This is a genomic window from Pseudomonas sp. 11/12A (genome assembly GCF_000800055.1).
GTDB lineage: Bacteria > Pseudomonadota > Gammaproteobacteria > Pseudomonadales > Pseudomonadaceae > Aquipseudomonas > Aquipseudomonas mohnii.
The window spans coordinates 1-51,421 of sequence record NZ_JUGV01000002.1 but is presented as its reverse complement, the minus strand read 5'-3'; the positions used below and the strand labels follow the sequence as shown (position 1 = coordinate 51,421).

Here is a 51,421-nt window from a genome sequence, read left to right as displayed (position 1 = left end):
GTTGGCCATTACATGGCGATCAGCTCTTTGGCTGGACGAAGCCGGCGAGCATCGTAGCTATAACGTCACCGGCCAGGTGTTCTTCAGCTCGGCAGACAAGTTCGTCGCGGCCTTCGACTTCAAAGAAGCCCTAAACAAGGTAACCATCGACCTGAACCGTGCTCACTTCTGGGATATCACCGCCGTTGCCGCTTTGGACAAAGTGGTCATCAAATTCCGCCGCGAAGGCACCGAAGTTGAAGTGCTGGGCCTCAACGAAGCGAGCGCCACTATCGTGGATCGCTTCGGTGTTCACGATAAACCCGACGCCATTGATCAACTCATGGGCCACTAAGAAGGAGAACAACAATGACCCAAGTAATTGCCTGTATAGACGCTTCCGCCTCGGCTCCAGCCGTGTGCGACTACGCGGCCTGGGCCAGTCTGAGCCTGGAAGCCCCGCTGACCTTCCTGCATGTGCTGGATCAGCGCCAGTACCCGGTTACGGCCGATCTGAGTGGCAATATCGGCCTTGGCAGCCGCGAGCATCTGCTCGATGAGCTTGCTTCCCTGGATGAACAGCGTGGCAAGTTGGCCCTTGAACAAGGGCGGATCATGCTTGCGGCCGCAAAAGAGCGGGCCATTAAGGATGGCGTGGCCGCGCCGGAGTCCAAGCAACGTCATGGCGATCTGCTGGAAAGCCTGCAAGAGCTGCAAACCGAAACGCGCCTGCTGGTCATCGGTCGCCAGGGCGAATCTAGCGGTGGTCTGAGTCAGCATGTCGGAAGCCAGCTGGAGAGCGTGATCCGTATCATGCACCGACCGATTCTGGTCACCCCGGCCAACTTCCAAAAGCCTGAGAGCGCGATGCTCGCCTTCGATGGCGGCGCTACTACCCGCAAGGGTGTGGAGATGCTGGCGGCCAGCCCCCTGCTGAAGGGGCTGCCGATCCACCTGGTCATGGTTGGGCCCGTGAGCGACGAATCGTCGGCGCAGCTGGACTGGGCGCAGAAAGTGCTGCTCAACGCCGGATTCACTGTTCGCGCCGAGGCCCTGAACGGCGAGATAGAGCCTACCCTCCACGCCTATCAGAAAGAGCATGGCATTGATCTGCTGGTGATGGGGGCCTATGGCCATTCACGTATCCGGCAGTTCCTGGTCGGTAGCACCACGACCAGCATGCTCCGCACCACCACCAGTCCGTTGTTACTGCTGCGTTAATGTCCATGGACGACGCCCTGGATCTTGCCCATTTCAAGACCCTGCTGGAACAGCGGGCTGCCGAGCTGGATCAATTGCTGGAAGACGCTGAGTCTCGCTCGCAATCGGTAGAGCTGGATCAAAGCAAGGTAGGGCGTCTGTCGAGAATTGATGCACTCCAGCAGCAAGCAATGATGGCTGGTGTAACCAATGCGGCGAGTTGATCGCCTCGGGCCGTCTGGAGTTCGATCCGGCCACGCCATTGTGCATCACCTGTGCGAGTCGCACCGAGTCGGATTGAAATCGTCACGACTCGTGGCGTCAGCCCAAATAACGAGGCTCCTAATGTATTTGATGGCTAAAAACTGGCTGAGCCGAACACGGAAAGCAAGCGCTTGGATGTGGGCACTGCTGTGCCTTGTGTTGCTCACCGTATTCCAAGTCCGCACCCATCACCTTGATGATCGTTTGTACTTCTGGATAAAGACCAGCTGGCACACCGACGATTGGCAGGAGCGCTCTGTGTGGCTGCCTGGCTATCGGGTTGAACTGGATGCTAAGGCGGTCCCCGGTGTGGACAACAATCTTTCGGGTCTGACCTTTGACCCTGACCTAAACCTGCTGTGGGCAGTCACCAACGGCCCAAACGAACTATTGGCCCTTAGTCGTGACGGTGATGTGGAAAGGCGTTACAACCTGGATGGCTTCCACGATGTGGAGGCGGTCTCCTATGCCGGCAACGGCCAGCTGGTAATCGCCGAGGAGCGCCGGCAGAGCCTGGTTATTGTGGATGTCCCCATCGCCGAAGACGGTAAGCTTTCTCCCGATCGTTCATTGAGCCGGGACCAGTATCCAGCTCTGACCCTGGCGCTTGGCAAGGAGGACAACAAAGGCCTTGAAGGGCTCGCCTACGACCTGAAAGGTGATCGCTTGTTTGTGACCAAGGAGCGTGACCCTCGCCAATTGCTGGAAGTGGGCGGCCTTCGTGCCAGCCTGGCAGGAGGTTTTTCCCTGCACGTGCGCGACCTGTCCAACTTGGTAAAGGACAAGGTATTTGCCACTGACTTGTCTTCGGTCGTCTTCGACCAACAGAGTGGCCATCTCATACTGCTCAGCGACGAGTCGAAACTGCTGATTGAAATGACCGATGAGGGCAAGGTGGTGAGTTTCCGTTCCTTGGCGAGGGGTTTTGCTGGTTTGCTGAAAGGCATACCCCAGGCCGAAGGCGTAACCATCGATGATGAAGGGTATTTGTACGTGGTCAGTGAGCCAAACCTGTTCTATCGCTTTACCCGTGAACCAGATTGACCAGCCAACAAGCTACTGTCGGGCGTGGTCGGGACACTTGAGCTGTTAGCGTACGATTTTTTCCGAATTCTGCGGGCTCCCCGATTGCTGCGATTAAAGCGCAAACGACCACTCATGATGCCAAGGACCAAAACCATCTGACGGGCGACGGCACTGATTTCCTCACTCTGCTGTCGCCTGACGTGCCGTTACTGGTGAACACCATCATCGTGCAGAACACCTTGGCCACGTCATCGACACCGCTGACCCTGACCGGCACCTCCAGCACCTCGCAACACACGGCGCTGGTCGTCGACACCAGCGCACTGACGAGCAAGAGCAGCATCGTCCTGGACAAAGTCGACTTCGCCGCCATGGTCGGTGCTGCCTCAGTGACCGGCAGCACAGCAGGCCAAATCCTCACCGGTGATGCCGCCAGCCAGACGTTCATCCTTGCCATCAGCACGCCTAGCCAGGTCTTCGCAGGCGCCGGTGACGATCAGCTTCACTATGGTCTGGGCTCCACTGGGACGTCTTCCGGCACGGGCACGGCGAGCGTCAACAATATCAACATCACCCACGAAAACCCGCTCAGCACCGCCACATCTGTCCATCTCAACGCGGGGACCGGCAACGATGTGGCCGTATTCACCAAGGCACAATCGGCCTACAGCATCGACCAATATGATGGTTACGTACTGGTCACCGACAAAGCCGATCCGACTCAGCAAATCACCATCACCAACACTGAAAACATCATGTTCAACGACGGTGCAGTTGCCGTGCAGAGCCGTGACGAATTAACCATCCTTGCCGGGCTATACAACACCGTCCTGGGGCGCCAGGCCGATATCGGTGGCTTCGACTACTGGGGGGCGCTGCAATCCAACGGCGCGTCCCTTGGGACCGTCACCGTCAACATCCTCGGCAACGCGGAAAGCATCGCCCGCGGTTTCGGCCTAAATGGTGATGCCAGCCACGATGTCGACGTGCTCTACCAAGCTGTCTTTGGTCGTGCAGCAGACGCTGCGGGTAAGGCTTACTGGGTTAATGCGCTCAACAACGGCAGCACCATCGCTGACGTGGCAAATGGCTTTGTGACCTCAGTAGAAATGACAGGGCACAAGCTGGCGACCACAGACTGGGACCTGCACTTCTAAGGAGGAAGTGGCAAGTCTGCCGGGATAAAACCCGGCTTCACGGTCTGATAAACAAAAAGGGCAGCCACGAGGCTGCCCTTTTTCATCCTGAAGACGGGACCGCTAATTATTTAGCCAAGCGTCCGTAGCGGTCTTCGAAGCGCACGATATCGTCTTCACCCAGGTAAACCCCTGACTGCACTTCGATCAATTCCAATGGCACCTTGCCCGGGTTCGACAGCGAATGCTTGACCCCCAGCGGGATATACGTGGATTGGTTCTCGGAAAGGATCAATTCATTGTCACCACAGATCACTCGAGCCGTACCCGACACCACGATCCAGTGTTCGGCACGATGGTAATGCAGCTGCAACGACAGGCACTCGCCCGGTAACACGCTGATCCGCTTGACCTGATAGCGCTCGCCCTTGTCGACCGTGTCGTAGTGGCCCCAGGGACGGTTGACCAGTGGATGGGTGACAAACTCGGCGCGCTCTTCGACCAGCAGGCGCTTGACCACATCCTTGACCTGCTGGCTGTCGTTCTTGTTGGCGACCAGCACGGCGTCCTTGGTTTCGATGACAATCAAGTCATCAAGGCCGACGGTGGCCACCAAGCGGTGATGCGATTGCACCAGGCAGTTGCGGGTATCGATGGCCATCACGTCGCCTTCGAGGCGGTTCTTGTGGGCGTCGTGCGGGCCAACGTCCCAGATCGCCGCCCAACTGCCCAGGTCGTTCCAACCGGCATCCAGCGGCACCACCAAACCGGCGTCGGTGTGCTCCATCACGGCATAGTCCACCGACTCATCGGCGCACATCACGAAATGCTCGGATTGCACATGCAGGAAGTGGCTGTCCGCTTCGGCGTGTTCCAGCGCCACGTGGCAGGTGGCCAGAATGTCCGGGCGATGCTTCTTCAGCTCGGCCAGGAACACCGAGGCGCGGAACATGAACATGCCGCTGTTCCACAGATAAGCACCCGAAGACAGGTACTCCTCGGCCACTTCCAGCGAAGGCTTTTCCTTGAAGGCGGCGATCGCGAAACCGCCCTGATCGATGGCAGCCCCGCACTGGATGTAGCCAAAACCGGTTTCGGCGTGGGTTGGCGTGATGCCGAACGTCACCAAATGCCCTTTTTCCGCATAGGCCTGAGCTTGACACACCGAGTCACGGAATGCCTTTTCATTATGGATATGGTGGTCGGCAGCCAGCACCAAAAGGATCGGATCGCTACCGTCGGCAGTGGCTTCCAAAGCAGCCAAAGCAATGGCTGGCGCGGTGTTGCGAGCCAGCGGCTCAAGAATGATCCGGCGGCTGGTCATCTTCGCCACCCGCAGTTGCTCGGCCACAATGAAACGGTGCTGCTCATTGCTCACGATGATCGCGGGTGAATGCTCCAGCCCCTGCAGCCGAGCCAACGTCCGTTGAAACATCGTCCCCTGATCTTGCCCATCCAGGGCGAGAAACTGCTTGGGAAAGCTCTGACGCGATAGAGGCCACAAACGTGAACCATTACCGCCAGCCAGGATTACAGGGGTAAACATAGAAGCTCCAGTCTTGTGCCACGAGGGCGTAGCGAAGGGCAGACATTATCCGGGGGGTGTAATAGGGATGCAATATGGATAGCGACATGAAGGCCGGGTATGAGCACGGATGACGATGTTGCAGGCTAATGGCGGGTGAAGTGCTAAAAATGCCTGAATCTCTCAGTCATGTTAGGCTCCGCGCCCTGATTTCCAATCACCTCTACACAATGAAATCAGGTCACTGGCTGGCGAGCCATTTATGCAATTCGTTGATCGAGATCGTTGAAGAATGAAGATTGGCTTGAGCTGTACGGTCTGGGCTGCCGGCGAGCGCGCTGGACACCTGGACGGTATTGGAACTTACTCACGTGCGTTATGGGATGGCCTGGACCAGACCATCCAGGGCAGCGGTTCCGATATCCAGCTAAAACCCTATGCATTCGGTCGCGACTTGCCATCGATGGCCTGCGGCACGCCCAAACAGCTGGCCGTGCGCTACCCGGTGCATGCTCTGCTGAGCGGTATCCTCAAGCTTCCATTGCCTAACTCGCGGGCGATTGCCAGGGACATCGATCTGTTTCATGCGACCGATCACCATATCCCGCGAATCCACGGTGTACCCACGGTTGCGACCATCATGGACGTGATCCCGATGCTGCACCCCGAGTGGATCAAGAACGACCTGCGCAGCCTCAAGAGTTGGCTGTTCGCCACCGCGATCCGCAAAGCCGACCACATCATCACCATTTCCGAATACAGCAAGCAGGACATGGTCGAGCACCTGAAGATCGCCCCCGAGCGCATCAGCGTGACGCCATTGGGCGTGGAGCCGATCTACTTCGAGCGCATCGAAGCCGAGCAACGCCGCGCCGTCCTGGACAAGCATGGCCTGCAGCCCGGGTTCTTCCTGTTTGTCGGCACTCTGCAACCGCGCAAGAATCTGTTGCGGGTGCTGCAAGCCTTCCAGCAACTGCCCGACACGGTGCGCAAGGCGCATCCGCTGGTCATTGTTGGACGTGATGGCTGGAACAATGAAGAGTTGCTGCCGCAGCTGCATGCCCTGGAGCAGAAAGGCGAAGGCCGCTGGCTCAGCTACCTGCCGCAATCGGACGTCTTGACCTTGCTGCAAAGCGCCAGCGCGTTGGTGTTCGCATCGTTGTATGAGGGCTTCGGCTTGCCGGTTATCGAGGCGTTCGCGGCACAATGCCCGGTGATCGCCTCAAACAGCACCTCGGTTCCCGAGGTAAGCGGCCATGCAGCGTGGCCGGTCGACCCTTACAGTGTCGAGAGCATCAGTGCGGCCATGCAGGACGTGCTGGACCAGTCGACGCTGCGCGAAGAGAAAATCCAGCTCGGCCTGGCCCGCGCCCATCACTACAACTGGAATGAATGCGCCAGGCAGACACTGGATGTGTATCGCAAGGTGCTGAAAAACGGCTGAAGCGTCTTCCTTTAGTGCCAGCGCAGTTCGAGGCATTAACTGCTTGAAATGGCTGCGCATGCTAGTCTCCGCCCCTGATTCCCCATGACATAGCGCCCATGCGGCAATTTTCGAAATGTCATACCTATTGAAGAGTTACATGCATGCTTGAAGTGGAAAACGTCTGCAAAGAGTTCAAGCTCTACAACAGACCCTGGCACAGGCTCAAAGAAGTCGTCATGCGCCGCAGCTTCCACCGCACACACAGGGCGTTAGACAACATCTCGTTTCGTGTTGCCAGCGGAGAAACGCTGGGCATTCTTGGCCGCAATGGCGCTGGCAAGTCCACGCTCCTGAAGATGCTCAACGGTGTCCTGCTGCCTGACGCGGGCCAGATCAAGATCACCGGCAGGGTCACCGGTTTGCTGGAACTTGGCACGGGTTTCGACCCCAATCTGAGCGGCCTGCAGAACATCACCGGCAACGGCCTGCTGCTCGGCATGACTCGCCAGCAGATCGAGGAGCGCCGCCAGGCGATCGTCGAGTTCTCAGAGCTGGGTGAGTTCATCCATGAGCCGATCCGCACTTATTCCTCGGGCATGAACATGCGCCTGGCCTTCTCCATTGCCATCCATGCCAACCCGGACACCTTCCTGATCGACGAAGCGCTTTCGGTCGGTGACGGCCACTTCCAGCAGAAGTGCATGCGCCGCATCAAGGAATTCCGCGCCAACGGCGGCTCGATCATCTTCGTTTCCCACGACCTGAATGCGGTCAAGATGATTTGCGATCGCGCCATTGTCCTGAGCGAGGGCAAGATCGTTGCCGACGGCGATCCTGAGGATGCCGTCAACATCTATAACCAGTTGCTGGGGGCCGACGAAGAGGAATACAGCAAACGTGAGTTGCTGGAAGCCGGTTACGGCACGCGCCAGGCGATTCTCGAAGACGTCACCTTCTGCGGACAGAACTCGCAAAGCTCAATACTGGCCAGTGGCGACACCGGAACCCTGGATGTGACGATCGCCGCGCAGTCCGATCTGCCGGATGTTTCGCTGGGCCTGATGATCCGGGACCGTTTCGGCCAGGACATCTTCGGCACCAACAGCCACTACCTGAGCTTCCCGATCGCCCTGGTCAACGGTGAGCGCAAGCACCTGCGCTACAACTTCCCGATGCGACTGGCGCCGGGCAAATATACAATCACGCTTGCCCTGCATGACGGCGCCGATCACACCATTAACTGTTACCACTGGCGGGACAACGCCATTGGTTTCGAGGTGGCCGGTATTACCGGGACATTCTTCGCCGGCGTATGCGACCTGGCTCCGACGCTCCAGGAAATGCCATCCGAGACTTTCAACGGAACTGTAAGTAATGCTGATACCCAATAACCCGGACCTCGACTTCCAGGAACTCAACCGTCGCATCGAGGCCGAGGTCGAGCGTTATCGGCTGGGCAATAGCGAGCGCGCGCTCCCGGTGTTCAACCCTTCGCCGGCCGATCGCTATGACCGCCCGTATGGCTGGATGCAGCTGATCCAGTTGGAGGACGAGGCGCTGGCCCGCGCCGCCTACCCAACCCTGATCGGTCGCAAGGCCGAAAACAGTGAACTGCAGAGCACCCTGCACAAGTTGCGTTCGGGCTGGGACAAATTCGAGGTCCTGGCCGAGTTGCGTTACTCGCCTGAAGGCAACGCGCACAATGCTGATGTACAAGGCCTGCGCCGAGCGCGTCTGAAGAACACCATTCGCCGCATCCCGGTGGTAGGCAAACTGATTCTCAGCGCCTACGGCCTGCTGCTGACTGAGGCGCGTAACCGCCACTACATCGCCCGCCTGGACCTGCTGACCCGCCAGATCAAGCAACACAACGGCGAAATGCTGAGCAACAAGGATCAGTTCCAGACTCACCTTCAGGAACTCAATACCTATTTGCAAGACCACCAAAAAGTCTTGCAGGAGCACCACGAAGCGCAAAAACACCAGGCGGAACAATTCGCACGCCTGGAAGCCGAACTGAAACAGTCCCGGACCGTGCAACAAGAGCTGCGCGCCCGCCTGCAGCAGCTGGAGCGCCAGCCGCGCCAGGTGGCTGTCGCCGCGCCGCAAGAGACTGCCGCAGCGGTACCGGCTGTTCTGCAACACCAAAGCAACATCCCGGACAGTTTTTACCTGGCCTTCGAAAACCGTTTCCGGGGCGACGCCGAAACCATCCGTGGTCGCCAGTCCTATTACCTGCCGATCCTCGATGCGATCGTGCCGCTCAACCACGGGTTACCGCTGGTGGACATCGGCTGCGGCCGTGGTGAATGGCTGCAAATGTTGCCTGAACACTACTCGCGCATCGGCGTCGATCTGAACTCGATGAATGTCGAGGCCTGTCACGAGCAGGGTTTGAGCGCCGTGCAGCAGGACGCGCTGTTGTGGTTGGCCCAGCAGCCGGAGAACAGCCTGGCGGCGGTCACCGCGTTCCATGTGATCGAGCACCTGACGTTCGAACAGTTCAACACCCTGCTGGATGAATGCCAGCGCGTACTCGCTCCCGGCGGCGTGATCATCTTCGAAACACCGAACCCGGAAAACCTGGTCAGTGCCGCCACGCACTTCTACACCGACCCGACGCACCTGCATCCGCTGCCGCCGGCTTTCACCGAGTTCCTGGTGGAGTTCAAGGGCTTTGAGCAGGTACAGATCCATCGCCTCAACCCGATCCCGCGCGAGTACGCACTGAATGAAGATTCTGAAGTCGCTCGCCGTTGTGATGCCTTGTTCTACGGTCCTCAGGACTATGCCGTAGTGGCCAGCAAGAGCCTGACATGACCCCAGTTCGCATCGATCAATTCGCCCCCAGCGTTGCCGCCGGGGACGGCGTTACCAACGGCCTGCTGTTCACTCGAAGCCTGCTGCGCGACCTGGGTTACGAGTCGCACATCTACAGCTTCAACATCCCCGAGCAGATGGCCGGGGAAGTGCTGCCCGCACGTACCTTTCATCCGTCCAAATGCTCGCTGCTGCTGTATCACCACTCCATGGGCCACGATCACGGCCCATGGCTACTGGACCAGCGCTGCCCCAAGGCACTGGTCTATCACAACATCACGCCGCCAGAGTTCTTCCCCGCGGGAAGCGGCCTGCGTCGCTATGCCGAAATGGGCCTGGAGCAGCTTGAGCAATGGCGTGACGAGTTCGTCCATGCCCTGGCCGACTCACCGCTGAACCAGAGCGAACTGATTGCCGCTGGCTACCCACGCAGCAAGACCTTGCCCTTGTTGGTCGATACCCGCCGGCTGGAAGGGCCGACTGCAGAACCCGGGTTCATCGCCCGGCAAGCGAGCGACACCCGGTACTACCTGGCGGTGGGCCGTTTGGCGGAGAACAAGCGCCAGTACCTGCTGATCGAGGCGTTTTACCATCTGCTGCAGCTGCAAAAGCAGGCTGACTCCAGCCAACCGCCGCAGCGTCTGATCCTGGTCGGCGGCACCACCAGCGAAGCCTATGCCCGGGGGCTGGAGCAGTACATCTTTGATCTCGGCCTGCAGGATCAGGTTCTGCTGGTTGGCAAATGCTCCGAGCCGGAGTTGCGCTGGCTGTACCGCAATGCCCATCAATACTGGTGTGCCAGCGCCCACGAAGGCTTTTGCATGCCGTTGCTGGAGGCGAACTATGCCTCGCTTCCGGTGGTCACACAGGCACGTTCCAACATCCCCGATACCCTGGGCGAAGGTGGACTGCTGCTGGACAGCGACGATCCGATCGTCTTCGCATTGACCTGTCATTTGCTCAATACCGAGCCCGGCCTGCGGGAAACGACGATCGCTGCCGGCCTGCGTAACCTGCAGCGCTATGAGCGCGACAACCTGCGCGACGCGCTGGTGCAGTGGCTCGGTCAGCTTGAATTTTTACCGCCTTGTGATGGAGCAAAACCGGATGCCACGTCTACTACTCACAGGAGCTAACGGCTTCGTTGGCAAGATACTGACGCGCCGCCTGCAGGACGTGGGCTATCAAGTGATCGCGCTGAGCAGTAGCGAGCCCCGGGCCGACCACGGCGCCGATGAGCACCTGGTGTGCGACATCCGGGACGCGGACGCGTTAGAGCAGGCCATGGCGCAGGACAAGCCCAGCCACGTCGTGCACCTCGCGGCTGTCTCGCATGTGCCGACCAGCTTCAAGGAGCCGCTGCGCACCTGGCAGACCAACGTCATGGGCAGCATGAACCTGCTTGAAGCGATCCGGTTGCAGGCGCCGGATGCATTCGTGCTGTTTCCCAGCTCTTCGGAAGTCTATGGCGCCGCGTTCAAATCGGGCCTGGCGCTGGATGAACTGACGCCGTGCGAGCCGCTAAACCCTTATGCGGCCAGCAAGGTGGCGGCCGAAAGCGCGTTCCGCGAATACTTCCGCCAAGGCATCAAAGGCGTGATTGCCCGCCCGTTCAACCACATCGGCGCCCAGCAGAGCCCTGATTTTGTGAGCGCTTCGTTCGCCCGGCAGATCGCCCTGATCGAAGCGGGTCAGCAAGCACCGGTGCTAAAGGTCGGCAACCTGGAAGCCACCCGGGATTTCCTCGACGTCCAGGACGTCTGCAACGCCTACATCGAGCTGCTGAAACTGGCCGACAAACCAGGCCACCCAAACTGCGTGAACATCGCCAGCGGCCGCTCGCTGCAGATCCGGCAGGTCCTCGACCTGATGCTGTCGTTGAGCAGCGCCACCATCACGGTGGAACTGGACCCTGAGCGCCTGCGCCCTTCCGATATTCCGGTCGCACTCGGCAACAGCACACGCCTCATGCAATGCACCGGCTGGACACCCAGCATCCCGCTGGAGCAGACCCTGAAGGAATTGCTGGACTACTGGCGCGAGCAGGTCAAACACACCGATTAAGCACAAGCTCGCTTCTGCCCCTGCCCTAATGGGCCTTGCACCGGTCGAACTCAGGTTTGACCAGCTCGATCAGGTGACGGGTGTACAGGGGTCGGGCGGCGGCGTTGAGGTGGTAGTTGGTGTCAAAGAAGCGGTCCATCGGATACAGCGTATCCAGCGGCGAGCCAACATAGTTCAACCCGTGTAAACGTGCCTGTTCCGGCAGGGAAGCGTAGTAACGGCGCTCTTTGCCCTGGTGGTAATCCGCCCGATCGAGCATCGGTGGCGGCACGAACACGGCACATCCACCGGCCGCCGTCACTTCATCGGCCAGCGCCTTCCAACTGGCCCAGTTGGCGTTCCAGGCGTGGGCCTGCGCGCCATAACGCTCAACCCCTGAACGCTCAACCAATTCATGCATCCAGACTTCCTGCTGACTGGATTGGGTGTTGATCTGATCGCCGTGTTGGTCGAGGTTCTGTGGGCCGTATAACCCGCTCACCTTGAAACCCGATGGCAAGCCCCGGTAGCCATCGACGACGCGTAAAACCGGCGTCAGCCAGAACACCTGGGCCAGCTGCACCAGGTTCACGTCCAGGCGCCGAAATCCCGGGTGCCCCCACCAGTAATCGATGAAGGACATGTTGATCGAATAGCGACCATGGAACATCGGGTATTCCACCGGCAGCACAACCCAGTCGCCGGGCTTGATGGCCTGTCGGGCGTAGCTCTGGATGTAGGGCGGCAGGATCCCGGCATTGACGCCCAGGTTGACCACCGGACGGCCCAAGGCCTCGGCCACGGCCTTGGAGTCCACGCCGAACATCGCCGCGGAGCCTGCGACCACCAGCACCTTGGGTTGTTGGATCGTGTTCGCCTGGGCCAATTTGTACTCGTAGGCCTTTTCGACCCAATGCGTGCTGGGCACAGGGCGCCCGAGCTGTCCGGCCAACATCAACAGCCACAGCCCGCCCACCAGCGCCAAGCCCAGCAAGGCGCCCCGTAGAAAACCACGAGATGACGTCTCCGATTTCATGGCCACCTCAGAAGTTGAAATACAGGAAGGCGCGATCCGGTGCACCGGCCAGCGCCTTGAGCACCATGAATAAACCGACGGTCACCAGCAGACCGCGGCCAAATGCACCCAACGTCAGGCACAAACGGCGGCTGCCCGGCAAGGTCAGGACCATCGCCAGCAGCGCCACACAGACCCAGGGCAAGCTCTTGTCGATGTGCATGCTGGCCACTTCCCGAAGCAGTACCAAGGGCTCGAAAGCCCAGGTCCAGCGCCAGTCGGCCAGCCCTTTGAACATGTGCAGGCTGGTGGTCAGCGAGTCGGCACGGAACGGAATCCAGGCCAACATCACCACCAACAAGGTCAACGGCACTGCGACAACCCGCGGCAGCCGCCAGCGGCTCAGGTGCCGCCAATAGTGGTTGATGACCAACAACAGGCCATGCAGGCCGCCCCACAAAATAAACTGCCACCCCGCGCCATGCCAAAGTCCGCCTAACAGCATGGTGATCATCAAGTTGCTGTTGGCCATCAGGCGCCCACGCCGATTGCCGCCCAGCGTGATGTACAGATAGTCACGCAGGAAATGCGACAACGTGATGTGCCAGCGGCGCCAGAACTCGATGATCGAGGCGCTCTTATAAGGAGAGCGGAAGTTCGCCGGCAGCTTGATGCCGAACATCAGGCCCAAGCCAATGGCCATGTCCGCATAGCCGGAGAAGTCGAAATACAGCTGAAGGCCGTAACTCAACCCGGCCAGCAGCACACTCGGCCCCGGCAACGCGTCCCCTGCCTGGGCGTGATCGAACAGCGCGGCGACGCCTGGTGCCAGCGGATCAGCCAGCAACACCTTCTTCATCAGCCCCACGGTGAGCAGCGAAATACCCAGCTGCCAGGTCAGTGGTCGATTGAACCAGCCTGCGGCTATCTGCGGAAAAAGGGTACGGGCATGAACAATGGGGCCGGCGATCAGTTGCGGGAAAAAACACACGAAGAAGCTGTACTCGAGCATCGTGCCCGTGTCCGGCAGACGGCGGCGGTACAGGTCCATATGCCAGGCAATTTTCTGGAAGGTAAAAAAGGAAATGCCGAGCGGCAAAATGATGTGCCAGCTGGCGGAGGACGGCAAAAAAGAGAAAAAGAACCCCGCGTACTTGAAGTACGCAAGCACCGACAGGTTGAACACCACCGCCACGACCAACCAAAGCTTGCGGCGGGTTTTCACCTGCTGCAGGCCCAGCAGGTAATTGACGACAATCAGCCCCAGTAACAGCCCCAGGTAGCGCCAGCTCCACATGCCATAAAACACCAACGAGGAAATGACCAACATTGCCAATGCCGGCTGCTCGAGACGAAAACGCCGCAACAGCAGAAACAGACCGTAAACCGCCGGAAAAAACAGCAGCAGGAATGCATACGAACTGAAGATCATTAGGACTACTTGATGAGGTACTGGCAGGCACAGCGAGCAAGGCGCCCGCTGCAGTTATCGAAGAACTTCCCGTTACAGGAAGTCGCGTATATCGCGCTCGAGGCGCCGACCGACCCAGATCGAAACGGTCAACAATCCCAACGAGAAGAGCGTCAACACACCGATTGCAAACAGGTTGGGCATTTGCCCGGTGATGAGGGCTGCCCGGTACGCGAGCACCAGGTGGTAGAACGGGTTAAGCGCCACCAGATGCTGGATGAAACCAGGCAGGATATTGGCGACATACACAATCGGCGTCAGCCAGAACCAGAACTGGACGACCACGCCGACCACTTCCTTGATGTCACGCATGAACACCGAGAGGATCGCGCAGGTGATGCCCAGCGCGTAGGCCAGCAATTGCTGGCACAGGAAAATCGGGATCCACCACAGCAAACTCCAGGTGAAGTTAAAGCCGATGGCGATCAAGAAAATCATGAAGAAACCGGTGGCGATCAAATAATGCACGGTTTCGCTCAGCACTACATATAAAGGCAGCGACCACAGCGACATCCGTACTTTGCCGATCAGGTGGGCTTTTTCGTGAAAGACCTGAGTGATACGCGTCAGCGTGGCAGAGAAGCAGTTCCAGGCCAGCAGACCACTGACCAGATAGACGCTATAGCCCCAAGGCCCCAGATCCTGGCCCAACCCGCCCAAGCGCATGCCCATGATGCTGGAAAACACCAGGGTAAAAATAAGGATGTTGATCAGCGGCAGAATGAAGGTCCAGGCCGCGCCGAGCATGGAAGCAGAATGCCTGTCGATCAGATCCTGGCGAGTGAAGTTGAGAATCAGGTTCCAGTTCATCAGGCCATCCGGTACAGAAGAAAGGGCCAGAGGATACGCACTCTCCAGCTATAAAAAAACCCGCCTTTTAAGGGGCGGGTTTTCTTGAGATCAGCTTGCGATGGGCCGAAGCCCATCACAACTATCAATCACGAGGCAATTAAGCTACGTGGCTGATAACGCCGTTCGCGAAAGCAACTTGCGAAACGTCGGTAACGCCAACCAGTTCGATGATCGATACTTTGTCAGTAGTCGATGCAGCGAAGCTGTTGTTGACAACAGTGGTGTTGCCTTCAGCTGCAGTTTCGATAACTGCGTTGACTTTGCCCGATGCAGCGTCTTTGAAGAAGAATACTTCCAGCGCGCTGTTGTTGGCACCGTGGATGCCAGTAGCGTCGATGGTAGCAGTCTTGTTCAGAGTGTAGCCTTCGCCCAGGTAGATGGTGTCTTTACCAGCTTCCAGAGTTACAGCGCCGTCCGAAGAGGTTACTTTGCCAGCAGCGAAGTAGAACACGTCGGCTTTGTTTACGTTACCAACAGCAGTACCGTCACCGGAGATCACGCCAGCAGCATCGCCCAGTTTTTCCAGGACTTGATCAGCAGTAACTTTGGCGTCTGCGGCAACTTTAGCGTCGCCAGCAGCGGTGTAAGCATCAGCAATGGCTTTGTACGAGCTTTCCAGAGCGTCCAGAGACTTGGAAGCGTCTACTTTAGCTTTGGCAGTTGCGTCAGCTTGGTAGTCGTTTGCCCAAGTAGTGCCTTCAGCAGTTGCTTTAACTGCAGTGTCAGCCTTGGTGAATGCATCGAAAGCCTTGTTGTAAGCCTGGTCTTTAGCAGCAAGAGTACCAACGGCAGTGAAGTTGCTCACGCCCGAGAAATCGGTAGCAATTTTGGCAACGTTAGTAGCCGAGGTATCTTTGTTAGCCAGGAAATCGTAGATCGCCTGAGCCTGAGCAGCTGCAGTAGTAACGACAGCTTTGTCGATACCAGCATCAGTCAGAGCTTTGTTCCAGACGGTGGCGTTTGCAGCGTTGGCACCGTAGGCAGCCAGGGTAGCAACTGCTTGAGCAGCATCAGGACCAGCAACTTGCGAAGTAGCAGCAAAGGCTACAGCAGCTTTTTCGTATGTAGTGATCTTGTCGATCGAAGCAGCGTCCTTAGCGACCAGGGCTGCACGAGCAGCAACCAGATCAGCAGCGGCAACGGTTGCATCGCCAGTCAGTTGCAGAGTGGTCTTGCCACCCAGTGCACCAGCACGAGCTGCAGTCAGATCGCCAGCCAGCTCAGCAGTCAGGGTCGCGTAGTCAGCGGTGTCAGCTGCTGTTTGAGTCTGGTCAGCCAGCTGTGCGTTTGCAGTCGACAGAGTAACCAGTTGCTTTTCCAGAGCCAGTACGTCAGCAACTTTGGTGGTTTCGAAAGCGGTTTTGGCAGCGTCAGCAGCCAGAGCAACTTTCAGAGTTGCAACGCTTTCCGGGATGGCGATACCGCTCAGGCTGCCGTCGGTCAGGTGACCTACCGCTGCGGTCACGCTAGCAGCAGTGTCGTCAACTTTAGAAATGATGGACTTGGCATCAGCCGCGTTGTAGTTAGCGCCAGCAGTCGAAGTGTAAACTTCGGAAACCAGTACTTTGTTGGCGATGATTTTAGCGTCAGTCGCGCCAGCACCAGCAACGAAAGCGGTCAGCAGTTGGTCAGCGTTGACGGTAGCGCCACCACCAGTAGTCCAGTAAGCCAGGCCAGCAGCGTCTGGAGCACGACCGAACAGGTTGTTGTAGATTTTAACAACGGTGTCGGAACGGGACAGACCGGCGTAAGCGTTAACGTACTCTGGTTGCTCGTTAACGAAGTTAGCGCGCAGGCTTTCCAGAGTCAGAACAGGCTTGTCAGCGTTCAGTTGCTGGGACCAGTAATCCAGGCCAGCCTTGTCTGCAGCGCGGCCCAAGTAAGCAACATACAGCTGTTGAATCTGTGCAGTGGTAATAGCCATTACGTTTTCATCTCCAATATGAGTCGATATCGACATCCAGGCTTCCGTTCGGATGAGAGCCCGTCGGCCCCAGCCTGTTGCCACGTCCCGGTAGGCCGTGGCCCCCTTTATGGGAAATCAGCTTTCACTGACCCTGTGCCAGTTATTTTTCCGGGACTTTTTTAAGTCCTTCAGAGTGATAACTGGCAATTGCCGGGCGATCATACATGCCAAATTAGCGGCGGAACAATAGCCGACCCCCTTCTTTTTCATCTTGTCTGTAGGAACTTTCTGAAAAAAAAATAAAATATTTGGTTACTTTCTGACCACTAAAGTTTTAATACTTTCAGCAGAGAGGGCGATTAAAACGTTACGTAGACGGGCCGAAACCGTGGACCATCCATGGTTGCGGATCCAATCGGCCTGCCGAGCCAGCGGGCCGGCGTCAAGATTTTTACGCAAACCATCTGCCATTGATTGGCTATCAGTGCCCGGGAGGAAGGTCACGGCATCCGCCACGTCCTCGAAGATGGCCAATGGGGTGCAAAAAATCGGACGACCGGTACTCAGGCCCCAACGTACGGCAGCACTCGAAGACTCTTGGGTATGTTGATACGGGAACACGATCGCATCGGCCATTCCCAGCCACGCCAGAGACTCCTCGTCAGGCAGGTAGTCGGTGATCAAGGTGACTCGTCCCGCCAGATCCGGCGCCTGAATCCGCTGACGGCAGGTTTCGGCAAGCGCTGCCGAAGCGGGTACCGGATATTCAGCATTGACCAATAGCAGGTGCAGAGCGTCGTCATGCTTGGCCAATAGGGCGAACGCCTCGATCAGTTCCGGCATGCCTTTGTGGGGCAATAAAAAGCCGTAACTGGCAATAATCGTTTTGCCTGTCAGGTTGGCGGCTTTCTGACGCGGTCCCGGCGCCGGCGCCGGGGTATCAATGACCCCATGAGGGAACAGCAGCAGGTTCTTGCTCAGGCCAAAGCCTTTAAGGCGATTGAGGTCACCCACACTGTGTACCAGCAGGCGCTCTGAACCGGCCAGCGACTCCCGCATGTCGGACAACGACTTGAGCTTGTCGCCATGCTGAACATCGGCCGTGGAGTGGAAAACCACCAGCGTACGGATGCCGCGGCCATGCGCCCAATCCAGCAACGAAGCGAACGCCTGCAGCCCGAAGAAGGAGAAGTTGAACTGGAGCAGCAACGTATCCACGCCGGAGCGTTCAATAGCGGCTTTCAGTCGATCCAACGGATCGAAATCGCCCGCGCTCCAGCAGCGTTCAATGTTTCCCTGATCGGCACTGGTCAGTACTGCGTCATCGTTGGCGAATACATGGCACTCCAGACCAAAGGCCGGCTCGAGCAGTTTGGCGCTGTAGGTCGCAATGCCGCAGGCACTGTTCCAGGTGGTGACGCTGCCCAGCCGCGGCGCTTTCTTGAGTAACGGCTGACGCTTGGCCTCGGCAATGGCCTCGACGCTGGCCTGGGCCACGTGTGACCAGGTGAAGCGGCTGCGGATCAAGGCATCGGCAGCCTCGACACGCTCGGCGGTCATCTCGTTCAGATCACCTTTGCTCCAGGCCTGGTAGAACTCGCCCAAGAGACCGGCCAAGTGTTCGCTGCTCGGCTCAAACCATACTGAGGCACTGGCTTTCAGGTGAGTGCGAGCACGCTCGTAACGGTAGTCGATGAGCCAGGCGGTCTGTTCGGTACAGAAATCCGTCTGACCGCCCTGCCCCGTCACGATCACCGGCAAGCGATGCAGCATCGCTTCTGCCAGCGGCAGGCCAAAGCCCTCCCCTCGCGAAGGCGCGACCAATGCATCGGACAAGGTGTACAGCGCGCGCAGGGCAGAGTCCGGCAGATCCTGTTCGATCAACTCGACCGCAGGCGCGGATGGGAACTCGGCACGCCAATCCGCCAACTGCTGCTGGATGTTGTGGTGCGGGTTGGGGAAGGTTTTGATAATCAGCACCACCGCGTGCTCGGCGGTGAAGGCCTGGCCGTAGGCCTTGAGCAAGACGTCGACGCCTTTGCGCGGAAAGCAGGACGATACGTGCAGCAGCTTCAGGCGCTCGCTGGTCACCTGCGGCATGGCCGGCAGGCTGTCGAAATCGATGTCCGCCTTGAGGATATGGTCCGCGCCCAGGCCCACCGTGGCCAAGGGCACGGTCACGCCGTTGTCCTGCAACGTGGTGGTCACCCAGCTGGACATGCTGGTGATCAAGTGCGTCTGATGGTTGAAATCATGGCAGTAGGCTTGCGGCAGGCAGGATTCTTCCCAGCCATAGCAAGACATGACGTTCAGATCGCCCTGCATATCGGTGACCCGGGGTGGGTACATCAGACGCATCACGGTGTTCGCCGGTTGTTCGGCGCGTGCGTGCAGGGCCGCACAATCGGGGTTGTTCAGCAGGAATGTCTGATCGACCGGGATCGGCCCCGGCCCTTCGGTGGCGCGCAAGGCGACCTTGTGGCCGTGTTCAGCGATCGCTTTGGCCAGCTCACGATTCACCAGCGCCAGGCTGTAGGTGCTGTCGAATGGACCCTCGATGCGGTAATCCACCGCTGCTTTCGGCACCGCTACCGGAAATGTGTGGTGCGGCAACACGATCTCGAATTTGGCCAGGAAAGCGCTCAGGCGGTCGTAAAGCCGTTGGTAGCCAAACTCGTCCATGCGCTCGATGCCGTAGCGTTTCATGCTGCGACGCAGCGCCGGGTTTTCCATGATCTGAGCAATGGTCGCCGCGACTTCGTGAGGCTCGGCGTTGTCCAGCAGCAGGCCTGCATTGCCGAGTGTGTGAACCACGTTGCTGTTGGGCGCGTCGTAAGCCAACACCGGCAGACCGTGGGCCATGGCCTCGATCAGCGGCATGCCGAAGCCTTCGTGCTTGCTCAACGACACGAACAAGTCGCTTCGGCAGTACAGGGCGTTGAGGGTGTCATCATCAACCTTGCCGGTCAGGTTGACGAAGGCTTCGATCCCGAGCTCGCGAATGCGCGCCTGAATCTTGTCTTTGTAATCGGCCACGGTAAAACCGCCAACGAGATACAACTGCAGCGGCACTTGTGCACTGCGCAACAGGTGAGCGAATGCCTCGACCAGGGCCAACTGGTTCTTGTGCGGCATGATCCGGCCAACGAACAGCAACGTGAACGGACGCGGGGTGTCGTGACGCTGCACCGCATGCGGCTCGATGCGCTCCAGGTCCACCAGCAATGGAATCTCTGTCACCTTGTGTTCGTCATACCCGCGCTTGAGCAGCTCCTGCAGGTTCTGCCGGGAGTCGGCAATACTGCCCGTCAGCCAGTGCTGCCAGCTATCGACCTGTTCCCAGCCGTGGGCCAGCATCGGCTGAATGACGTGATCGGCGGGGAACAGCTCGCCCGGCGTGATGTTGTGGAACACCATGAATTTGCGCTCGGGCAAATCACGCAGCCAGGATTCAACCGGGTTTCCGATGCCGTGATGCACCAGCAACGCATCGGCACTGCCCGGCAGATAGTCATCGATACACAGTACGTCGCCGGCCATTTGCTCTGACGGTTGGATGCAATAGATATCCGACTTGACGCCTGCCAGGCGCAGCAGCTTGCGGGTCAACATCATCCCGTTGCTGATGCCGTCACCGTGACTGACACTGATGGCGAACTGGTGGATGGTGACCTTTGCTTCGTTTTGCATGAGCTGACCTGGGACGAAAATTGAAAAGAAAATAAAAGAGGGTGTTATTGAACACTACAAAGAGGTGGGCCGCATTCGGCATTCGGTTTACGTGGCAACCGCTATAAAAAAGGGCCGCGTTTTCACGCGACCCTTATGACTAGCTAGCTAGATATCTATAACGATATCAGAAAGACTTGCCGACCTTCACTCGCTCCAGGTCAGCCTTGACCATCAGCTGGCAAAGCTCTTCCAGCGTAGTCTTGGGTTCCCAGCCAAGTACGCGCTTGGCTTTTTCGGGGTCACCAATCAGCAGTTCGACTTCGGCAGGACGATAGAACTTCGGGTTGACCTGAATAACGGTCTTGCCGGTCTTGGTGTCGATACCGTGTTCGTTGTCCGCACTGCCCTTCCAATCCAGTTCAATGTCTACGGCCTTGAACGCCATGGACACGAAGTCGCGAACTGTCTCGGTACGATTAGTCGCCAGGACAAAGGTGTCAGGCTCATCGGCCTGCAGCATGCGCCACATACCTTCGACATATTCCTTGGCGAAGCCCCAGTCACGCTTGGCGTCCATGTTGCCAAGCTCCAGGCAATCCTGCATGCCAAGGGAGATGCGCGCAACGGCGTCGGTGATCTTGCGGGTTACGAACTCTTTACCGCGAAGGGGGGATTCGTGGTTGAACAGAATGCCGCTGGAACCAAAAATCCCGTAGGACTCACGGTAATTGATGGTCATCCAGTGCGCATAGAGCTTGGCCACGCCGTACGGGCTGCGCGGATAAAAATCAGTGTTTTCGGTCTGCGGGATCTGCTGAACCTTACCGAACATTTCCGAGGTAGAAGCCTGATAGAAGCGAATCTTCGGATTAACGATACGGATCGCTTCCAGCAGGTTTACTGCACCGATACCGGTGATTTCCGCGGTGGTGATTGGCTGGTCGAAAGAGACGCCTACGAAGCTCTGAGCCGCAAGGTTGTAGACCTCGGTTGGCTCGGCTTTCTGTAGCAGACGGATGCTGGCGCCCAGGTCAGTGAGGTCATGTTCAACCAGCTCCAGGTTTTCATGGGAGGCAACCCCCAATTCTTCCAGACGCCAGAAGTTAACCGAACTCGTGCGACGATAAGTGCCATATACCTTGTAGCCCTTCTCCAGCAGCAGCTGGGTAAGGTACGCACCATCCTGACCTGTTACGCCTGTGATGATGACTGACTTTTTACTTGTGTTCATTGCTTCATGTTCCGGTCGGAGACAGGGTTCGTTGCGCTGTTATTACTCAACCACACATTGACGCTCTCGACGCTTTCCTCGGAAAGCTTGCCAGCCCAGCGGTTGAGGATGAACAGGTTCGTAATGAAATCGTATTGAGTTTTTAGCAGATCGCGACGAGCTTTGAACTCGTTTTGTGTCGCGGTCAACACGTCCACGGCATTGACCACACCAAAGGCAAACGCCTTTTCTGCAGCAATACTGGACTTCTCCGCGGATGCCAACGCGGTGCGGTTAGCCCGTATTTTTTCGACGCTCGAATCCGCAGTCAAATAGGCATTGGTGGTTTCTTTGACAACCTGGCGGCGCATCGCCTCCATTTGCATTTCCGCAGTCAACTGGTCCTCATACAGACCACGCACCCTGGCGGACGTCGAACCGCCACTGTAAATCGGGATTTGTACCCCAATACCCGCCACATAGCTGTCGGTTTTTGGTGCCAAGGCGTTGTTGTAGCCTTCGTTGGTATTCTGCGCGCTTAAATTCAAGCTGACCGTAGGGTAATGACCACCCTTGCCGCCGCGCAAAGCCGCCTGAGCCGCTTCGACCGCGTTTTGGCTGGCTTTGAGTTGGGGGTTGTCTGTCACTGCCAACTGCACCCAGCTGTCCAGGCTTTCGGCCGAAACCTGCAATTCCACGTCATCGCGCACGCGACTCAACTTCTCCTTGACGGGACGGCCGATAATTTCTGACAACGCAACGCGGGTCACTCGCACCTGGTTTTGAGCATCCACTTCTTGCGCAGCAAGGGCGTCTACACGCGCCTGGATATCGAGCTGGTCCGTGATCATTGCCAGTTGCTTGCTATACAGGGCATTGACTCGGTCGAGGTTTTTTTGCGTTGCACGGCGTTCGGCCTGGACCAATTCAAGCTCATCGTCAGCCGCCAGGGCGGCGAAATAACGCTGCGCCAAATCGACGGTGGCTTCTGCCCGCGCCTCAGTAGACTCGTCATTTGATTGCTTGGCGAGGCTCTTGAACTTCTGATAGTTCTCCCAGGCAGCCTTGTTATAGATGTGCTGACTCAGATTGATACTGTAGTTTTCGCTGTTATAGGACTGACGGCTGAGGTCATTCTCTTGACGAATCCGGTTTGCGCCGCCATTGACCGTGACTTGCGGCAATAGACCACCCAATGCCTCGCGTTGCTGCTCCTCACTGGATTTAGCCCGGGAGTAAGACGCCAGCACCCGCGGATCTTCCAGGCGCGACTCGCGGTAGAGTTGCATCAGATCAGCTGAGTAATCCTTGGCACTCACACTCTTGAGGGGCGGTTTGGGCGTCGACGGTTCAGCGGTTTTCGGCTCGGCGGCATGTGCTTGCAACACAAGCATTCCCAACATCAGGCATGGAAACAGACGCACAATCACTCCTCAATCATCGATTGCGAGATAGCGTTGTGCGCTGGCTGCATCAGATATTGCAGCATGGTGCGTTCACCCGTATTAATCAGCACGTCAGCCGGCATACCCGCCAGAAGCTTACGATCAGCAAGTTTTTTTAGACCCGCCTCGGTGACGCTGACTCTGGCCAGGTAATAAGGCTGGCCGGTTTTTTCATTGGTTAACCGGTCTGCCGATATGTTCGTGACACTGCCTTCGATCACGGGGGTCGTGGCGCTGTTGAACGCACTAAAGCGAATGTCCGCCAGTTTTCCAATGGCGATGCGGTTGATGTCTTGAGGCGCGACTTGAGCTTCGACAATCAACTCGGAGACAGACGGGACGATATCCAGCAGAGGGGTTGCCTGGCGTACAACACCGCCGACGGTATGAACGGTCATACCGATGACCATACCGTCATCCGGAGCGCGGATGATGATGCGACTCAGGCGATCTTCCAGTGCTGCCGTACGCTCTTGCAGGTCATAAGCCTTGGTCTGGATTTCAGACAACTGCTTAACCACGTCGGAGTTGAAATCCTTGTTGACTTGCAATATCTGCAATTGCGTTTCATTGATCTGCAGGCGAGTCTTGGTAATGGTAGAGCGATGATCTGCAACTTCGGATTTGAGCATATCGAGCTTGCGCTGCTGTTCCAGCATGCGCTGCTTATCGACGAAGCCTTGAGCAAGCAATTCGTTCAAATCACCAATTTCACCGGTGTAGGACTGCTCAAGGTTTTGCTTGGTACCAATGATGGTATCGGTACCTTTGATTTGCTGGTTTAACTGTCCAATACGCTCTTGAAGTACTGCAATCTGGCCCAGGCGCGCACCGCGGCGCGCATTGAAAACCTCGGTTTCACCCGCACGCGCTTCGATGCCCCGCGGACTTTCAGGCTCGTACATTTGGTCAAACGTTATGACAGATTTGTCGTCCCGCTCTGCGATCAGGCGGGCTTCCATCGCCTTGGCTGCAATCAGCTGATTGCGTGTCATTTCGTATTCGGAGCGCAGCTGGGCATCGTCAAGGATGATCAGCGGATCACCTTTCTTGACGATGTCACCATCGTGAGCCAGCACGTCTTTAACGATACCGCCCTCAAGGTGCTGGACCGTCTTGCGGTAAGTCTGCACGGTGACAACACCAGGGGCGTAAACAGCGCCATCGAGTGGCGCGAATGCAGCCCAGGTGCCGAACAAGCCGAAAGTCACGAACACAATGCCAAAGCCGAGGCGACGCGTTTTTCGGTCGGAAATCGGAAGATCAGCGAAGCTATCGGTTTGATTACTGAGAGAGCGGGTCATCGACATCTTCCTGTCAGGCGCTGGCCGGAGCCGTGCCCGTGGCAACTTGAGCAGCTTTTTGTTGAGCGGCAAGTTGTTGTTTGTTGAGTTCTTCCATTACTTGATCACGCGGACCGTACATGCTGACTCCACCTGCGCTCATGACGAGCAACCGATCAAGTTGAGACAGGATGGTGGTGCGGTGAGTGATGACGAAGATGGTCGCCCCAGTAAGCTTTAGCTCCTGGATAGCGGATGCCAGAGCACGCTCACCAACCTCATCGAGGTTGGAATTGGGTTCATCCAGCAAAATAAGGCGCGGCGAACCATAGATGGCACGGGCCAGGCCGACACGCTGACGCTGACCACCGGAAAGGTTGACCCCTTCACTGCCGATGACAGTGTCATAGCCATCGGGCAGCAACAGAATCATTTCGTGTACGCCTGCAGTCTTGGCAGCGCGCACCACTTTCTCGGGATCGACGTCGGTGAAGCGTGAAATATTTTCGCTAATGGTGCCTTCAAAGAGCTCAATGTCCTGAGGCAAATACCCCATGTAAGGCCCTAGCTGGTCTTTATCCCAGTTGCTGATGTCGGCACCATCCAGGCGTACGACACCATTCTGGGGCGCCCATACACCCATCAATGCTCGGGCCAGCGTGGATTTTCCTGACGCGCTCGGGCCAATAATGCCGACTACAGAGCCGGCCGGGACACCAAAGCTGATGCCACGCAAGATCGGCGTTTTTGAACCGGGAGGGCAAACGATCAAGTTCTCAACCAATACATGCCCTTGAGGTGCAGGCAATGCCATGCGCTCTGGCTCTGCATGCAACTTATCGAGAGTGTCGTTGAGCCGGTCATATTGCGATCGGGCGGCAATAAAGCCTTTCCAACTACCGATAATCAAGTCGATAGGGGCCAGCGCACGTCCCAGCAAGACCGAACCTGCGATAACCAAACCAGGGCTGATCTCATGGTTTACGGCTAAATATGCCCCCAAACCGAGGATCAACGACTGAATAAGCATGCGGAAGGTTTTGGAAACAGCACTGACTATCCCGCCCTTGTCGCTGGCCTGGGACTGAAGGATCAATACATTTTTCTGACGCATACCCCAGCGGTGCATGAGGGTATTCAGCATCCCCATTGATTCGATTACTTCGGCATTACGCAGGTTTTTAGTCGTGTACAGGGTTGCAGCGATGTTTTCTTTATTCGCTTGCCCTAAAGCCTTGCCTGTCATCTTTTCATTCATGTAGGCGAGGAATAGCAGCACCAGGGCGCTACCAATAGCGACCCATCCATACCAAGGATGGAACAGGAACATCACAGCAATGTAGATCGGCAGCCACGGAGCATCAAAAAAAGCAAACAATCCATTGCCCGTTAGAAACTGCCGCAGGCCTGTCAAATCGTTGAGTGACTGGGCCGAAGCATCCATACCGCCACTTTCCAGTGAACGCTTGAAACTGGCCTTATATACATCGCGGCTTAGCAATACATCCAGCTTGGTGCTGACGCGAACCATGATCCGCGAACGGACCCACTCCAGGGACCCCATCGTGATAACCAGCACGGTCATGATGATGGTCAGCATCACTAACGTAGAAATGCTACCGCTTGTTACCACTCGGCCATAGACCTGGAGCATATAGAAGGTAGGAACAAGCATCAGGGCATTCACAAATAAACTGAAAATACCGACTGATATGAAACTGCCTTTACAAGCTTTCAGCGCAGCTTGCAAGCTGTTTTCATGAAGGTTACGCATAATTTCCTAATGCCGCTGGGTATGGAAAAGCGCGGGAGTGTAGCACCTCGCTTAGGCTGCAATAAATGAAAAAACGTTTAGAGGAAGGCGCTGTTGGCCCACAAAACAATGGGTGCCGTTTTTTTGCGTTGCAAGCCTCCGAAGCTAGCAGTTAATCTCTCAGGCCTTTTCTCACATGCGCCCAGGCTCCCCCTGTGTGTTGAGCGTTTTCGGCATGAACAAGGGCTTTTGGCGTTGTTCAAAGCAGCCAAAGTCAAATGTTTTAGCCAAGGTAACTCATGCGCATCCTGCATTTTTTCAAGACCTATTATCCCGACACCACAGGTGGCATCGAGCAAGTCATATTTCAGCTCTGCCAAGGCAGTCGTGTCTTAGGCGTTGAAAGCCAGGTGCTGACTATCAGCCAAGATCCTTCTCCTGCGCGGCTACAGATGGCTGATCATCAGGTCACTCGTGCCAAAGAAAATTTCAACTTGGCCTCTACAGGCCTCTCGATGCGAGTGTTCAGCCAATTTAAGGAAATGGCGGCCGAAGCCGATCTGGTGCACTTTCATTTCCCGTGGCCCCTCATGGACCTGGTGCATTTTGCCACCGGCCATGGTCGCCCCACCGTGCTCAGTTATCATTCGGATATCGTCAAGCAACGCACCTTGCTCAAGCTTTATGGCCCTTTAATGAAGCGTTTTCTCAGGAGCATGGACCGAATAGTGGTGGCCTCGCCTAACTATCTGGCTTCCAGCGAAGTGCTCAAGCCGTTTGCCGACAAGACGATGGTCATCCCTTACGGATTGGATCAATCGGCGTACCCAAAAGCATCGACGGAAACACTCAGCCACTGGCGAAAAAGTCTGCCAGAAAAATTCTTCCTGTTTGTCGGCGTGCTTCGCTATTACAAAGGCTTGGATAGCCTGCTTAACGCGCTTGAAGGCGTAGATTATCCAGTGGTGATTCTCGGTAGCGGCCCGCAAGAACTTGAACTCAAAGCTCAAGCGCAAAAGTTGCAACTGCGCAACGTGCTGTTTTTGGGGCGTCTGGATGATGAGGAAAAAGTCTGTCTGCTGCAGATGTGCTACGCCCTGGTCTTCCCTTCCCATCTTCGATCTGAAGCGTTTGGTATCTCTTTGTTAGAAGCTTCGATGTATGGAAAGCCGATGATTTCTTGCGAGATCGGAACAGGGACCACCTACGTCAACATTCACGAAGAAACAGGTCTGGCCGTCCCTCCAGATTCGCCCGTGGCCTTGCGCGAGGCCATGCATCGCCTGTGGAATAACCCTGAAGAGACGCAGCGTTTCGGCAATAATGCTCGCGCCCGGTTTCAAGAGTTGTTCACCGCTGACCGCATGTGCGAGAGCATGGTGCAGCTTTATAATGAAGTAATTAACTTGAAATATATTAAAAATAAACCGTAAATCACATTATCCAAGCCAGACCAAACAATAAATAATCGTATCAAACTCAGCTACTATGCTCTGATATATTTTTAATTGCCAATATCTGCATTACAATAATTAGTATTATATGCTTTGATACATATCATTCAGCACACAATCGTAGACACCAAAATCCATACTGGACTACTGGTAGTTGGACGGTCCGTCATCTCGTGGCAATCCATCGATGTAAATAAAAAGAACCCGAGCTCATCGCACGTCTGCTTGGCGGCACCTATAGTTTGGGTCGCAACCCTCTACGACTGGAGCGATCGCAGGGGGCAGCTGGGTTCCAGAATGATAAAGCGCTGCTCAAAGAATAGCTGATGCTTGGTGTATCACTAAAAAAGCGGACAATGTCGCGACGTATGGAAAGTCGGCTTACTGCTTCAATGCCAGGGCCTGTGCGCGATACCACTCGGACACTACATGTGCACCTGTTGAGATGAACATCAAGTCCTCGTGTGGCCGACCGTGGGAGCAACGACACTCGCCGCATAACCGGAAGACCACTGCTGCCGTGCTGCTAAAAACCAGATTTAAGCCAAAAATCGAGCAACAACTCATCGACACCAAATCCTACAGGCTAGAAAAGCTTTCGTACTGATTTGGTATCGACTACAAATTCTGGCTATATAGTGATAGCTAGCTATAATGTTAGCTAGCTATTCACGTACCTAAGGAAAGAGGTCTGTCCTTAGGTGCTGACTTTTAGGGCAGTAAAACGCCGTCGTGAAATGACTCATCCCAATTTTTTGCACACGCGGCCGCGGTTCACCAAAAGCAATGGCTTAGGCGTATCCGCTAACAGGAATGATGACGCTCATGCAGCTGTTGGCGTTTGCCTCTTGGGTGGGTAAAACGACAGATTTATAATCTGCACTGGATAAATTGCTTTCACTTAATGAAGCCGAACTCAGGCAGCCCCCTACCTTCCAGAACTCTAAGCACACAATGAACTGTGCATCAGGTTTCTGTCAGAGACCGCGTTACACCTTCGCAAAAAACAACCCTCTGGGCGGACATCCCGTGCTAGCGGATTGGGAGTTTCCAAAGTTTTCAGGGTGCGCTGAGCATCCGCAAACCTGCCCTGGGCGGTCGAACGTGACCTATGTTTGAAGCTCTTGTGATGCAACCCCACGGTAACCGGGGGCTGCCTTAGCGAAGGCCTATTCTACTTTTTTAGGGTGCTGGCTGACCAAAACCCTGCCCACGGCGCCACCTTGGGCATCACGTGCCGCGCATGCGCGATCAACCAGACCAAAACGAATTTGCTCTTACAGGATCTCGACAACCGCACGGCAGGGGGAATGGAAATTCTATGGTGTGGGCTTTTGCGACTGGGCTGTGGTGCCAAGGCGCCGGTTCGCATCTTGCTCTGTGAGAATTGAATGCTATCGACTACAAATTCCGGCTATGCGTATTAGCTATCTATAATGATAGATATCAATATATCAGTCGTAAGTCATTGATTTTACTTACTTTTAAATCACAAAAGACTTTCTTGTTGAACCGCTTCCATCCCCTCGCCAAGCGAAAGTCGTAACTGAGCAGCTTCTTGGAAACGAAATATCAGGCTTTTGACAGCTTTACCTTCAGTGATCGTTTGGTAAGTGATGACTATTCCAGATTTGGCCATGATTTCGGCGATCGACGGAGCTATCACCCTCTGCCGAAGATTGTTGAAACGCTTGTAGCTGTCGCCTAAATCCAACAACGTCCGCAGTTTCTCTACCTCGATGATCAATATGCCGGTGCTCTTGAATTGCATCATTAATTCGAACAATCGAAAACTGTGCATGGAATTCAGATTGGCCACGCGACGTAGGTCATACGAAGTGAGCTTGCTGTTGAGCATCGATAGATAAGGAATCACATCGACCGTGAAATTAAGGGTCACTCGACCCTCACCCTCTGCGTAGGTCGCCTTGTACACCCAACGGATACGGGTTCGATTTTTGCCATCAAAGGTCTGAATGTCACGCTCGTAGAGGGAGTCAGCCGCCTCCTTGAGATTGGTGTAAGCAAAACGTATTGGTATGCCATAGATCTCGGAGAAGCTAGCCGCAGTAACCGTGATCTTGGAAGGCATTGGTTTACGTGGATCAACCTGGGCAATTGCAGCCAGCAATAGGCGTTGCTCTTGAAGAGTCAGCCGGTAGGAGGCGCTGATCAAATCATTGGCTTTTGTGACAAGCAATGACGACGGTTCTTTGGAGCTCATCGACTAATCCTGATGCAGTGATGAGTCGATAGTACCAAGCTTGAGGGCACGCTGCGTGATGGTTTTCCAATAGCCAGAATTTGTAGTCGTTGAGTGGCTTTTGGCTACTGCCGGAATTTGTAGTCGTTAAATAGTCAGCACCATTTATGACCAGGAGCTCACCTGCACGAAACGACACAGGCGAAAATGACGAGTCCATAGCCGGAATTTGTAGTCGTTAACCGGACGTACTAGCCGGAATTTGTAGTCGATCACTTTGCGATGCAGGTGGTTTCTGATTTATGCCTCTCCAAAGGGGCTGTGAGGAGAGAGGAAGAACTCTTTCTCCAGCAGAATGCCTGTGGATAACAGCCGGAATCTGTAGTCGATACAGCTGGAATCTGTAGTCGCAACAGCCGGAATCTGTAGTCGATACAGCCGGAATTTGTAGTCGTATAGCCGGAATCCGTAGTCGTTGACCCGCTGCAGGCCACGGAAACAAAGGCCTCCAGCGATGCTAAAAACAAGCTTTAAAAACAAGCTTTAAAAACAAGATAAAAAGATTTTAAAAAAGGAGCTTAAAAATTATTTTCTTGATTGAAAATCAAAAGAAAAAGCAAGAGCATGTAAAAGCGCCTACGGCACGGCAGAGGTCGATAACGCCGAATTGCCTTGCTCCCTATTGATAACAATCAAAAAACGCCTCAAAACGGCTATTAAGTGCCTTAGAATTGATTTATCCCGCATGGATCCAAGCGAATACCTGTAGGCAGAACCAAAATCGCATCCACAAGTCATGGCTGCATCGGCATACAATTTGACAAACAAGGCTAAAATATATATAGCTATCTATATATCTAAATGCTCCCGTAGCCTCTTATAGGAAGAGAACCACAGTGACCATATTTGCTTGTGTAAATACCAAAGGTGGCGTTGGGAAAACAACAACCGCCGTTCACCTGGCAACGATGCTAGCTAAACTTGGGAAAACCTTATTAATAGATGGCGACCCTCAAGCAAGCGCCGCCAGCTGGGCTGCATGGCGCCGAGACAACCCAGAATATAGCCCTAGTCCTACAACTGTCTGTCTCCAAGGTAAAGCGATCAATTCCGAAGGCAGGCAGCTAGCAACAGCATATGAGCATGTTGTGGTAGACGCTGGAGGCCGAGACTCCGTGGGCTTACGCTCAGCGCTGCTGCTTGCAGAAGTTGTAATTGTACCTGTTGGCGCTAGCTCATTTGATGCTGCTGCTATGACAGACCTATTGACCGTCGTAGACCTAGCGCGAGATTACAATCCAGAGCTCGACGTCAGGATGTTGCTTTCCAGGGTCGATACACGGACAAAAGACACGGGGGAAATGCTCACATTCCTTGAGGAGCAATCCTTTAGTGTTTTCAAAACCAAGATCTGTGAGCGGGTTGCATTTCGTCGTTGCATCAGTGAAGGCGCAACTGTTCATGAACTCAAACGTGACAATGCAGCAATTCAAGAAATGAATGCTTTCTTTGCTGAGGTGTTGGGATGATTAAGGCCAAGCCAGATATAAAGAGCTACAAAAAAGATCCCAATGAGTTTCTGGAAGGGGGGGAGGCGGATAAGGCTTTATCAAAATCTGCTTCTACTCGAAAGCAGCCAGAAGTCGAAGAAACTGCGTCTTACATGATCGAAGCACTCAAACCAGAACCTACGGTGCAAAAATTATTTCGGCTACGTTGGGACATCGCTTGCGCTCTTAAGCTTGGAGCCGCTCAAGAGTCAGCCAAGACAGGAAAGCGAGTGACAGAAACAGACATCGTTCAGCAGCTATTAAAGAAACACTACAATCTATAATGCTAGATAGCTAGCTATCTGGCATTATAGTTAGCTACACGCGATCCTCATCGCCAAGTCCTGAAGCCTATAGGCGCTCAATGCATAATAATACCACCCCTCAATGCGAGCATAATAATGCGCACCACCGGCCTCAATCGCAAAGGTTTAAAAAGGGTGACTTACTAAAGATGCTAAGTTTAGGGGTGGTATTATGATGGCTGATATCGTGCATTTACACGCCTGCCTAAATGCTACGCTCAAAGAGTTCGGCAACGCATGGCCAAATTTCGTGGTGCGCTCGAAGGTATGGCAACTGCCCTTGTTGGCTGAACAAAAAGCAGCCGACCATATCGAGGCTCGAGCGTTAGAAGGCTGTGCGGCGATAGATGCGGCAATTCAAGCCATGTCGATGTTCGAGAGAATGCCTGATCAAGCACCTGGCACTGTCATGCGCTTACCAGGGTATTTCGCCCTCAGCGAGAGCGTTCTACATTGGGTGAAAGAGATCAACCAGCTTAAAGATCAACTCATGATGGCGATTGAGAGAACGCGCATTGAGATGAATTTGGCACCCTCGGCACGTTCGAAAATCTTGCGTCTGGCTTTAGGTGGGCAAATGAGCATGAAGCAATTGCTTCGTCATATTCAGGCTTTTGATATTTGCCCGCGGCTGATCGTATTCACATGGGCTGGCCATACTACAGGAGGGGAGCGGGTAGCAGTTGGTAAGGTCAGGGAGTTACTTGGCAAGACTGCAAAGCAACAAGCGATGAAAGAGGGGGTTGAGGTTGATCAAACACTGGCGGGCGCCGAATTACGACGCATCATTAACCTGGCTGACCAAGCGAGCCTAATCAAATATAAAAAAGTTGCTCCACATCCAAGAGCAATGGTGTATTTCTCGGACAACTCTCGCTACGACGCAATGACTCATAGCAACTTACCAATGTTCGTATTAGCAGGAGATCATCCCTCCGACATACACGAACTACGGGATTTTAATCGTCATACGCGTCAAGCCCAGAGGCCTGATAAAAAAACGCGCATCGAAGTGATCCCTCGTATGAACCTCTATCTCAATCCGGATGACCTAGTGGGCCAGCGCAAAGCAGAGGTGCAAATAAGTAAACCAAGTAGCGTATCCTCAACCTATGCAGCCGGCAGTCAACGAAAAAAAATTATAGAAACGCCTGACACGCCACAACTGGATCTCAACTTTTCTCTGCTTGATGATTAAAGCTAATCATTGCGCCAACGCTGATAAGGGTCGCCCACTCATTCATCAATTGCCGACGCTTATCTAAAAGATCGCCGCGGTTATACGCCGCTTCTACTTTGTCTTCCAAGGAGTGAGCAAGCGCCATTTCACAAATCTCTCTCGGGAAATTTGTATGCTCGGCAGACCAGGTGCGGAAGGTAGAGCGAAAGCCATGGGGAACGAATTCTCCAGCCTGCAGCTCATCCATGACGCGGCGAATAGCGTTTCCGGGCAAACTGCCGGTGCGTCTGGCGTTGGGGAAGACATAGATGGGATGCTTGCCTTGCTGTTGCTCCAGGGTCTGAATAGCGCCTGCTGACAGCGGCACACGGTGGACCTTTCCTGCTTTCATTCTTGCTGCATCAATCGTCCATATACCTGCCGCGAAATCGAACTCAGACCAGCGAGCATCGCACACTTCATTGCTCCGGCAAGCTGTATAGATCAGAAGCTCGCACGCACGTGCGGCCGTGCTCTCCAGGCTGTCGAGTTGCCGAATAAACGGACCTAACCGCTCTGCGGGCATGGCACTGAAAGGTACTTTTGCGCGTTTTTGACGTGGCAGCAGTTTATCGAGATGGCCTCTCCATCGAGCTGGATTTTCTCCTTCGCGCAACATCCTGGCTTTGGCTGCATCAAGCACTAATTCAATACGATTTCGCAGACGAAAGGCTGTTTCCGGAATGCGGGTCCAGATCGGTATGAGTACATCGAGCACATGCTCGGTTTTGATGCTGCCTACAGGCATTTCCCCTAGCAATGGATACACATGATCGCGCAGAGAGTTCGACCATTGCTGTACGTGCCTAACGTTTTTCCAGCTTTGACGATGGGTACTGATATACCGCTCAGCTTCGTGGCGAAACGTCACTGACGCGCGCGTTATCAGGGTCTGCTCGTACTGCAGCGATGCCCGTTTAGTGAGTGGATCAATACCCTGTGAAAGGTCCAGTCTATAGGTGTCGACCGCCAGTCGCGCAGCCTTCAACGAAACCGTCGGGAAGGATCCCAATCCTAAATCATGACGTCGGTTGTTGAGCTGATAACGCAAGACCCAATTCTTGGTGCCATTAACGCTAACGCGCAGAATGAGCCCCCGTTCATCGTGATAGCTACCTGGGGTTTCAACTGAGCGGAGAAAGGATTGAGTCAATTTGGCCATTTCAGGTGTCGGACTCCCAATTCTGACCGTGGCAAGACGAAGTGCGAATTATAATGTACGCGGAGTATGTATCCTCGTACAGACAAGGTTTTACCCAATAAAACCTACAATTCTCATATCAATTTTATTCTAAAGCCCACACTTCATCCCACATGAGTTTCATCAGTCCGTTCAGTGAGCGGGCCAACCTCAAGCTCGAGCGCCTACCGCTCATCGTTAAAATTCAGAAATCCAAAACGACAGCCGATAGGGAAGTTAATGCGTTGTCCGCAGGGATTCAGAATTGGCACCCTATCCCTCGCGTCCAACGCAAAACGCGCGGATCGAGTAGTTTCGACTGATCCAGGCAAAGCACCATTCTCGGCGACTACATAGCCGGAATTTGTAGTCGTTACCTGAAAAAACATAGTTATTTATAGCTAGCCAGCTAGCTATAAATAGATCGCGCGGTACAGAAAATTCGGGGCAGTATCTTCCAATCACCGCTGAAATCGTGTGTTTAAAGCAAACGGAGGCGTGGCATAGAGCCGGATGGCCGGAGGCCGCTTGAAACTCTACAGAGCACGAAAGCAGCGATTTCAGAGAAGGGTGGTATCCGTGACAAACGCCGCAGTCGCTGTGCGCACAAAGCAAGTAGTATTGGATCCAAGGACAGCGTACTGCCATTAATGTGGAATTGATCCAGTTGCCGGCGCAATAACAATCGGCAAAAAAGCCAACGCTGTTAACAGCTCACAAAGTAGAGCCAGGGGAAGTGATGGTTCCCTAGCCAAGTCAACTGCACGTGAGCGCCAATACTTAGCTTGATAATGGCCATAAGACATCATTTCAGCTAAAAATCCCACTTTATAGTCCTACACTCCATCGGAAGGATCACATGAGTAATAAAGCCTCTGTTCTGTTCGTAGACAGCCGTGTTCAGGATCGCGCCACTTTGCTTGCTGGCTTGGCGCCAGATGTAGAAGTCTTTGTGCTTGATCCTGACGTGGACGGCTTGAGCCAGATGGCCGCCGTGCTGGCCGGGCGTAGCGATATCAGCTCCATTCAAGTGCTGTCCCACGGCACTGAGGGCATGGTGCAGTTGGGTAGCCTGAACCTGACTAGCGCCAATGTCGTTACTCACGCAGCGGATCTGGCGACGATAGGCAGTGCGCTTACCGCTGATGGCGATATTCTTCTTTATGGCTGTAACACCGGTGCGGGCACCGATGGCGAAGCGCTAATACAATCGCTGGCCAAACTGACCGGAGCCGATGTCGCAGCGTCCAGTGACCTCACCGGTGCGGTGAACCAGGGCGGCAACTGGAATCTGGGGTTGTACGCCGGAATCCCAGAAATTTCCGTCAGCCCAGCTCCAGTCCCGCCACGAGCGCATCCAGGTCGATGAACTTGCCGTCAGTCTGGAAGGTGTAATGCCCGTTCAGCAGGATGTGCCGCCAGGCCGCTGGCGACATCTGCGTGATCAACGCCAGCGCCTTGGCATTGCCAGCTGCCTCGTACTTCGTCAGCAGCAGGGACAGGATCGCCGAGTTGTAGAAGATGATCGCGTTGCCGATCAGCCTGGCGCACTGGTTGCTGATCTCGATTTCGATGTCGGTGCGGCCGGTCAATTCCTTCTTCCCACCGACTTGGGCGATGGTCGAGCGTAGCTGGTGATAGGACTCAATGCGGTTCTGCGAGCGGTGAACATTACGCTCCAGTTGCGGGTCGCGCAGGTAGCGCAGTGTGTAGATACTGCGGATGAGCTTGTCGAACTCGAAGATTGCGCGCCGCGTCGGGTTCGGCGCCGTATAGGTGCACAGCTTGCGGATCAGCGTGCCCTGCGTCATTTCCTTCAGGCCCAGTGTGGCGACGATTCGGTCGATGTTCGCCTTCTCACCGACGATGAGTTGCCGGTCGATCTGGCCAGCCGGCCGGATCAGGCATTTCTCGTACAATGCCAGATCATCGGCGCAATACAGCTCCTGCAACTGGTCGTCGAGGTCGGTGAAGCGCGGCTCGAAACGAAGTCCGAACCAGTGCAGGATGGCGAAGTTGGCCTTGTTGATGCTGTGCATGTCGCCGGTGATCGCGCTCGGCACGATGTCCGACGTGTTGCGGTACCAGATGTCGAACACGTGGTGAGCCTCGTACTCGTGTGCGCCTATCAGGTAGCCGTTCAACGGCACGTGATTGCACAGCAGCGTGTAGGCGACGACGCCCTTGCCGCGGCCGAAATATTTGCGCGAGTAGCGCGCCTTCACAGTTGGTCGCTCGACGCCGAATTTCTGCCCATCAACGGCACCGTACAACGAATCGAGGTCGAACGAGTAATGCGGGAAGATCGGCAGTGCGGCGATGGCGTTGCTGATGCAATCGTTGGCCACATGTAGCGTCGCCTGGCGCAGGTACTGCTGGTAGGTACTCTCCAGGACGTGGTACGGGATGTCGCTGGTACGTGCCATAACCTGGTTGCCGTGGTTCATGGCTTGGGCAATGATCACCGCCATCAGACTGTCGGCGTCGGCTACCTTCTTCGCATAGCGTGGCTGCAATGGTGTCAGCGCCGACAGGAACTGGCACTGGCCGTTGACGAAGCGAAACACGTCGGCGACATCGCAGTATGGCAGTTGCTCGTAGAGAGCTTGCTCGCGCGCCTTCTGGTTCTCCCCCTTGGGCTTGCGCCAGGTCAGTCTCTGCGTGTCCTTGTCGTATTCCAGGTGCGTCAGCTTGCCCTGTTTCAGCTCGCGATTGAACGCCACCCATTGCGCACGCAACTCGGCCGCCAGTGCATCGAGCTGGGCACTGACCGGCTGCCGCAGGAAGGGGATGTCCATCTGCGCGAGCACGGCGGCTTTCTCGTCCATCGAAACCAACTCGTCGGACAAATGCCGGTGCTGCAAGCTGTCGTCAATGTAGAGCTCGCCCGCCTGGAAGCGTTTCCTGACCTGACGGTAAAGCCAGAATTCGTAACGATCGGCATGCAGGCCTGTCGGCGTGCCTTCGGCATCGAACATCAGCAGGTACGGACGCAAGCGTTTCGGCAGCGTTGCCGCCGGACATTCGTCGAGTGGCCGTTGTGATAGGCGCTGCTGCTTGGCGAACACGCTCTTGGCCCAAGTCAGCGCCGCGAGCCATGGGTTATCGGGGGCCGTGCCGGCGAAGTCGAGCGCGACGTACAGCGGCCGTAGATGGCGTCGAATGCGTTCGGCCAGGCCGTCCACCGCCTGCCAGTGCAGCGCCAGTTTGTTCAGTGGCTTGACGCTCATGCGCTGCGCCGTGTTTTGCAGCAATTCCCTGGACATGATTTTGTAGGCGCGTTGGCGCACCTCGCCGAACGGCGTCGGATCGGCCACGCTGTCGTCCACGTACAGCGACAGCAGGCGGCCAACCTGCGGCGTTTCCTGATGGCGTCGCAGCTGTTCGGCGACAAAGGACTGTTTCGCACCCGTGCGGCTCTCGTCCTCAAGTTTTTTCATGTGGAAGGCCATCGCGTCGACCAGGTTGTCGGTGAGCTGCCGGTAACGTACCCAGGCATAGCACAGCAGGTAGAGCCGGGTCTGCTCCGCCTTCAGGTGGCGCAGGTCATGGACGGTATAGAAGTTCGCCAGGCTCGCGTAGTACAGCAGGTTCTGCTGCGAGATGCCGAGCTTGGGCAGCAGCGCCTTGGCGATCCCGTGCAAGGACTTCAGCGTGGCGCGCTTCTCGCGCTCCCCTGCCATCTGACGCCAGCCGAAATCTTTAGCGTCCTGCTTGAGCGCTGCCAGTTGAGACAGGGTGTCGTCACGCACCAGGAGCTGGCCCAGCGCAGCTTTGGCCGATTCGTCCAACACTTCTGCCAGCAAGCCGCCCAAGCGCCTGCGTTCGGTGGACAGGGCTTCACTGACCAGCTCTTGTAAGGTGGTGTGGCCGGGCCGGATGATTTTGTGCTCGCTGAGCCAAACGATCAGTTCGGCGGCCACGAATCCTGGCATTACGTCGCGCCGCACGATCTGTTCAGCCTGCTGTGCCAGTTGCGGCAGGAAGCTAGCCGCCCACGACCGGTAGCCGAACAGTTCGGCGATCTGACCCCTCTGGCTGTAGTGCTCATGCTTGGTGATCGCCTTGCGTTCGAACGCTTCGCCGTGGAAATAGCGACTCAGCACGAAGGCGCAATCGTCCTCGACCTCATGCCAATCGAAGCGGAAGAAAGCATGCTTGGCCTTGAAGTAGCCGATCTGCAAGACGCAATAGACTTGGGCCTGCAGGCTAGGCCGGCTGCTGGCGAACGCCAGTTCAGATTCGGTCAACGCCAGGTATTCCAGCCGCTGAGCATCGTCGAAGTCCGGTAGGCCGTACAAGGCTTCCTGCTCTGCGTCAGAAAAGACGGTGAGTAGCTTATTCTTGTTGCTCATCGACCGTCCTTCCCGCACCACGCCAACCTGCTCGCGTCAATGTTTCGATCAACGTAGTGCGCTTGACATTGAAGTTGCGGCACACCGCCGCCTTAGACATGCCGCCATCGAGCGCGGCGACGATGGCGTCCAGCTTCTCACCAGTGATCGCCTGCGGCCGGCCGCCGATCCGGCCGCGTTTGCGTGCGGCGGCCAAGCCCGCGACGACGCGCTCCTGAATCAAGGCGCGCTCGTACTGCGCGAGCGCACCGAACACCTGGAACAGGAATTCGCCCGAGGGCGTCGTAGTGTCCAGGTTCTCTGTCAGCGAGCGGAACGACACCCGCTTGTCCTTGAGCGAAGTCACAATGGCGAGCAGGTGCGACAGCGAGCGACCGAGCCGGTCGAGTTTCCACACCACCAGCACATCGCCGGCTCGAACGAACTCAAGCGCCCGCGCCAAGCCGGCACGGTCATCCTTCGCGCCAGAGGCACGATCCTCAAACAGGTGACGCGGATCGACGCCGGCGGCGAGCAGCGCGTCGCGCTGCAAGTCCGTGCTCTGGCGGTCGGAGTCCGACGACACGCGCATGTAGCCAACCAACATAGGCGGATAACCATCAAAAACAGGTTTCCGCATAATAGTGAATAGCGATAGAGTTTTCCGTACATTTTTGAGGGGGTGTTGCACAGGTAGCACAGCGGCGGCTGACAGCCTGTCGCAAAACAAATGTTTTACGACACCTCCTTGAGGTTGCCGCGTTTACATCATTACCTGAACAGGTATAAAATTCCGTCATGACAAACAAAGAAAAACCGCTCGAATGGATCGCGAGCAGCCACAAGGATTTGATGGCGTTGCCGTCCGACGTGCGTCGCCGTTTCGGTTACGCGCTCTCGTTGGCGCAGATAGGCGATCAGGATGACGCAGCAAAGGTGCTCAAGGGGTTCGGTGGTGCCGGCGTGCTGGAGGTCGTCGAAGACGATGCCGGCGGCACCTATCGAGCGGTATACACGGTCAAGTTTGCGGAAGCGGTGTTCGTCCTGCACTGCTTCCAGAAGAAGAGCAAGAGCGGAATCGCCACGCCAAAGGCCGACATGGACATCATCCGCGCTCGGCTGAAGGTGGCCGAGGTATTGGCACAGGAGCTACGAAATGCAAAAACGAATCATTGAAGGCGTCGAGGTTCAGCGCAGCTCGGGCAACGTCTTTGCCGACCTTGGACTGCCTGACGCTGAAAAGCTCAAGATCAAGACCGGCCTGGTGGTCGAGATCAGGAGGGCCATGCGCGCCCTTGGGCTGACTCAACAAGCGGCGGCCAAACGCATGGGCATCCCGCAACCGAAGGTGTCGGGCATGATGCGCGGCGACTTCACCAATCTATCCGAACGCAAGCTGATGGATTGTCTGAATCGCCTCGGCTACGACATCGAAATCAAGGTACGGCCAGCAGCCGAGCCGATCGGGCATCTAACGCTCGCAACCGCTTAATCGGAGCTCTCCTGATGGCAGCCCGCATCACCGACGACGAATGGGACGAACTGACTCCCGAGAATTTCGATACCACGGCACTGCTGCGTGCAGTCGATGCCGTGGACGTGCTGCGCGGCGATTTGAATGACAGCGCAGACGGCGCACCTCCGCAACTGCGCACCGACCTGTTGAAGCTGCATCAACTGGCAATGGCCGCGTTCAACGAGGGATCACGCAGCCGAGTGGCTGAGCTATTTGATCTCGCCGTGGATCTTCAGGATCAGGTTGATCATCTGATGACCTCGCTGGAACAAGTGCAAGAAACCCTGTCCCGGTTGACGGCGCTCTACCCAGAAAGCCTGTCCTGAATGTTCTTGGAGACAACCACATCATGAGCCGCAGCCGCCGCAAAACGCCCATCGTTGGGCACACGACCTGCCGTAGCGAGCGCGAGGACAAGAAACTCTGGCATCAGCGCTGGCGAACCCACGAGCGCACCGCGCTGGCCAGCGCGTCGCCGGAAGCTCTATGCGCCCATCTGCCTCTACTGGAAAACCAGGTCAGCAACGTCTGGTCGATGGGTAAGGATGGCCGCTCCTACTGGCCCATCAAGCGCCAGGCCGCCACGGCGGATCGCATTGCCAACCACAAGGGACGCAATCCGCAAGAGCGCGCCTCCCTGAAAAAGCGTCTGCTGCGCAAGTGGATGAGCAAATGAACCTGTCCACCATCGAGGCGCTGGCTATCGCTTGGGCGCGAATCGCTGAAGAAGCAGAACTCCCAGCCGGCTACGAGGGCACGGCGACGCCAGAGGCGCATCGGGCCTGCGAGGTGATCCAGGAGCGGATTCGAGAGCACGTCGTCGCCACCAATGACATGCGGCTGTTCGGCCTGCTGCACCTGCTTGGGCAGGCGTCGCTGCGCATGGAGCAAGCGCTGTGGCCGGAAGAATATGCGCGGATGACCCGCGAGGTCGAGGAAGCTCTCCGAGAGGCCGACGACCCCAACGCCAAGTCGTACACCCACGAAGAAGTCATGCAGGCGATGCAGGAACGCATCGACCGAGCGCGAGACAAAGCCATGTTGATCGGCTGACGGAAATTTCGGCGGTTCCGGCTGATCCAAGAATCTTGGCGTGACCTTACCTCCGCTCTACCGCTGGGTGCCAGCCTCGGCGCACGCCTAACCACCCAACTCAGAAAGGAAAATAAGTTGGTAAAACGCATTCCCGTATCCGAGCTTCGTCTCGGCATGTACATCCACAAGCTCGCCGGCTCTTGGGTTCGACACCCATTCTGGCGCGGCAGCTTCCTGCTGACCGAGCCTCAGGATCTCTCTGCCATTCGAGAATGTGGCGTCGGGGAGGTCTGGGTCGACTTGGCCAAAAGCCAAGTCGACCCAGAGAGCCCAGAGAGCCCAGAGAGCCCAGAGCCCAGAGCCCAGAGCCCAGAGCCCAGAGCCCAGAGAATTGTCGGAGGAGCAATCTCTGCCGTCTAGTCCACTAAGCAAGAAAAGTGACGGCGCAACCTCAATGGAGAGCGAAATGTGTTATGCACGGAAACTCTGTCTTGCGGCCAAGTCCCAAGTCATGGACATGTTCCAGGAAGCCCGGCTTGGCAAGGCCGTCGACCCAAGCACGACGTTGCCGCTGGTCGGAGAAATCGCTGCCTCGGTGCTGCGCCAACCTCATGCCCTCATCAGCGTCGCACGCATCAAAACGCACGACGATTACACCTACCTGCACTCGGTTGCCGTCTGCGCCCTGATGCTATCGCTGGCCCGGCATCTCGATCTAGACGAGGAGCAAACGCGCCTGGCTGGCATCGGCGGACTGATGCACGACCTAGGCAAGGCCGCGATGCCGCTGGAAGTGCTTAACAAACCAGGCAAGCTCACCGATGCCGAGTTCGCCATCATGAAGCGCCACCCTGTGGAGGGCGCAAAGATGCTGCGCGCAGGCGGGGCCGAGCCCGGGGTGGTGGACATTGCCCTGCACCATCACGAGAAGATCGACGGAACCGGCTACCCGGATCGCTTGGCCGGTGACGCCATTTCACTCCTGGCCCGCATGGGCGCAATCTGCGACGTCTATGATGCCGTGACGTCGGAGCGAGCCTACAAAAAGCCGTGGGACCCGTCCGCGGCGATGCGGCAGATGGCCAAGTGGGAGGGCCATTTCGACAAACGCATCTTCCACGCCTTCGTCAAGGCCGTGGGCATCTACCCCGTCGGCTCCTTGGTTCGCCTGTCCTCTCAGCGTCTGGCCGTTGTCGTTGAGCCGGGAATGGAATCACTGCTGACTCCCAAGGTTCGCGTGTTCTTCTCGCTACGCTCGAGAGAGCCGATCCCGATGCAGACCATCGACCTGGCGGCCACGAGTTGCAAGGACAGTATCACTGGCCCCGAAGACCCGACGCTCTGGAACTTCAAGAACCTCGACGACTTGTGGATGGAATAGCCCCCACAAAACGACGGCCCCGTGAGGGAGCCGTTGAACATCGTCGAGCGATGCCCGTCCAGGGAGGGATGGCCGAGCTCGATTCTCCAGAAGGTAGCTGGTGACACGAGTGTTGAGCCCACCCAACTAGGGTGACGGAAATTTCTGGGGTTCCGGCTTACATCCCCAATCTTGAGGTGCAGACCGGACCGATCGAGGCGGTGCTGCCGTTCAATACGCAGGCGCTGGCGGATTATCAGGGGGTATTGGCAACGGGTACTGCGCTGGAGCCGACTACCAGCGGCAACTACGACTCTGCCCAAGGCATTGCATTGCTGAATAACGGCGGACATGCCGATGTGTACTTGCACCAAATCAGCGGTGACAACTCGTACAACGGGGCGTCGCCACAATACGCGGCCAAGGTTGTAGTAGCTGATGCCTCCAACCACATCATTAATACGCTGACTGTCTCCGGCAGCGACTACGTCGTGAACGCCTCTGTCGCTAAATTGGCAAATGGTGGTTTCGTGGTCGCCTGGTCAGCCGATACCTCAGTCGACCACGACTACAGCACTTTCGGCGTGTTTTATCAGGTTTACGATAACGCTGGCGTTGCCCAAGGCACTACCCAGCCGCTGAGTAGCAAGGCTGGGCAAAATGTGTCGTTGACGTCACTGGCCGATGGCGGTTTTGCCGCAGCTTTCTATACAGCAGACCAGACATTGACGCTGGATATCTACGGCGAAAGCAATGGAACGCTGACCCGTACTAATGAAACGACGATGGGTGGCAATACCATTCGGTATTCAAGTGCCGAAGATCACGACGTTCTCTACAAATTCATGTATGGCGCGGGTCCGTCCATCGTCCAGTTGGCTGACAAGAGCATCGTGGTGACAGACGGTGTCTATGTCTATTACTCGCCCACCAGCACGCCGCTTGGCGATTATGCCTTCAAGTTCGACAGCATGGGTACGCCTGCCAATTTCGCTTCAGGCTATTCGAGCCAGCGCTTGAACTGGTCTACTACCGCTGGCGGCGGAGGCACTGAGGACGGCGAGCATGCCATCGCACTCAGCGGTGGCGGCTTTGCCGTGATCAGTCTGAACAGCTATGGCGGCACCCAGCAGTACGAACTGATGCTGTTTAACAGCGACGGCACGCCGGTTAATTCAGGCGATACCCTCACTCAGAACGGCTCCTATGACGGTGCTAATGCCCCTAAAACCATCTACGCGAAACAGATCGTCGCCTCCGTCAATCCTGGAGATAAGGCTTGGTACGTGCTGGGGCCTGCCCGCTTCAGCCTGGCCGAGTCAAGCGACGGGAAAATCCTGGTCGCCTTGCCAAAGAGCGATATGAGCGGTGTCAATATTTACACCTATACCAGTAGCGGCGTTGCCGTTTCTGGCCCCGTTGACTCGGGCATCACTGTGGCTGCGGGCCAATGGATTGATCATCCAGTCATCGTGCCCGCCGCCAATGGTGGCTTTGCGATTACCTATGATGCATTAAGCGTTGACAGCGATAGTGGCGTGATCTCCGGCACGGCCTACAGCTATGGCATACCCTATTCTGCAATCCCGGCTCCAGCCGCTCCGGCCCTGTCCCTGAGTTCAAGCAGCGATACCGGCGTACTCGGCGATGGAATCACCAGCGTAAAAGCCCCTGAAATCAAAGGGACCGGCGTCATTGACGCGACGGTCTCGCTTTACGATACCGATGGCACCACAGTATTGGGCACAGCTATGGTCGATAGCGCCGGCAACTGGACCATCACCAGCAGCACGCTGGCTGACGGTACTCATTCCCTGACGGCCAAGCAGACAAGCGGCTCCCAGACATCCGCGGCCAGTACGGTGCTTTCCCTTAAGGTCGATAGCGCTGCCCCGACGACGCCCTCTGCGCCGACGCTAGACTCGGCCAGCGACAGTGGCACGTCCACCACGGATGGCATCACCAAGATCGACACGCCAGTCATCACCGGCACGACCGAAGCCAACAGCACCGTCAAGCTCTACGACACTGACGGCATCACGCTACTTGGAACCGGCACGGCCAACGGGAGTGGCGCCTACAGCATCGCCACCTCGGCGCTCGTGTCTGGCACGCACTCAATCACCGTCAAGGCCACGGACGCCGCCGGCAACACTTCGCCAGCCTCGTCGGGCCTTACGGTGAATATCGACAAGAGCGCCCCGACGGACCTTGCCCTGAGTTCAAGCTCGATCAGTAGCCTGGCGGCGATCAATGGCGCGACATTAGCCACGTTGTCGAGCACCGATGCCCATTCGGTCAGCTATGGTCTGGCCACTGGCGATACCACCAATGATGCTGACAACGCGAAATTCTCGATCTCAAACGGCAATCTAATTGCTGCGCAGAATCTAGCCGTTGGCACTTATCACATCTACCTCAAGGCTAGCGACGCGGCCGGCAACGACGCATTCCAGGCATTGACCATCAGCGTCACCGACAGTCCTGCTGTGAGTTCCATCGTGCGGGAGACCGGAGCGGCGGTCGATCATGCAGTCTCGTCCGTGAACTACACCGTGACCTTCAGCCAAGCAGTAACCGGAGTGGACCTGAATGACTTCACACTGAACTCCACCGGGACCGCCACCGGAACCATTGCCGGCATCACCACCAGCGACAACATCACCTACACGGTCAACGTCAATAGTCTGACCGGCGACGGTACCTTGAGGTTGGACCTCAAGAGCAGCGGCACTGGTATCCAGAACGGATCCTCGGTGGCAATCGCCGATGGCTTCACCAGCGGCCAAGCCTATGAGCTTGATCACACTGCACCGCCGGCACCGACGCTTGCCCTGTCGTCAGGCAGTGACAGCGGCGCCTCGAACACTGATGGCATTACCAGCAACACAACGCCGGTATTCACCGGTACGGCTGAAGCCAACAGCACCGTCACGCTGTTCGACACCGACGGCACTACAGTGCTCGGCACGGTGACTGCCGACGGCTCCGGGGCCTGGAGCATTACCAGCTCAACGCTGAGTGGCGGAGCTCATGCCGTAACGGCCAAGGCGGTCGATGCAGTAGGCAACGTATCGTCAGCCAGCGTCGCAAAAAGCGTCACAATCGATACCGCCGCGCCTGCCGCGCCGACGGCCCTGGCCCTGGCCACGTCCAGCGACACGGGCGTGCCGGGTGACGGTATTACAAATCTCGGCACGCCAATCATCACCGGTACCGCCGAAGCCAACAGCACCGTCACGCTGTTCGACACCGACGGCATCACCATTCTGGGAACCGGCACAACCAATAACCTGGGTGTGTGGAGCATCACCAGCAGCACGCTGGCCAGCGGCACCCATGCACTGACCGCCAAAGCGGTCGATGCAGCAGGTAACGGTTCCGGAACAAGCACATCACTGTCAGTCACCATTCAAAACACGGCGCCTGCTGCGCCGGCTGATGTGATCCTGGCGCCAGCCAGTGACACGGGAACATTGGGCGATGGCATTACCTACGCCAACCGCCCGATCATCACCGGTACCGCCGAAGCCAACAGCACCGTCAAGCTCTACGACACCGACGGCATCACCATTCTGGGAACCGGCACGGCCAATAACCTGGGTGCGTGGAGCATCACCAGCAATGCCTTGTCATTGGGCAATCACAGCCTGACGGTTAAGCAGGTGGACGTCGCGGGCAATGTCTCCAATGCCAGCAGCGCCCTGGTACTGTCCATCGTCGCGGCGCCGGTTACCCCGACAGAGCCAACAACGCCGACACTGGTCGACGGCGTGCCGGTCACCTCGGCCCCTGTTACGTTGCCAAGTGGCGGTACCGGGACGTCGGTGACTATTCCTGTGGTGTCCAACGGCGAAGGGAGCACCGTGGGTAGCCCTAATGTGGCGGACATCCCGCTGGTCAAGGCCAACGGCGCTGCCCTGCTGACCAGCCAAGTGCCCATTGGCACCGGCCTGACATCGATTGGCGGCGCCAGCATGCCTGCTGGCAACTCGCTGGAAACGCTGATTGGGGGAGCCCGCAGAATTCGGAAAAAATCGTACGCTAAGGTTTTCCGGGCAGCCTTAGCGGCCGAAACTTCCCGTCCTCCAGCCTGCGGCTCTGCCGCCAGACATAATCGCCGGTCAGGTTGATGTGCTCCCACCCCAGCGGCGACAGGTACTGCAGCAGCTCGCCATCCACCGACTTCCCCGCTTCGCCCATCGCCTGGGTGGCGCGTTCCAAGTACACCGTGTTCCACAGCACGATGGCGGCCGTCACCAGGTTGAGACCGCTGGCCCGGTAGCGCTGCTGCTCGAAGCTCCGATCCCTGATTTCGCCGAGGCGGTTGAAGAACACCGCCCTGGCCAGGGAGTTGCGCGCCTCGCCCTTGTTCAGTCCGGCATGCACGCGGCGACGTAGCTCTACGCTTTGCAGCCAGTCGAGGATGAACAGTGTGCGCTCAATCCGGCCCAGTTCGCGCAAGGCCACGGCCAGACCGTTCTGGCGCGGGTAGCTGCCGAGCTTGCGCAGCATCAGCGAGGCAGTGACGGTGCCCTGCTTGATCGAGCTGGCCAGGCGCAGGATGTCGTCCCAGTGGGCGCGGACATGCTTGATGTTCAGGGTGCCGCCAACCATTGGGCGCAATGTCGGGTAGTCCTGGACGCTATTCGGAACATACAGCTTGGTTTCGCCGAGGTCGCGGATGCGCGGTGCGAAGCGGAAGCCCAGCAGGTGCATCAGGGCGAAGACGTGATCGGTGAAGCCAGCCGTGTCGGTGTAGTGCTCCTCAATCCGTAGGTCGGACTCGTGGTACAGCAAGCCGTCGAGCACATAGGTGGAATCGCGCACGCCGACATTCACCACGCGGGTGCTGAACGGTGCGTACTGGTCGGAGATATGGGTGTAGAACAGCCGCCCCGGCTCGCTGCCGTACTTCGGGTTGACGTGCCCGGTGCTTTCGCCCCGACCGCCCGCCCGGAAGCGCTGGCCATCGGAAGAAGAGGTCGTGCCGTCGCCCCAGTGAGCGGCGAAGGTATGACGGTACTGGTGGTTGACCAGCTCGGCTAGGGCCGCCGAGTAGGTTTCGTCTCGGATGTGCCAGGCTTGCAGCCAGGACAGCTTGGCGTAGGTCAGGCCGGGGCTCGACTCGGCCATCTTGGTCAGCCCGAGGTTGATCGCATCGCCCAGGATCGCTGCCAGCAGCAATGTCCGGTCTTTGGCCTCGGCACCGTCCTTCAGGTGGGTGAAGTGGCGGCTGAAGCCCGTCCAGTCGTCCACGTCCATCAGCAGTTCGGTGATCTTGATGCGCGGCAGCAACTGGCTGGTCTGGTCGATCAGCGCCTGCGCGGTATTGGGCACCGCGGAATCCAGTGGGGTGATCTTCAGCCCCGACTCGGTGAGGATGGCATCGGGCAGCTCGTTGTCCTTGGCCAGGCGGGTGACGGTGGCCAGCTGCTCGTCCAGCAGCTGCAAGCGCTCTTCCAGGTACTGGTTCCTGTTCGGGTTGATCGCCAGGGGCAGAGCCTGCGCATGCTTGAGCGCGGCGAACCTCTCTGCCGGCAGCAGGTAGTCGTCGAAGTCGCGGAACTGCCGCGAGCCCTTGACCCAGATGTCGCCGGAGCGCAGCGCGTTCTTCAGCTCTGACAGGGCGCAGATTTCGTAGAAGCGCCGGTCGAGGCCTTCCGGGGTTATCACTAGCGGCCTCCAGCGCTGCTTGATGAAGGCGGTGGGCGCATCGGCCGGCACCTTGCGCAGGTTGTCGGCGTTCATCTCGCGCAGGGTCTGCACGGCCGCCAGCACGCCTTGCGCAGCCGGGGCGGCGCGCAGTTCCAGCACCTCCAACAAGGCTGGCGTATAGCGGCGCAGGGTGGCGAAGTTCTCTCCAACCAGGTGCAGATGGTCGAAGCCCTCCGGCCGGGCCAGCAGCTCGGCCTCGCTGACGCTCTCGGTGAACTCGTCCCAGGGAATCACCGCCTCGATGGCGGCGTAGGGATCGCTGCCGCTTTCCTTGGCCTCCAGCAGGGCCTGGCCGATCTTGGAGTACAGGCGCACCTTGTCGTTGATCGCCTTGCCTTGCTTCTGGAACTGCTGCTGATGCTTGTGCTTCGCGCCGCTGAACAGCTTGACCAGGATGCGGTCGTGCAGATCGACCAGCTCATCAATCACGGTCGCCGTACTCTCCAGCACCACGGCGGCCAGGGTCGCGTAGCGCCGCTGCGGCTCGAACTTACAGAGGTCTTTGGGCGTCATCTGCCCACCCTCGCGGGCCAGCTTGAGCAGGCGGTTCTGGTGGATGTGCCGGCCCAGAGCTTCGGGCAAATCCACCAGCTGAAATGTCTTCAGCCGCTCGATGTGTTCGAGCATGTGCCGGGAGTTCGGTTTTAGTGGGGCCTGCCGCAACCAGGTCAACCAGGTGATGCTGCTGCCGGCCTTGAGCTTCAACAGCTCGTCCAGTTTGGCCCGATGCGAGTCCGTGAGTGGTTCGACCAGGGCGCGGTAGACCCGGCGATTGGCCCGCGCAATGGCTTCCGAGCAGGCCCGGTCAATCACGCTCAGCGCCGGCAGGATGCGCCGCTTCTGCCGCAGACTCTCCAGCGCCTGGCCGGCCAGCAGCAAACCCTTGTCGGTCTGCTGGGCCAACTCGGTCAGCTCGCGCACCAGGGCGCGGAAGTCGGACAGGCCGAACGGGGCCAGTTGTAGGTAGGTGCGCAGTTCCTGGGCGTGCTCGCGGCGAGTCACGTCGCGTTCGCCGTATTTCGCCCAACTCGTTGGGTCGGCCTGAACTTGCTTGGCCACCCACTGGATGACCGGCTCGGGCAACTCGCTGTCGCTGCCCAGCGCATAGCCTGGATATCGCAGCAGGCTGAGCTGCACCGCGAAGCCCAGGCGGTTGGCGTCGCCGCGCCGCTGGCGGATCAGCGACAGGTCGGAGTCGTTGAAGGTGTAGTAGCGGATCAGGTCATCCTGGCTTTCCGGCAACGCGAGCAGGGTATCCCGCTCCGTAGCCGAGAGGATCAAGCGACGCGGCATGTATCAATCGTCCGTGCGTAGGTACTGGTAGAGAGTTTCCCGGCTGATGTTGAACTCGCGGGCAAGCTGCGCTTTGGGCTCGCCGGCCGACGCCCGCTGTCGCAGGGTAGCAGCCTGCTCGTCGGACAGGGCCTTCTTGCGGCCCCGGTACGCGCCGCGCTGCTTGGCCAGGGCGATGCCCTCCCGTTGCCGCTCACGGATCAGGGCGCGCTCGAACTCGGCGAAGGCCCCCATCACCGACAGCATCAGGTTGGCCATCGGCGAGTCATCGCCGGTGAACACCAGGCCCTCTTTCAGGAACTCGATACGCACGCCGCGCTGGGTCAGCTTCTGCACCAGGCGTCGCAAGTCATCGAGGTTACGGGCCAGGCGATCCATGCTGTGCACCACAACGGTGTCGCCCTCGCGGACGAAGCCGAGCATGGCCTCCAGCTGGGGACGCTGGGTGTCCCTGCCCGAGGCTTTGTCGGTGAACAGCTTGCCGACCTCAACTTGCTCAAGTTGTCGTTCCGGATTCTGATCGTAACTGCTGACCCGGACATAACCGATGCGTTGTCCCTGCAAGATGCCTCCATGGGCTGTAGGGCTTACGTTGGTTTTTGGTTCCATTGCGCCCGAAGCCTTGAATTTGTCAGGCTGAAATCTATGACCTTGGCAAGCATGTGTCAAAGAATGTGAAAGCGGATTCTATTCTGACGGCGCGGTGCGGCCTTGCCTGACATCCAGTTAGGGTATAGCTCAGGCTGACATCCAAACAGGACGCCCTAGTCCGGGGGTGACTCGCAGAAATTGCCCTCTTCCTGTAGACTGTTGCGGCCATTGAGTTACTAAAGACACTCGATAAGACCTCATGCTTACCCTGCAAAACATGATCTGGCTGCCTACGCCGCCATAGCGCTTCGCCCCCCGCATCATCTGTGACTGCTTGCTCTGCCAGCGGTCGCGTTCTGCTGTGCTTTAGGTTTTAACACCCGCCACAGCTCCTCTACATCCGACAATTTGACCTCGTATCGACCAGCTGCACATGGCCTGCGCCATGCTGTTCTGCGCGATCCATTGCCTTGGGAATTCTGATGCTCCACTCGTTAAAACAAACCTGGTTATCCAACATCCGTGGCGACATCCTCGCCGGTATTGTGGTCGCACTGGCCCTAATCCCTGAAGCCATCGCCTTCTCGATCATTGCCGGCGTCGACCCCAAGGTCGGCCTGTACGCCTCTTTCTGTATCGCCGTGGTTATCGCCTTTGTCGGTGGTCGCCCCGGAATGATCTCGGCCGCAACCGGTGCAATGGCACTGCTGATGGTGACCCTGGTCAAGAACCATGGTCTTGAATATCTGCTGGCCGCCACGCTGCTATGTGGCGTGCTACAAATCGCTGCTGGCTACCTGAAGCTCGGATCGCTGATGCGCTTCGTCTCGCGCTCGGTGGTGACCGGTTTCGTCAATGCACTGGCGATCCTGATTTTCATGGCTCAGCTGCCCGAGCTGACCAATGTCACCTGGCACGTCTACGCCATGACAGCCGCAGGCCTCGGCATCATCTATCTGTTCCCCTATGTCCCCAAGATCGGCAAGCTCATCCCATCGCCGCTGGTGTGCATCATCGTGCTGACCGCCGTCGCCATGTCGGTTGGGCTGGATATCCGCACGGTCGGTGATATGGGTGAACTGCCGGATACGCTACCGATCTTCCTCTGGCCTGACGTGCCGCTGACATTCGAGACGCTGGCCATCATCTTCCCTTATTCGGCAGCACTGGCTGTGGTCGGTCTGTTGGAATCGATGATGACCGCGACCATTGTCGACGACCTGACCGACACCTCCAGTGACAAGAACCGCGAGTGCAAGGGTCAAGGCGTGGCCAACATTGCTTCGGGCCTAATCGGCGGTATGGCAGGTTGCGCGATGATTGGTCAGTCGATCATCAACGTTAAATCCGGCGGTCGTTCTCGTCTGTCCTCCCTGGCCGCAGGCGTATTCCTGCTACTGATGGTGGTATTCCTCGGCGACTGGCTGAAGCAGATCCCGATGGCTGCGCTGGTGGCAGTGATGATCATGGTGTCCATCGGCACCTTCAGTTGGGATTCGCTGCGCAACCTGAAGAAGCACCCGTTGTCGACCAACATTGTCATGGTCGTCACCGTGGTGGTCGTGGTCGCCACCCACAACCTTGCCTTCGGCGTGTTGGCCGGCGTACTGCTGGCCGCGATGTTCTTCGCCAACAAG

Annotated in this window: 40 protein-coding genes and 1 pseudogene; 25 read left to right on the top strand and 16 right to left on the bottom strand. The window is 57.1% G+C overall.

What is annotated here, in order from left to right:
* The 6 genes and pseudogenes from GQ39_RS30900 to GQ39_RS30880 form a co-directional block, all read left to right on the top strand.
* A pseudogene (locus GQ39_RS30900) lies at window positions 1-334 on the top strand (STAS domain-containing protein); the annotation flags it as partial.
* 14 nt (window positions 335-348) lie between these two features.
* Window positions 349-1,200, top strand: coding sequence for a universal stress protein (locus GQ39_RS30895; RefSeq protein WP_011645025.1), 852 nt, complete (start codon window positions 349-351; stop codon window positions 1,198-1,200).
* A gap of 5 nt (window positions 1,201-1,205) precedes the next feature.
* A complete protein-coding gene (locus tag GQ39_RS30890) occupies window positions 1,206-1,403 on the top strand; it encodes a hypothetical protein (protein WP_425335724.1) in 198 nt (65 codons plus the stop codon).
* Complete coding sequence (locus GQ39_RS33970; protein WP_425335727.1) at window positions 1,400-1,480, top strand: hypothetical protein; 81 nt, start codon at window positions 1,400-1,402, stop codon at window positions 1,478-1,480. The genes GQ39_RS30890 and GQ39_RS33970 overlap by 4 nt, the downstream gene beginning before the upstream one ends.
* Before the next feature lie 44 nt (window positions 1,481-1,524).
* Window positions 1,525-2,487: an SdiA-regulated domain-containing protein gene (locus GQ39_RS30885; RefSeq protein WP_011645027.1), complete on the top strand. Its 963-nt coding sequence runs from the start codon at window positions 1,525-1,527 to the stop codon at window positions 2,485-2,487.
* A gap of 194 nt (window positions 2,488-2,681) precedes the next feature.
* The gene (locus GQ39_RS30880) at window positions 2,682-3,626 is read left to right on the top strand and encodes a DUF4214 domain-containing protein (RefSeq protein WP_152614049.1); all 945 of its coding nucleotides are present in this window, start codon (window positions 2,682-2,684) and stop codon (window positions 3,624-3,626) included.
* Between the two features lie 106 nt (window positions 3,627-3,732).
* Here the strand turns inward: GQ39_RS30880 and GQ39_RS30875 are convergent, their stop codons facing one another.
* Window positions 3,733-5,151 (bottom strand): mannose-1-phosphate guanylyltransferase/mannose-6-phosphate isomerase, encoded by a 1,419-nt coding sequence (locus tag GQ39_RS30875; protein ID WP_047539422.1) that lies wholly within the window; start codon window positions 5,149-5,151, stop codon window positions 3,733-3,735.
* A gap of 271 nt (window positions 5,152-5,422) precedes the next feature.
* Here GQ39_RS30875 and GQ39_RS30870 point away from each other — a divergent pair, with 271 nt between their 5' ends.
* From GQ39_RS30870 to GQ39_RS30850, 5 genes are all read left to right on the top strand, one after another.
* The gene (locus tag GQ39_RS30870) at window positions 5,423-6,574 is read left to right on the top strand and encodes a glycosyltransferase family 4 protein (RefSeq protein WP_047539419.1); all 1,152 of its coding nucleotides are present in this window, start codon (window positions 5,423-5,425) and stop codon (window positions 6,572-6,574) included.
* 143 nt (window positions 6,575-6,717) lie between these two features.
* Window positions 6,718-7,947 carry an ABC transporter ATP-binding protein gene (locus tag GQ39_RS30865; protein WP_052193753.1) on the top strand — a complete coding sequence of 410 codons (1,230 nt, stop codon included), beginning with the start codon at window positions 6,718-6,720 and terminating at the stop codon, window positions 7,945-7,947.
* Window positions 7,931-9,376, top strand: coding sequence for a class I SAM-dependent methyltransferase (locus tag GQ39_RS31085; RefSeq protein ID WP_052193751.1), 1,446 nt, complete (start codon window positions 7,931-7,933; stop codon window positions 9,374-9,376). Before GQ39_RS30865 ends, GQ39_RS31085 begins: the two co-directional genes overlap by 17 nt.
* On the top strand, window positions 9,373-10,512 hold the full coding sequence (locus GQ39_RS30855; RefSeq protein WP_047539416.1) for a glycosyltransferase: 1,140 nt from the start codon (window positions 9,373-9,375) through the stop codon (window positions 10,510-10,512). The genes GQ39_RS31085 and GQ39_RS30855 overlap by 4 nt, the downstream gene beginning before the upstream one ends.
* The gene (locus GQ39_RS30850; protein WP_047539413.1) at window positions 10,484-11,440 is read left to right on the top strand and encodes a GDP-mannose 4,6-dehydratase; all 957 of its coding nucleotides are present in this window, start codon (window positions 10,484-10,486) and stop codon (window positions 11,438-11,440) included. Before GQ39_RS30855 ends, GQ39_RS30850 begins: the two co-directional genes overlap by 29 nt.
* A 25-nt stretch (window positions 11,441-11,465) precedes the next feature.
* Here the strand turns inward: GQ39_RS30850 and GQ39_RS30845 are convergent, their stop codons facing one another.
* The 9 genes from GQ39_RS30845 to GQ39_RS30805 form a co-directional block, all read right to left on the bottom strand.
* Window positions 11,466-12,455 (bottom strand): hypothetical protein, encoded by a 990-nt coding sequence (locus GQ39_RS30845; RefSeq protein WP_047539410.1) that lies wholly within the window; start codon window positions 12,453-12,455, stop codon window positions 11,466-11,468.
* A gap of 7 nt (window positions 12,456-12,462) precedes the next feature.
* The gene (locus GQ39_RS30840) at window positions 12,463-13,866 is read right to left on the bottom strand and encodes an MBOAT family O-acyltransferase (protein WP_047539407.1); all 1,404 of its coding nucleotides are present in this window, start codon (window positions 13,864-13,866) and stop codon (window positions 12,463-12,465) included.
* A 72-nt stretch (window positions 13,867-13,938) separates the two neighbouring features.
* Window positions 13,939-14,715 carry an ABC transporter permease gene (locus tag GQ39_RS30835; RefSeq protein ID WP_047539404.1) on the bottom strand — a complete coding sequence of 259 codons (777 nt, stop codon included), beginning with the start codon at window positions 14,713-14,715 and terminating at the stop codon, window positions 13,939-13,941.
* A gap of 139 nt (window positions 14,716-14,854) precedes the next feature.
* A complete protein-coding gene (locus tag GQ39_RS31080) occupies window positions 14,855-16,717 on the bottom strand; it encodes a DUF4214 domain-containing protein (RefSeq protein WP_081998033.1) in 1,863 nt (620 codons plus the stop codon).
* Between the two features lie 258 nt (window positions 16,718-16,975).
* Window positions 16,976-20,353 (bottom strand): glycosyltransferase family 4 protein, encoded by a 3,378-nt coding sequence (locus tag GQ39_RS30825; protein ID WP_047539401.1) that lies wholly within the window; start codon window positions 20,351-20,353, stop codon window positions 16,976-16,978.
* Between the two features lie 166 nt (window positions 20,354-20,519).
* The gene (gmd, locus tag GQ39_RS30820) at window positions 20,520-21,566 is read right to left on the bottom strand and encodes a GDP-mannose 4,6-dehydratase (RefSeq protein WP_024015085.1); all 1,047 of its coding nucleotides are present in this window, start codon (window positions 21,564-21,566) and stop codon (window positions 20,520-20,522) included.
* Window positions 21,563-22,948, bottom strand: a complete 1,386-nt coding sequence (locus GQ39_RS30815; protein WP_047539433.1) for a TolC family outer membrane protein — start codon at window positions 22,946-22,948, stop codon at window positions 21,563-21,565. Before GQ39_RS30815 ends, gmd begins: the two co-directional genes overlap by 4 nt.
* Window positions 22,949-22,971: 23 nt before the next feature.
* The gene (locus GQ39_RS30810) at window positions 22,972-24,294 is read right to left on the bottom strand and encodes an HlyD family type I secretion periplasmic adaptor subunit (protein ID WP_090470256.1); all 1,323 of its coding nucleotides are present in this window, start codon (window positions 24,292-24,294) and stop codon (window positions 22,972-22,974) included.
* A 13-nt stretch (window positions 24,295-24,307) separates the two neighbouring features.
* On the bottom strand, window positions 24,308-26,047 hold the full coding sequence (locus tag GQ39_RS30805) for a type I secretion system permease/ATPase (RefSeq protein WP_047539394.1): 1,740 nt from the start codon (window positions 26,045-26,047) through the stop codon (window positions 24,308-24,310).
* A gap of 278 nt (window positions 26,048-26,325) precedes the next feature.
* Between GQ39_RS30805 and GQ39_RS30800 the strand changes: the two genes are divergently transcribed.
* Window positions 26,326-27,459, top strand: a complete 1,134-nt coding sequence (locus tag GQ39_RS30800; protein ID WP_047539392.1) for a glycosyltransferase family 4 protein — start codon at window positions 26,326-26,328, stop codon at window positions 27,457-27,459.
* 1,510 nt (window positions 27,460-28,969) lie between these two features.
* Here the strand turns inward: GQ39_RS30800 and GQ39_RS30795 are convergent.
* Window positions 28,970-29,704: a replication initiation protein gene (locus GQ39_RS30795; protein WP_047539389.1), complete on the bottom strand. Its 735-nt coding sequence runs from the start codon at window positions 29,702-29,704 to the stop codon at window positions 28,970-28,972.
* 875 nt (window positions 29,705-30,579) lie between these two features.
* On the opposite strand from GQ39_RS30795, the gene GQ39_RS30790 reads away from it, so the two are divergent.
* From GQ39_RS30790 to GQ39_RS30780, 3 genes are all read left to right on the top strand, one after another.
* Entirely contained in the window at window positions 30,580-31,212 is a 633-nt protein-coding gene (locus GQ39_RS30790) for a ParA family protein (RefSeq protein ID WP_047539386.1), read from the top strand.
* Window positions 31,209-31,517: a hypothetical protein gene (locus GQ39_RS30785; protein WP_047539383.1), complete on the top strand. Its 309-nt coding sequence runs from the start codon at window positions 31,209-31,211 to the stop codon at window positions 31,515-31,517. Before GQ39_RS30790 ends, GQ39_RS30785 begins: the two co-directional genes overlap by 4 nt.
* 193 nt (window positions 31,518-31,710) lie before the next feature.
* Window positions 31,711-32,736, top strand: a complete 1,026-nt coding sequence (locus GQ39_RS30780) for a DNA replication terminus site-binding protein (RefSeq protein WP_081998032.1) — start codon at window positions 31,711-31,713, stop codon at window positions 32,734-32,736.
* On the opposite strand, the gene GQ39_RS30775 is transcribed toward GQ39_RS30780, so the two are convergent.
* The gene (locus tag GQ39_RS30775) at window positions 32,711-33,919 is read right to left on the bottom strand and encodes a tyrosine-type recombinase/integrase (protein ID WP_081998031.1); all 1,209 of its coding nucleotides are present in this window, start codon (window positions 33,917-33,919) and stop codon (window positions 32,711-32,713) included. The two genes, GQ39_RS30780 and GQ39_RS30775, sit on opposite strands and share 26 nt — an antisense overlap.
* An 877-nt stretch (window positions 33,920-34,796) precedes the next feature.
* On the opposite strand from GQ39_RS30775, the gene GQ39_RS32075 reads away from it, so the two are divergent.
* A complete protein-coding gene (locus tag GQ39_RS32075) occupies window positions 34,797-35,306 on the top strand; it encodes a DUF4347 domain-containing protein (protein ID WP_081998030.1) in 510 nt (169 codons plus the stop codon).
* Here GQ39_RS32075 and GQ39_RS30765 read toward each other — a convergent pair.
* A complete protein-coding gene (locus GQ39_RS30765) occupies window positions 35,263-38,292 on the bottom strand; it encodes a Tn3 family transposase (protein ID WP_010799689.1) in 3,030 nt (1,009 codons plus the stop codon). The genes GQ39_RS32075 and GQ39_RS30765 overlap by 44 nt on opposite strands.
* Entirely contained in the window at window positions 38,276-38,878 is a 603-nt protein-coding gene (locus GQ39_RS30760) for a recombinase family protein (RefSeq protein ID WP_047539374.1), read from the bottom strand. The genes GQ39_RS30765 and GQ39_RS30760 overlap by 17 nt, the downstream gene beginning before the upstream one ends.
* 191 nt (window positions 38,879-39,069) lie before the next feature.
* Here GQ39_RS30760 and GQ39_RS30755 point away from each other — a divergent pair, with 191 nt between their 5' ends.
* The 8 genes from GQ39_RS30755 to GQ39_RS30720 all read left to right on the top strand — a co-directional run bounded on the left by GQ39_RS30755 (window position 39,070) and on the right by GQ39_RS30720 (window position 46,315).
* Window positions 39,070-39,447, top strand: a complete 378-nt coding sequence (locus GQ39_RS30755) for a type II toxin-antitoxin system RelE/ParE family toxin (protein ID WP_003151133.1) — start codon at window positions 39,070-39,072, stop codon at window positions 39,445-39,447.
* Complete coding sequence (locus GQ39_RS30750; RefSeq protein ID WP_001172026.1) at window positions 39,428-39,763, top strand: helix-turn-helix domain-containing protein; 336 nt, start codon at window positions 39,428-39,430, stop codon at window positions 39,761-39,763. The genes GQ39_RS30755 and GQ39_RS30750 overlap by 20 nt, the downstream gene beginning before the upstream one ends.
* A 14-nt stretch (window positions 39,764-39,777) precedes the next feature.
* The gene (locus tag GQ39_RS30745) at window positions 39,778-40,113 is read left to right on the top strand and encodes a hypothetical protein (protein ID WP_000741275.1); all 336 of its coding nucleotides are present in this window, start codon (window positions 39,778-39,780) and stop codon (window positions 40,111-40,113) included.
* A 23-nt stretch (window positions 40,114-40,136) separates the two neighbouring features.
* The gene (locus GQ39_RS30740; protein WP_000091614.1) at window positions 40,137-40,463 is read left to right on the top strand and encodes a hypothetical protein; all 327 of its coding nucleotides are present in this window, start codon (window positions 40,137-40,139) and stop codon (window positions 40,461-40,463) included.
* A complete protein-coding gene (locus tag GQ39_RS30735) occupies window positions 40,460-40,840 on the top strand; it encodes a hypothetical protein (RefSeq protein ID WP_001054412.1) in 381 nt (126 codons plus the stop codon). Before GQ39_RS30740 ends, GQ39_RS30735 begins: the two co-directional genes overlap by 4 nt.
* 156 nt (window positions 40,841-40,996) lie before the next feature.
* Window positions 40,997-41,242 (top strand): DUF3391 domain-containing protein, encoded by a 246-nt coding sequence (locus GQ39_RS32070; protein ID WP_232859924.1) that lies wholly within the window; start codon window positions 40,997-40,999, stop codon window positions 41,240-41,242.
* 91 nt (window positions 41,243-41,333) lie between these two features.
* Window positions 41,334-42,203 carry an HD-GYP domain-containing protein gene (locus GQ39_RS30725; RefSeq protein ID WP_223198360.1) on the top strand — a complete coding sequence of 290 codons (870 nt, stop codon included), beginning with the start codon at window positions 41,334-41,336 and terminating at the stop codon, window positions 42,201-42,203.
* Between the two features lie 131 nt (window positions 42,204-42,334).
* The gene (locus tag GQ39_RS30720; protein WP_152614048.1) at window positions 42,335-46,315 is read left to right on the top strand and encodes an Ig-like domain-containing protein; all 3,981 of its coding nucleotides are present in this window, start codon (window positions 42,335-42,337) and stop codon (window positions 46,313-46,315) included.
* Here GQ39_RS30720 and GQ39_RS30715 read toward each other — a convergent pair.
* Both GQ39_RS30715 and GQ39_RS30710 read right to left on the bottom strand, forming a co-directional pair.
* A complete protein-coding gene (locus tag GQ39_RS30715; protein ID WP_019486346.1) occupies window positions 46,227-49,193 on the bottom strand; it encodes a Tn3 family transposase in 2,967 nt (988 codons plus the stop codon). The two genes, GQ39_RS30720 and GQ39_RS30715, sit on opposite strands and share 89 nt — an antisense overlap.
* A 3-nt stretch (window positions 49,194-49,196) precedes the next feature.
* Window positions 49,197-49,757, bottom strand: a complete 561-nt coding sequence (locus GQ39_RS30710; protein WP_011645023.1) for a recombinase family protein — start codon at window positions 49,755-49,757, stop codon at window positions 49,197-49,199.
* 509 nt (window positions 49,758-50,266) lie between these two features.
* On the opposite strand from GQ39_RS30710, the gene GQ39_RS30705 reads away from it, so the two are divergent.
* Window positions 50,267-51,421, top strand: a 1,155-nt coding sequence (locus GQ39_RS30705; RefSeq protein ID WP_047539342.1) for a SulP family inorganic anion transporter, incomplete at its 3' end; no start/stop codon positions are given.

Coding starts and splice junctions, on each gene's coding strand:
- GQ39_RS30895 (WP_011645025.1), top strand. CDS start 349: ATGACCCAAGTAATTGCCTGTATAGACGCTTCCGCCTCGGCTCCAGCC.
- GQ39_RS30890 (WP_425335724.1), top strand. CDS start 1,206: ATGGACGACGCCCTGGATCTTGCCCATTTCAAGACCCTGCTGGAACAG.
- GQ39_RS30885 (WP_011645027.1), top strand. CDS start 1,525: ATGTATTTGATGGCTAAAAACTGGCTGAGCCGAACACGGAAAGCAAGC.
- GQ39_RS30875 (WP_047539422.1), bottom strand. CDS start 5,151: ATGTTTACCCCTGTAATCCTGGCTGGCGGTAATGGTTCACGTTTGTGG.
- GQ39_RS30870 (WP_047539419.1), top strand. CDS start 5,423: ATGAAGATTGGCTTGAGCTGTACGGTCTGGGCTGCCGGCGAGCGCGCT.
- GQ39_RS30865 (WP_052193753.1), top strand. CDS start 6,718: ATGCTTGAAGTGGAAAACGTCTGCAAAGAGTTCAAGCTCTACAACAGA.
- GQ39_RS31085 (WP_052193751.1), top strand. CDS start 7,931: ATGCTGATACCCAATAACCCGGACCTCGACTTCCAGGAACTCAACCGT.
- GQ39_RS30855 (WP_047539416.1), top strand. CDS start 9,373: ATGACCCCAGTTCGCATCGATCAATTCGCCCCCAGCGTTGCCGCCGGG.
- GQ39_RS30850 (WP_047539413.1), top strand. CDS start 10,484: ATGCCACGTCTACTACTCACAGGAGCTAACGGCTTCGTTGGCAAGATA.
- GQ39_RS30845 (WP_047539410.1), bottom strand. CDS start 12,455: ATGAAATCGGAGACGTCATCTCGTGGTTTTCTACGGGGCGCCTTGCTG.
- GQ39_RS30840 (WP_047539407.1), bottom strand. CDS start 13,866: ATGATCTTCAGTTCGTATGCATTCCTGCTGCTGTTTTTTCCGGCGGTT.
- GQ39_RS30835 (WP_047539404.1), bottom strand. CDS start 14,715: ATGAACTGGAACCTGATTCTCAACTTCACTCGCCAGGATCTGATCGAC.
- GQ39_RS31080 (WP_081998033.1), bottom strand. CDS start 16,717: ATGTCGATATCGACTCATATTGGAGATGAAAACGTAATGGCTATTACC.
- GQ39_RS30825 (WP_047539401.1), bottom strand. CDS start 20,353: ATGCAAAACGAAGCAAAGGTCACCATCCACCAGTTCGCCATCAGTGTC.
- gmd (WP_024015085.1), bottom strand. CDS start 21,566: ATGAACACAAGTAAAAAGTCAGTCATCATCACAGGCGTAACAGGTCAG.
- GQ39_RS30815 (WP_047539433.1), bottom strand. CDS start 22,948: ATGTTGGGAATGCTTGTGTTGCAAGCACATGCCGCCGAGCCGAAAACC.
- GQ39_RS30810 (WP_090470256.1), bottom strand. CDS start 24,294: ATGACCCGCTCTCTCAGTAATCAAACCGATAGCTTCGCTGATCTTCCG.
- GQ39_RS30805 (WP_047539394.1), bottom strand. CDS start 26,047: ATGCGTAACCTTCATGAAAACAGCTTGCAAGCTGCGCTGAAAGCTTGT.
- GQ39_RS30800 (WP_047539392.1), top strand. CDS start 26,326: ATGCGCATCCTGCATTTTTTCAAGACCTATTATCCCGACACCACAGGT.
- GQ39_RS30795 (WP_047539389.1), bottom strand. CDS start 29,704: ATGAGCTCCAAAGAACCGTCGTCATTGCTTGTCACAAAAGCCAATGAT.
- GQ39_RS30785 (WP_047539383.1), top strand. CDS start 31,209: ATGATTAAGGCCAAGCCAGATATAAAGAGCTACAAAAAAGATCCCAAT.
- GQ39_RS30780 (WP_081998032.1), top strand. CDS start 31,711: ATGATGGCTGATATCGTGCATTTACACGCCTGCCTAAATGCTACGCTC.
- GQ39_RS30775 (WP_081998031.1), bottom strand. CDS start 33,919: ATGGCCAAATTGACTCAATCCTTTCTCCGCTCAGTTGAAACCCCAGGT.
- GQ39_RS32075 (WP_081998030.1), top strand. CDS start 34,797: ATGAGTAATAAAGCCTCTGTTCTGTTCGTAGACAGCCGTGTTCAGGAT.
- GQ39_RS30765 (WP_010799689.1), bottom strand. CDS start 38,292: ATGAGCAACAAGAATAAGCTACTCACCGTCTTTTCTGACGCAGAGCAG.
- GQ39_RS30760 (WP_047539374.1), bottom strand. CDS start 38,878: ATGTTGGTTGGCTACATGCGCGTGTCGTCGGACTCCGACCGCCAGAGC.
- GQ39_RS30755 (WP_003151133.1), top strand. CDS start 39,070: ATGACAAACAAAGAAAAACCGCTCGAATGGATCGCGAGCAGCCACAAG.
- GQ39_RS30750 (WP_001172026.1), top strand. CDS start 39,428: ATGCAAAAACGAATCATTGAAGGCGTCGAGGTTCAGCGCAGCTCGGGC.
- GQ39_RS30745 (WP_000741275.1), top strand. CDS start 39,778: ATGGCAGCCCGCATCACCGACGACGAATGGGACGAACTGACTCCCGAG.
- GQ39_RS30740 (WP_000091614.1), top strand. CDS start 40,137: ATGAGCCGCAGCCGCCGCAAAACGCCCATCGTTGGGCACACGACCTGC.
- GQ39_RS30735 (WP_001054412.1), top strand. CDS start 40,460: ATGAACCTGTCCACCATCGAGGCGCTGGCTATCGCTTGGGCGCGAATC.
- GQ39_RS32070 (WP_232859924.1), top strand. CDS start 40,997: ATGTACATCCACAAGCTCGCCGGCTCTTGGGTTCGACACCCATTCTGG.
- GQ39_RS30725 (WP_223198360.1), top strand. CDS start 41,334: ATGGACATGTTCCAGGAAGCCCGGCTTGGCAAGGCCGTCGACCCAAGC.
- GQ39_RS30715 (WP_019486346.1), bottom strand. CDS start 49,193: ATGCCGCGTCGCTTGATCCTCTCGGCTACGGAGCGGGATACCCTGCTC.